The 57,671-nt window shown below is 36.2% G+C and carries 48 protein-coding genes and 1 riboswitch (2 of these 49 cut by a window edge); of the genes, 28 read left to right on the top strand and 20 right to left on the bottom strand.

Translation table 11 applies throughout. From position 1 onward, the window contains the following. From Q0940_RS10810 to Q0940_RS10800, 3 genes are all read left to right on the top strand, one after another. On the top strand, nt 1-722 hold the 3' end of the coding sequence (locus tag Q0940_RS10810; protein WP_299268279.1) for an NADPH-dependent 2,4-dienoyl-CoA reductase. Its footprint begins 1,294 nt before the window's first position; the window shows 722 of its 2,016 coding nt (coding positions 1,295-2,016); the start codon falls outside the window, past its left edge; it ends in the stop codon at nt 720-722. A gap of 161 nt (nt 723-883) precedes the next feature. Next, nucleotides 884-1,399 carry an RNA methyltransferase gene (locus Q0940_RS10805; protein WP_299268276.1) on the top strand — a complete coding sequence of 172 codons (516 nt, stop codon included), beginning with the start codon at nt 884-886 and terminating at the stop codon, nt 1,397-1,399. 248 nt (nt 1,400-1,647) lie between these two features. After that, nucleotides 1,648-2,997 (top strand): hypothetical protein, encoded by a 1,350-nt coding sequence (locus tag Q0940_RS10800; protein WP_299268273.1) that lies wholly within the window; start codon nt 1,648-1,650, stop codon nt 2,995-2,997. Between the two features lie 81 nt (nt 2,998-3,078). Here the strand turns inward: Q0940_RS10800 and Q0940_RS10795 are convergent, their stop codons facing one another. Together Q0940_RS10795 and asnS are read right to left on the bottom strand one after the other, a co-directional pair. Next, nucleotides 3,079-3,507, bottom strand: a complete 429-nt coding sequence (locus Q0940_RS10795; RefSeq protein ID WP_299268270.1) for a DUF3010 family protein — start codon at nt 3,505-3,507, stop codon at nt 3,079-3,081. A gap of 105 nt (nt 3,508-3,612) precedes the next feature. Continuing rightward, nucleotides 3,613-5,010, bottom strand: a complete 1,398-nt coding sequence (gene asnS, locus Q0940_RS10790) for an asparagine--tRNA ligase (protein WP_299268267.1) — start codon at nt 5,008-5,010, stop codon at nt 3,613-3,615. A gap of 179 nt (nt 5,011-5,189) precedes the next feature. On the opposite strand from asnS, the gene Q0940_RS10785 reads away from it, so the two are divergent. Beyond that, the gene (locus Q0940_RS10785; RefSeq protein WP_299268264.1) at nt 5,190-5,552 is read left to right on the top strand and encodes a hypothetical protein; all 363 of its coding nucleotides are present in this window, start codon (nt 5,190-5,192) and stop codon (nt 5,550-5,552) included. 90 nt (nt 5,553-5,642) lie between these two features. Here the strand turns inward: Q0940_RS10785 and bioA are convergent, their stop codons facing one another. Beyond that, nucleotides 5,643-6,923, bottom strand: coding sequence for an adenosylmethionine--8-amino-7-oxononanoate transaminase (gene bioA / locus Q0940_RS10780; protein WP_299268261.1), 1,281 nt, complete (start codon nt 6,921-6,923; stop codon nt 5,643-5,645). Between the two features lie 210 nt (nt 6,924-7,133). On the opposite strand from bioA, the gene bioB reads away from it, so the two are divergent. The 5 genes from bioB to Q0940_RS10755 all read left to right on the top strand — a co-directional run bounded on the left by bioB (nt 7,134) and on the right by Q0940_RS10755 (nt 11,870). Further along, nucleotides 7,134-8,186 (top strand): biotin synthase BioB, encoded by a 1,053-nt coding sequence (gene bioB, locus Q0940_RS10775; RefSeq protein WP_299268258.1) that lies wholly within the window; start codon nt 7,134-7,136, stop codon nt 8,184-8,186. 18 nt (nt 8,187-8,204) lie between these two features. Continuing rightward, complete coding sequence (locus Q0940_RS10770) at nt 8,205-9,407, top strand: 8-amino-7-oxononanoate synthase (protein ID WP_299268255.1); 1,203 nt, start codon at nt 8,205-8,207, stop codon at nt 9,405-9,407. Then, nucleotides 9,404-10,216 carry a methyltransferase domain-containing protein gene (locus Q0940_RS10765; RefSeq protein WP_299268252.1) on the top strand — a complete coding sequence of 271 codons (813 nt, stop codon included), beginning with the start codon at nt 9,404-9,406 and terminating at the stop codon, nt 10,214-10,216. Before Q0940_RS10770 ends, Q0940_RS10765 begins: the two co-directional genes overlap by 4 nt. After that, on the top strand, nt 10,216-10,965 hold the full coding sequence (gene bioD, locus Q0940_RS10760) for a dethiobiotin synthase (protein ID WP_299268249.1): 750 nt from the start codon (nt 10,216-10,218) through the stop codon (nt 10,963-10,965). Before Q0940_RS10765 ends, bioD begins: the two co-directional genes overlap by 1 nt. 368 nt (nt 10,966-11,333) lie before the next feature. Further along, nucleotides 11,334-11,870, top strand: coding sequence for a YaeQ family protein (locus tag Q0940_RS10755; protein ID WP_299268246.1), 537 nt, complete (start codon nt 11,334-11,336; stop codon nt 11,868-11,870). A 113-nt stretch (nt 11,871-11,983) separates the two neighbouring features. Here Q0940_RS10755 and Q0940_RS10750 read toward each other — a convergent pair whose 3' ends face one another. The 9 genes from Q0940_RS10750 to Q0940_RS10710 all read right to left on the bottom strand — a co-directional run bounded on the left by Q0940_RS10750 (nt 11,984) and on the right by Q0940_RS10710 (nt 21,558). Continuing rightward, a complete protein-coding gene (locus Q0940_RS10750; RefSeq protein ID WP_299268243.1) occupies nt 11,984-14,308 on the bottom strand; it encodes a methyl-accepting chemotaxis protein in 2,325 nt (774 codons plus the stop codon). Nucleotides 14,309-14,478: 170 nt separating this feature from the next. Then, complete coding sequence (locus Q0940_RS10745) at nt 14,479-14,664, bottom strand: DUF2897 family protein (RefSeq protein WP_299268241.1); 186 nt, start codon at nt 14,662-14,664, stop codon at nt 14,479-14,481. A 3-nt stretch (nt 14,665-14,667) separates the two neighbouring features. Then, a complete protein-coding gene (locus Q0940_RS10740; protein WP_299268236.1) occupies nt 14,668-15,378 on the bottom strand; it encodes a M15 family metallopeptidase in 711 nt (236 codons plus the stop codon). 32 nt (nt 15,379-15,410) lie between these two features. Continuing rightward, nucleotides 15,411-16,547 carry a succinyl-diaminopimelate desuccinylase gene (dapE, locus tag Q0940_RS10735; RefSeq protein ID WP_299268233.1) on the bottom strand — a complete coding sequence of 379 codons (1,137 nt, stop codon included), beginning with the start codon at nt 16,545-16,547 and terminating at the stop codon, nt 15,411-15,413. Nucleotides 16,548-16,556: 9 nt separating this feature from the next. Further along, nucleotides 16,557-16,904: an ArsC family reductase gene (locus Q0940_RS10730; RefSeq protein ID WP_299268230.1), complete on the bottom strand. Its 348-nt coding sequence runs from the start codon at nt 16,902-16,904 to the stop codon at nt 16,557-16,559. A gap of 5 nt (nt 16,905-16,909) precedes the next feature. After that, a complete protein-coding gene (locus Q0940_RS10725) occupies nt 16,910-17,443 on the bottom strand; it encodes a PTS glucose transporter subunit IIA (RefSeq protein ID WP_299268225.1) in 534 nt (177 codons plus the stop codon). A gap of 9 nt (nt 17,444-17,452) precedes the next feature. Further along, entirely contained in the window at nt 17,453-17,845 is a 393-nt protein-coding gene (locus tag Q0940_RS10720; protein ID WP_299268223.1) for an ACT domain-containing protein, read from the bottom strand. 361 nt (nt 17,846-18,206) lie between these two features. Then, nucleotides 18,207-20,342: a phosphate acetyltransferase gene (gene pta, locus Q0940_RS10715; protein WP_299268220.1), complete on the bottom strand. Its 2,136-nt coding sequence runs from the start codon at nt 20,340-20,342 to the stop codon at nt 18,207-18,209. Nucleotide 20,343: 1 nt separating this feature from the next. Further along, entirely contained in the window at nt 20,344-21,558 is a 1,215-nt protein-coding gene (locus tag Q0940_RS10710; RefSeq protein WP_299268216.1) for an acetate kinase, read from the bottom strand. A gap of 358 nt (nt 21,559-21,916) precedes the next feature. Here Q0940_RS10710 and Q0940_RS10705 point away from each other — a divergent pair, with 358 nt between their 5' ends. The 6 genes from Q0940_RS10705 (at nt 21,917) to Q0940_RS10680 (ending at nt 25,411) form a co-directional block, all read left to right on the top strand. Continuing rightward, nucleotides 21,917-22,354 carry a DUF412 family protein gene (locus tag Q0940_RS10705; protein WP_299268213.1) on the top strand — a complete coding sequence of 146 codons (438 nt, stop codon included), beginning with the start codon at nt 21,917-21,919 and terminating at the stop codon, nt 22,352-22,354. A 636-nt stretch (nt 22,355-22,990) separates the two neighbouring features. Continuing rightward, nucleotides 22,991-23,401: a hypothetical protein gene (locus Q0940_RS10700; protein ID WP_299268210.1), complete on the top strand. Its 411-nt coding sequence runs from the start codon at nt 22,991-22,993 to the stop codon at nt 23,399-23,401. A 231-nt stretch (nt 23,402-23,632) separates the two neighbouring features. Next, on the top strand, nt 23,633-24,073 hold the full coding sequence (locus Q0940_RS10695) for a hypothetical protein (RefSeq protein ID WP_299268207.1): 441 nt from the start codon (nt 23,633-23,635) through the stop codon (nt 24,071-24,073). Nucleotides 24,074-24,193: 120 nt separating this feature from the next. Further along, entirely contained in the window at nt 24,194-24,508 is a 315-nt protein-coding gene (locus tag Q0940_RS10690; RefSeq protein ID WP_299268204.1) for a YceK/YidQ family lipoprotein, read from the top strand. Nucleotides 24,509-24,630: 122 nt separating this feature from the next. Continuing rightward, nucleotides 24,631-24,945 (top strand): DUF4144 domain-containing protein, encoded by a 315-nt coding sequence (locus Q0940_RS10685; RefSeq protein ID WP_299268201.1) that lies wholly within the window; start codon nt 24,631-24,633, stop codon nt 24,943-24,945. 157 nt (nt 24,946-25,102) lie between these two features. Beyond that, nucleotides 25,103-25,411: a DUF1272 domain-containing protein gene (locus Q0940_RS10680; RefSeq protein WP_299268200.1), complete on the top strand. Its 309-nt coding sequence runs from the start codon at nt 25,103-25,105 to the stop codon at nt 25,409-25,411. Between the two features lie 70 nt (nt 25,412-25,481). Here the strand turns inward: Q0940_RS10680 and Q0940_RS10675 are convergent, their stop codons facing one another. From Q0940_RS10675 to Q0940_RS10665, 3 genes are all read right to left on the bottom strand, one after another. Next, nucleotides 25,482-27,308 (bottom strand): bifunctional diguanylate cyclase/phosphodiesterase, encoded by a 1,827-nt coding sequence (locus tag Q0940_RS10675; protein ID WP_299268198.1) that lies wholly within the window; start codon nt 27,306-27,308, stop codon nt 25,482-25,484. Nucleotides 27,309-27,350: 42 nt separating this feature from the next. Next, nucleotides 27,351-28,490, bottom strand: a complete 1,140-nt coding sequence (locus tag Q0940_RS10670) for an FIST C-terminal domain-containing protein (protein ID WP_299268196.1) — start codon at nt 28,488-28,490, stop codon at nt 27,351-27,353. Nucleotides 28,491-28,685: 195 nt separating this feature from the next. Then, nucleotides 28,686-30,176 (bottom strand): hypothetical protein, encoded by a 1,491-nt coding sequence (locus Q0940_RS10665; RefSeq protein ID WP_299268193.1) that lies wholly within the window; start codon nt 30,174-30,176, stop codon nt 28,686-28,688. Nucleotides 30,177-30,304: 128 nt separating this feature from the next. On the opposite strand from Q0940_RS10665, the gene Q0940_RS10660 reads away from it, so the two are divergent. After that, the gene (locus Q0940_RS10660) at nt 30,305-30,766 is read left to right on the top strand and encodes a hypothetical protein (protein WP_299268191.1); all 462 of its coding nucleotides are present in this window, start codon (nt 30,305-30,307) and stop codon (nt 30,764-30,766) included. Between the two features lie 246 nt (nt 30,767-31,012). After that, the gene (locus Q0940_RS10655; protein WP_299268189.1) at nt 31,013-33,031 is read left to right on the top strand and encodes a S9 family peptidase; all 2,019 of its coding nucleotides are present in this window, start codon (nt 31,013-31,015) and stop codon (nt 33,029-33,031) included. Nucleotides 33,032-33,215: 184 nt separating this feature from the next. Here Q0940_RS10655 and Q0940_RS10650 read toward each other — a convergent pair whose 3' ends face one another. From Q0940_RS10650 to xthA, 3 genes are all read right to left on the bottom strand, one after another. Then, entirely contained in the window at nt 33,216-33,893 is a 678-nt protein-coding gene (locus tag Q0940_RS10650) for a hypothetical protein (protein ID WP_299268186.1), read from the bottom strand. A gap of 70 nt (nt 33,894-33,963) precedes the next feature. Continuing rightward, nucleotides 33,964-34,569, bottom strand: coding sequence for a YceI family protein (locus Q0940_RS10645; RefSeq protein WP_299268183.1), 606 nt, complete (start codon nt 34,567-34,569; stop codon nt 33,964-33,966). Between the two features lie 80 nt (nt 34,570-34,649). Beyond that, on the bottom strand, nt 34,650-35,471 hold the full coding sequence (gene xthA / locus Q0940_RS10640; RefSeq protein WP_299268180.1) for an exodeoxyribonuclease III: 822 nt from the start codon (nt 35,469-35,471) through the stop codon (nt 34,650-34,652). Nucleotides 35,472-35,704: 233 nt separating this feature from the next. Here xthA and murI point away from each other — a divergent pair, with 233 nt between their 5' ends. After that, nucleotides 35,705-36,613, top strand: a complete 909-nt coding sequence (murI, locus tag Q0940_RS10635) for a glutamate racemase (protein ID WP_299268177.1) — start codon at nt 35,705-35,707, stop codon at nt 36,611-36,613. A 73-nt stretch (nt 36,614-36,686) separates the two neighbouring features. Here murI and Q0940_RS10630 read toward each other — a convergent pair whose 3' ends face one another. Beyond that, complete coding sequence (locus Q0940_RS10630) at nt 36,687-38,291, bottom strand: ABC-F family ATPase (protein WP_299268174.1); 1,605 nt, start codon at nt 38,289-38,291, stop codon at nt 36,687-36,689. A gap of 407 nt (nt 38,292-38,698) precedes the next feature. Between Q0940_RS10630 and Q0940_RS10625 the strand changes: the two genes are divergently transcribed. After that, nucleotides 38,699-39,031: a hypothetical protein gene (locus Q0940_RS10625; protein ID WP_299268171.1), complete on the top strand. Its 333-nt coding sequence runs from the start codon at nt 38,699-38,701 to the stop codon at nt 39,029-39,031. 93 nt (nt 39,032-39,124) lie between these two features. Here the strand turns inward: Q0940_RS10625 and dbpA are convergent, their stop codons facing one another. Further along, entirely contained in the window at nt 39,125-40,510 is a 1,386-nt protein-coding gene (gene dbpA, locus Q0940_RS10620; RefSeq protein WP_299268169.1) for an ATP-dependent RNA helicase DbpA, read from the bottom strand. Nucleotides 40,511-40,662: 152 nt separating this feature from the next. Between dbpA and Q0940_RS10615 the strand changes: the two genes are divergently transcribed. The 9 genes from Q0940_RS10615 to Q0940_RS10575 form a co-directional block, all read left to right on the top strand. After that, nucleotides 40,663-41,013, top strand: coding sequence for a DUF6122 family protein (locus Q0940_RS10615; RefSeq protein WP_363323579.1), 351 nt, complete (start codon nt 40,663-40,665; stop codon nt 41,011-41,013). A gap of 90 nt (nt 41,014-41,103) precedes the next feature. Then, nucleotides 41,104-41,430: a hypothetical protein gene (locus Q0940_RS10610; protein WP_299268160.1), complete on the top strand. Its 327-nt coding sequence runs from the start codon at nt 41,104-41,106 to the stop codon at nt 41,428-41,430. Nucleotides 41,431-41,651: 221 nt separating this feature from the next. After that, nucleotides 41,652-42,317 (top strand): 2OG-Fe(II) oxygenase, encoded by a 666-nt coding sequence (locus tag Q0940_RS10605; protein ID WP_299268306.1) that lies wholly within the window; start codon nt 41,652-41,654, stop codon nt 42,315-42,317. A gap of 49 nt (nt 42,318-42,366) precedes the next feature. After that, nucleotides 42,367-42,750 (top strand): VOC family protein, encoded by a 384-nt coding sequence (locus Q0940_RS10600; protein ID WP_299268157.1) that lies wholly within the window; start codon nt 42,367-42,369, stop codon nt 42,748-42,750. A 217-nt stretch (nt 42,751-42,967) separates the two neighbouring features. Next, nucleotides 42,968-44,182: a multidrug effflux MFS transporter gene (locus Q0940_RS10595; RefSeq protein ID WP_299268154.1), complete on the top strand. Its 1,215-nt coding sequence runs from the start codon at nt 42,968-42,970 to the stop codon at nt 44,180-44,182. A 256-nt stretch (nt 44,183-44,438) separates the two neighbouring features. Next, complete coding sequence (locus tag Q0940_RS10590) at nt 44,439-45,383, top strand: chemotaxis protein CheV (RefSeq protein WP_299268151.1); 945 nt, start codon at nt 44,439-44,441, stop codon at nt 45,381-45,383. Nucleotides 45,384-45,531: 148 nt separating this feature from the next. Continuing rightward, entirely contained in the window at nt 45,532-46,719 is a 1,188-nt protein-coding gene (locus Q0940_RS10585) for an alpha/beta hydrolase-fold protein (protein WP_299268148.1), read from the top strand. Nucleotides 46,720-46,826: 107 nt separating this feature from the next. Beyond that, a riboswitch (cyclic di-GMP riboswitch) is annotated at nt 46,827-46,916 on the top strand. Between the two features lie 247 nt (nt 46,917-47,163). Then, entirely contained in the window at nt 47,164-48,552 is a 1,389-nt protein-coding gene (locus Q0940_RS10580) for a hypothetical protein (protein ID WP_299268146.1), read from the top strand. 1 nt (nt 48,553) lies between these two features. Next, nucleotides 48,554-57,671, top strand: partial view of a SpvB/TcaC N-terminal domain-containing protein gene (locus tag Q0940_RS10575; protein WP_299268143.1) — the 5' portion only. 2,093 nt of this gene lie beyond the right edge of the window; only the first 9,118 of its 11,211 coding nucleotides appear in the window; the start codon lies at nt 48,554-48,556; its stop codon lies beyond the right edge, outside the window.

Below are 57,671 nucleotides of genomic sequence, written 5' to 3'. Positions count from 1 at the left end.
TTGAAAACAAACTAAAAGACGAAAATGTAACTCTTCATTTAGGTCAGTTCCAGTCAGTTGAAAGTTTAAAAGCCATGGGCTTTGATGAAGTTATAGTAGCAACTGGAATTACACCAAGAACACTTGACTTACCTGGGTTCGACTCTGACAAAGTATTGGGTTATATAGACATATTAAAACTTAACAAACCAGTTGGAGATAAAGTTGCTATTATTGGCGCTGGCGGCATTGGTTTTGATGTTGCTTGTAGTTTAATTCAACCTGAATCCCATACATTGGACTTGGAACATTGGTTAGATTATTGGGGGGTTGATAAAACGTATCAAAACCGTGGCGCAATAAAACCTATTGTGGAAGATAAAGTAAATAAAACCATTTACCTTATGCAACGTAAAGACACTAAAGTGGGCGCTGGTTTGGGTAAAACATCCGGTTGGGTTCACAGAGCTGAACTTAAACGTGCTGGCGTGCAGATGATCAATAAAGTCGAATATAAGAGTTTGTCAGATAAAGGCTTAGAAGTGGTTATTGATGGCAAACAACAATACTTAGATGTAGACAATGTCATTGTGTGTGCAGGGCAAACGTCCAACAGTAAATTATATGATGAATTAAAAGAAAGTGGCGTGACCGTACATTTAATTGGTGGTGCGAGTATAGCTGCAGAGCTTGATGCTAAACGTGCAATTCGCCAAGGGGCAGATTTAGCCGCGATTATTTAATTAAAAGTGATATTAGCTAACCTAGTAATAGATCAAAACTTAAGTAATAAAATGTAATTACAGCTATCAATACTCAGACGATAATGTAAAAATTACGTATATTTGAAAGCCAAGCATCAGCTTGGCTTTTTACTGCTTTAACGTAAAACAAAGAACAAACTATGACATCTGCAAATACTAATAAAGTGACAATTTGTTTAACCAATCCTAAAAGCCCAACCAATGTTGGTGCGGTATTAAGAGCCGCAGGTTGTTTTGGTGCTAATGAGATCCTTTATACCGGTAACCGTTATGACCGCGCTAAAAAATTCACCACAGATACTCAAAATGTAAATGATGAAATTGGTTTATCTCACGTTGAAGACTTCCTAGCGGAAAAACCAAGTAATGTCCCTCTAATATGCGTAGACTTGGTGGAAGGGGCAACGTCGCTACCTGAGTTTCAACATCCAGAAAGTGCTTTTTATGTGTTTGGCCCAGAAGATGGTTCAATCAACCAAAAGATAATAGACAAAGCTGATCATGTGGTTTTTATGCCAACCAATGGCAGTTTGAATTTAGGCGCATCAGTTAATGTGGTGTTATACGATAGAGTTGCCAAATCCAATGTGAAAATTGAAAATGATAAACTTATTCGTGAAAGTCGCGATGGGAATAATCGACTTAAAGTGAAGTGATGAGACTATAACTCCAGGCAATAAAAACCAATTTGTTGAATTTTTTACTTGTTTGTTAATTACCTCAAAAATTGAGGAGTTTGTGATGTTTTTGGAGCAAATTAAATTAAGTTAAATTCAGGAATGTTTTATATGAGAATAAAATAAAAGTCATCCAGCTCCATGATATCCATTCTGGCTTATAGTTTGCTTATTATTTATGTAGAGATTTATAAGTCTAACTTTTAATGAAAAGAGATGTTAATCACATGGATGTAATAACTAACAAATGGCGTTCAAATACAGACATTACGCAAAAAATTCCGCTGCAATCAAAATCTACACCTAGCCACAATAAAATGCATGAAACAAACGTTTCTATGTCCTCTTTAGCATCAAAATTAACAAAGGCGCAAAGTTCTATTGAATACGCCCAATTAAATCAGCAAACTTTATCTTGGGAACGGAGTGATCTGGACTTAAATATTAAAGGTAACTCAAATAGCGTTGCTTCTGCAAAAATAGAATTTGAACAACTATCTAAAACTCAACTTGAGACGATAGCATTAGACCCTAGTAATACCTTCACCGCCTCTGAAAAACTAGCAGCTTATGAACAGTGGCATACATTAGATCAAGTTGAGCTCTCATCATTAAAACGAGAAGCACTTGCTGATCACAGTACGACAGACGCAATGGTCTCTTTTGAAAATTCGTTATTATCCCACACAGACTCTTTTTCAGATCTTAGCAAAGCAATGATCTCTAGTGATTATAACTCACAAGCAAGTGCACAATTTAAATCAACGTTAAATGAGCTAGGCCTCACAACAACTGACGATAATAGCCAATTTGAACATTATTATGAAGTCATGGTAGAACGTATTTTTGGTGGAAATGAACCCCCAGTTCAAAGCGGTGTTACTACGGAAAATTTGTTAAAAATCCCAGCTGAATTTTTAACACAGGAAGACCGAGATACAATCGCAGGTATGTTTCAATATGCCGATGAAAACGATATCGATACTCACTATATAATGTTGCTGGCCTTCGATTTAGGTGGTTATAGACAATTTGATAATGGAGAAATGTTAGGTAGTTATAATGGCAATCATTTTGACTCAGAGGGACATTTACTCTCGATCAGTTTTACGGATGAAGACCAGACAACTATCGATAACCTTTTTGCTAGTGATGCTTTATCTTCCACAAGCTTAGATAAAGGATTTATTTCATTCATCACAGACTCTGCATCTGGAACTGGTGCGTTGTCTCACGCGGGAAGTTATGAATTTTTGCAACACATGGTAGAGGTAACAGCCGGAGTAGAAACCAGCGCGACACCTAATGAATTTACAGAGTTTACTAGAGCTGAAGAGCGATATGTCATAACCGCTTCAGAAGAAGTAGTACTTCATAGAGTAGAGCCTGATATTGTTTGTAAAAATGGCCACTGTGAAGTCACTGAAAAAGGCCGTGAAAACGGGGTTACTTTAAAGGGCGAGAATAATAACTTTACACCTGAATTTGACCTTCAAGCTGATTTTTTAGAGTCATTTTTACAGCGAAAAATTAATACTGAAACAAAAGAAGAAACGTGGTTTAAATGGTTTATGTAGTAAGTAAATTAATTTCAATTGAAATAAAAAAACCACTTAAATCAGTGGTTTTTTATTGAATACGATTTTATTTAAAGCGTATTATAAATCACGCAGGGCAAACGAGTACGCTGTATAAAAAGCGTCTTCTTGGAATTTACGTAATTCCAAATCTTTCATATTGTAATCCAGTGGATTCTTTTTCAGCGTCTCTTTGATTTCAGTCGCAGGTATCACTTCAACAGAAACTGAGTCGATTAACTGAATCGCTGCTTCCATTTTAAAGCTGTTCGTACTACCTGCAAACTTACCTTTCGCATGACGTTGCTTGATCACAACTTTGTCGATGGCGTAATCGTCAATCAACTTAATCATTTGAAATTGAAAGCCACGAACGCCTTCCGCTGTTTCTGCATCACGTAATTCGATGCCGCGAGTACGACATTCCATAACGTTAAATAATCCTGACTCTGATGCCATTAAACACAATACAGCTTCTTTTGCGTTTAATTCTATACCTAATATTTTCATGATAAACCTCATGTTCTTTTTCATTAAAAAGGGGCTTTAATTAGCCCCTATACCAATTTAATTAAAAACTGGTTGAATTATTAATCTCTAACACAAACTACTATTTTAGTAGTTTGCTGTACCTGGTGCACGTGGGAAGGCGATAACGTCACGAACATTTTGCATACCAGTTACATAAGCAACCAAACGTTCAAAACCTAAGCCAAAACCAGCGTGAGGAACAGAGCCGTAGCGACGTAAGTCACGGTACCAACTGTAATCTTCCTTATCTAATCCCATTTCTTCTAAACGGGCATCAAATACGTCTAATCTTTCTTCACGTTGAGAACCACCAATGATTTCACCAATACCTGGTGCAAGTACGTCCATTGCTGCAACGGTTTTACCATCGTCGTTTTGACGCATGTAGAATGCTTTAATATCACGAGGATAATTTTGCATAATAATTGGCGCACCAACATGTTCTTCTGCAAGGTAACGTTCGTGTTCAGAAGATAAGTCAATTCCCCATGCAACCGGGAATTCAAATTCTTTACCTGATTTTAACAAGATATCAATTGCATCAGTGTAGTCCATACGAACAAACGGTGAATTAATTACTTGCTCTAAACGAGAGATCGCTGTTTTTTCAACACGTTGTGCGAAAAAGTTCATGTCATCTGGTAATTCAGTTAGTACGGCTTTAAATACGTATTTTAATAAATCTTCAGATAACTGAGCAATGTCGGCTAAGTCAGCAAAAGCGACTTCTGGCTCAATCATCCAAAATTCAGCTAAGTGACGGCTTGTATTTGAATTTTCGGCACGGAAAGTAGGGCCAAAAGTATAAATTTTGCTTAGTGCACAAGCGTAAGTTTCACCATTTAATTGACCAGAAACGGTTAAGTAAGCTTCTTTACCAAAAAAGTCTTGGCTGTAATCAACTTCGCCTTTGTCAGTCATTGGTGTATTAACCATATCTAAGGTAGATACACGGAACATTTCGCCAGCACCTTCACAGTCAGATGCTGTGATGATAGGAGTACTCACCCAGTAATAACCTTGTTCATGGAAAAAACGATGAACAGCTTGAGCTAAACAGTTACGAACTCGAGCAACCGCACCAATTATATTAGTACGAGGACGCAAGTGTGCGTGTTCTCTTAAGTATTCTATTGAATGACGTTTAGCTGACATTGGATAAGTATCTGGATTTTCAACCCAACCAACGATTTTAACGTCAGTTGCTTGAATTTCTAGTGCTTGTCCTTGGCCTTCTGATTGCACAAGTTCACCCGTTACTTCAACAGAACAGCTTGTTGTAAGCTTAGTAATGTCTTCGTAATTAGGAAGTGAATTAGGTGCAACTGCTTGGATAGGGTCAAAACATGAACCGTCATGAACGGCCAAAAATGAGATCCCAGCTTTTGAATCACGTTTAGTGCGGATCCAACCTTTAACTGTAACTGTGTCGCCGGCAGAGAAGTCGCCAGATAATAATGATTTTACTGAATTATGAGCCATATTTTTATCGGTCTAAATATTGTTTTAAAAAAAGTATATATATGTCGACAATATTACTGGCTTGAGGGCTAGATACAAGCACTAATAGAGTGTAGGCTAAACTTATTAAACAAAATTAGGCCAATTGAACGAATTATGTTCAATATGAAGAGGTTGAAACGAAATATAGAGGTTATTTCATGTGGTACGGTAAAGAACAGCGAAGCGGTAATTCAGATTGGGTTAGTGTCACTATTAATATGTTTAATATATTTTCTTGGATAGTTTTTTTAATTGCGCTGGTTATTTACCATTATGCGAAACCAGAAGTGGAATATGTGATCTACCAAATAATTGATGAAAAAGTCAGTGTCAGAACAAATTGGTTGTTAGAGTTAAAGGGCTGGTTGGAGATAACTCTGTACTTTTGTCTATCATTGTCACTAGTCACAATAGTATTAAATCAGTTTAGGTTAAAAAGACGAACCGACAGACAAAGATATAATATGTATATGCTGTTTTTAATTAGTCTTGTGTTTTTTACTTTTGTGACCGCGTCTTAAACCTAAAATTTGAGTTTGCGCTTTTTATCTAGGTATAGTTAATGTTGAAATTAGAAGTGAAAGTCGGTAGTTAAAATACGTTAAAAGCATTTACAATGCTTTTAACGTATTTACTATGCCAGAAGTTAAATTAGTTAAGTCTTGTTCTGAGATCACATATTGCGGCATTACATAAACTAACTTACCAAAAGGTCTTATCCATAAACCATATTCTATAAACTGCTTTTGAATTTTCGCTACATCCACAACCTGTTTCATTTCTACTACACCAATTGCCCCCAATACTCGTACATCAGAGACAGTTTCAAGTTCTAAACAAGGTTGTAAGCCTCTACGTAATCCTAGTTCAATCTGTTGGACTTGTGCAAACCAATCACCTGTCATTAACAAATTCAAACTGGCGTTAGCTGCGGCACAAGCTAATGGATTTGCCATAAATGTTGGTCCGTGCATTAAAACACCGGCCTCACATTGGCTAATATCCAACGCGACTTTATCAGTACAAAGCGTGGCCGCCAAAGTCATATAACCGCCTGTAATTGCTTTTCCTAGACAAAGTATATCTGGTGTTATTTGTGCGTGTTCACAGGCGAACATTTTACCTGTACGGCCAAAGCCGGTAGCAATTTCATCGGCAATTAATAATATGCCATATTGCTCGCAAATTAGTTTCGCTTCACGAATAAAGTCAGGATGATAAAATCGCATACCGCCAGCGCCTTGCACCACAGGTTCTAGAATTAACGCGGCAATATGCTCATTGCTGTTTTGTAATAAGGTTTTTAATTCATCTAATTCTGCTAAATCAAAAGTGTCACTAGGTTTGCTTTTTGGTGCGTCTATAAAATAGTTTTTAGGTAAAATATCTGAATATAAAGAATGCATAGAATTAACAGGGTCACAAACTGCCATCGCACCAAATGTGTCACCATGGTAGCCATGTTTAATAGTGACAAATTTATTTCTATTTTTATAACCTCGGCCTAATTGACATTGAATTGCCATTTTTAGTGCCACTTCAACGCTAACTGAACCACTGTCAGCTAAAAATACTTTCTCAAGTCCTTGAGGTGTTAATTCAACTAACTTTTTACATAAATCAATTGCAGGGCTGTGGGTTAAACCACCAAACATCACATGACTCATTTTACCTAGCTGATCCGTTATTGCTTGGTTTATAACAGGGTGGTTATAACCATGTATAACTGACCACCAAGACGACATTCCGTCAATTAATTCAGTACCATCTTCAAGTTTGATACGCACACCGTCAGCACTTTTTACTGGGTAAGAAGGCAAGGGGGATTGCATCGACGTGTAAGGGTGCCAAATATGTTGCTCATCAAATTTAACGTCAATTGGTTTGGTCATAAAGTAGCCTGATGTAAATGTTTGTGTCATTTGTAAATTGACAATGTTTTGTCGGCAGCTAGACTAGCCAAAAAATGTAATAGGTTCAATGATAGTTTTAGAAATATAGCTTTTAAAACCATTTAGCCTAGCAATACAATTTTATTACACATTATTAGTTAAGCCTTTCAAAGAAAATTGGCTGCTAGGTAATACGCTTGAGGAATAAATATGACTACAGAAATCAGAAATAATTGGACGTTGGAACAAGTTAACGAGCTATTTTCTATGCCATTTAACGACTTAATGTTTAAAGCTCAAGTAATACACAGAGAGCATTTTGATCCCAACCAAGTACAAGTCAGTACCTTGTTATCAATTAAAACAGGGGCCTGTCCTGAAGATTGTAAATATTGTCCACAAAGTGCTCGTTACTCTACGGGCCTTGAAAAAGAACGACTGATGGAAGTTGAAAAAGTACTGACAAGAGCCAAAGAAGCCAAAGAGATGGGCTCTACACGATTTTGTATGGGCGCGGCATGGCGTAATCCAAAAGACAGAGATATGCCTTATGTCATTGAAATGATCAAAGGGGTTAGAAAGCTAGGGTTAGAAACCTGCATGACGCTTGGCATGTTAAGCAAAGAACAAGCGCTGGCGTTAAATGAAGCGGGCTTAGATTATTACAATCACAACTTAGATACATCTCCAGAATATTATGGTGACATAATTACAACCCGCACCTATGAAGACCGTCTTGTGACGTTACAAAACGTGCGTGACGCAGGAATGAACGTATGTTCTGGTGGCATTGTTGGTTTGGGGGAAAGTGCCAAAGACCGTTCTGGGCTGTTAATCGCCTTAGCCAATTTACCGCGTCATCCTGAAAGTGTACCAATTAACATGTTAGTTAAAGTAGAAGGTACGCCACTGGATAATGTGGAAGATTTAGAGTCGTTTGAGTTTATACGCACCATCGCAATTGCCCGTATTATGATGCCTAAATCACACGTGCGTTTATCAGCAGGGCGTGAAGGTATGAATGAACAAATGCAGGCTATGTGTTTCTTAGCTGGCGCTAATTCAATATTTTATGGTTGTAAGCTTTTAACCACTGGTAATCCAGATGAACACTTTGACCAGAAGTTATTTAAGAAACTAGGTATTAACTCTGAAAAGAGCCGTGATTATTCTGATGAAACCAAAGAAGCTGCGCTTCTTGAAAAAATAAGCGAGCAAGTAAACGAGAAGAGTAAGCCAAAAGATCTGTTTTACCCAGCATAACTAACGAAAATTCTTATTATGTTTGAAGCAACTCTCAATCAAAGACTACAACAACAGGCCTGCTCAGGTCTGTTGCGTACTCGCCTAATAGCCGATGAAATATCGGCGGCATATTTAACGGTGGATAATAAACAATACCTTAATTTTGCTAGTAACGATTATCTTGGTATTGCGTCTGACAACACAGTTGAAAAATTACTGAGTTCTGACAAACATAAGCATTTATCTTCTGGTGCTATGGCAAGCCCATTGGTAGTTGGTCGTCATAAAATTCATCAAGAATTAGAGCAGTTATTACTGGACTGGGTCGATGCGCCAAAGTCGCATGATTGTTTATTGTTTGGCTCAGGTTACAGTGCCAATACTGGTGTAATAAGCGCTTTGTTTAATCAAAAAAACAAAGACGCATTACTGGTGCAAGATAAGTTTAATCACGCGTCACTAATGGATGTTGGCAGAAACAGCCAAGCATTAGGACACTGTCGTCAACTGCGTTTTATGCATAACGACTTAGCTAGTTTAGCTTCTATTTTAACTAAAGCTGCTCACGATAAAAGCGCCAGTGAGATGCAGAATAAATTAGTGGTGACAGAAGGTGTGTTTAGTATGGATGGCGACCAGCCAGACTTGCCGCCGTTAACTCAAATAACCAAAGCCAATAACGCTTGGTTTATGTTGGATGACGCACATGGTATTGGTGTTCACGGTAACAGAGGTTGTGGCAGCTTATCCGCGCAAGGTATAGCGTTAAGTGACTGTGATATATTGGTTATTACCTTTGGTAAAGCTATTGGCGCTCAAGGTGCAGCAGTTATTGCCACAAAACAAACCATAGAATACCTAACTAATTTTAGTCGTGACTATATTTATTCTACCCATTTATCTCCAACGCAAAGTGCTGCAGCCATCGCCAATATTAAAACCATTCAAGCTGATAATTGGCGCAGAGAAAAGCTGGCTGAAAATATCGAATATTTTAAAAATCACATGAACCACTCCAAATTCACTCTAACCAATAGTAACTCGCCAATTCAGCCAATCATCATTGGTGATGAAACAAAAGCCGTGCAATTGTCTGAGCAATTAAAAGTAAATGGTGTCTGGGCGTCGGCTATGCGTTATCCAACGGTAGCAAAACAACAAGCTAGGTTACGTATTACTATTTCAGCGGCTCATTCAAAACAACAATTAGATCAGCTCATTAAACAGGTGTCAGCATGAGTGTAGTAGCCAACTTAACAAAACCTTGTTTAGAACCAATTGAGTTTAAACAAATTCAAAAGTATTTTTCTGACTCAGCTAAAACCTATGAAACGGGCGCTCAGTTACAGCATAAGGTTGGTGAGAGTTTATTAAATAACTTGTTACTGAATACATTTGAAAATAACAATCGATTAACCTGTGTCGACTTAGGCTGCGGTCCAGGGTTATTTACTCAGCGACTAAACAAACAGTTTAATAAATTTATAGGGTTAGATTTAGCTTGTGACATGTTACGCGCTAACACAACGACAAACCTTAAAGTACAAGCTAACTCTCATTCATTACCATTTTTGCCTGCTAGTATTGATGTCTTTTATTCCAGTTTAATGGTGCAGTGGTGTGACTTAAACCAAGTATTAACTGAAGTTCATCAATGCCTAAAGCCAAATGGGAAAGCGTTTGTAGCTACGTTAGTTGATGGGACGTTATTTGAACTAGAACATGCATGGTCAAGAGTAGACTCAGATAAACATATCCATAATTATTTAACAGCAGAGCAATTATCTTATGTGGTGGATACTTTGCCATGGAGCAATGTCAGTTTAAACAAGCAAACGGAACAATTTTGGTTTAGCGATGCAAAAATGTTGGCCAAAGAACTTAAATGCTTGGGCGCTAACTTTGTACAGAATAGAAAAAATAAAGGATTGATCACTCGTAGTGTTTGGCAACAAATGGAACAAGCATATCAGGCCGAATTTTATAACGATCAAAAGCAAGCTATTCCAGCCACATATAAAATTATGTATTTAGAGTTAACTAAATAATGAATATCTTTGAACTGTTTACCAAACATAAAAAGATCTTTATTACTGGAACTGATACAGAGGTAGGGAAAACCTACTGTGCAAGTTTAATAGTAAAAGATCTATTTAAAAATGGATTGGATGTATTCCCATTTAAACCCATTTCTGCTGGAACAATTTCTTATATAGAACCATCTGATACGATGTCAAAAACCTCATTGAAATCAAGTGTGACCAAAAGTCATAACTTTAATCGAACAAGTGGTCATAATGTTAGCAAGGCCAATGAAGACGCTATTTCTTTATTTGATGCCGTGCAAAATCGTTACAGTTTAGATCAAATTAACCCAATAGTATTTCAGCAACCAATTGCACCACATATTGCCGCAAAATTAGAGAATAAAACACTAGACTTTAAATTACTCAATAACGTGTTTAATAATGTCGATACGCTAGGTGATGTGCAAATTATTGAAGGTGCGGGAGGATGGCATTTACCACTTAATAACACTGAATTATTAAGTGATTGGGTGGCATTAAAAAAACTACCTGTAATTTTAGTGGTTGGTATTAAGTTAGGTTGTTTAAATCATGCTTTGTTAACAGCGCAAGCGATTGAACAAAGTGGCTGTGAGCTTATTGGTTGGATAGCCAACTTTATAGGTGGTGAAAATGACATCGCTCGTGAGAACTTAGCCTTTTTACAACAGAAACTAACCGCACCATTAATTACTCAAATCAAGCAAGGACAAACAGAGGTTTTACTTTAGTTTATTAAATAATTGTATTGGTATTATTATGTTATCACTGTGAGTGTTATCATGTGCGCCATACGCAGTAATACCAATTTTATTAAGTATTTAGTCATTCAGCGCCATGTCAGAGCTTTTAGTTCGAGGCGTTTGAATGCAGTAATACTGGACGTCTTTCAAATTCGAACAACAAAGAAATAGAAGCTCTGAATGGCGTCTCCGATCCGATGGGTCTAAAAAAGCATTAATACGGCTTCAAAAATTTTTGACGTAGAACAACTATGCCTTCAATCTTGTTCCTTGTCTTAATGCTTTTTAGTTCCTCTGAGTGACTAAATACTTAATAAAATTGGTATAATAATTATTTATAAAAAAGAAGAGAGCCAATGGCGCAAAAAGCGACAATATTTAAAGCCGAAATTTCCATATCTGATATGGATCGAAATTATTACCAAGATCATAATTTAACCGTCGCTAGACATCCATCAGAAACAGACGAGAGGATGATGTTGCGTCTTGTGGCATTTATTCAAAATGCTCACGAGTTTTTAAGTTTTAGTAAAGGAATTAGTGACGACGAAGAGCCTGATTTATGGCAAAAAGATTATTCAGATGTTATTGAGTTGTGGATTGAGCTAGGGCAACCGTCAGAGCAACGCATTAAAAAGGGCTGTAACCAGTCACAAAAAATGATGATTTACTCATATGCCGACAACAGTTTTAATCAATGGTGGAGTAAAGAGGGTAACAAGTTATCTCAACGTTCAAATTTATCCGTAGTGACATTACCTGCAGAGCTTGCGGGTGAGTTATCTGGTTTAACTGAACGTAACATGCAAATCCAAGTGACAATTCAAGACGGTCAAATGTGGTTGAATATTAATAACCATAATATTGAAGTTAGCTCAACCTTAGTCTCATAGTAGGTTGAGCACTAATATAATTGGTATTACTCATTGATAAGCCAATTGTAAGCAGATTGAGCATTACATATAAGCTCAATCTGCCTTTTCTCTGATTTTTTAATTTAACAGGTTTAGTCGTTCAACTTAAATTGAGAAACTTGACTGTTAATGCTTTTAGATACATCGGTTAATTTGTTCGCTGCTTGCTCATTCTCTACCGCTTTTTGCGCAACATCTTTTGATTGATGATCTATTAACGACATATTTTTATTTATCTCACCTATAGTTTGGGTTTGTTCATCGGTGGCGGTGGCAACAGATACAATCAATTGCTCCATTTGATGAATTCTATCGGTTAAACCATCAATAGTATCTTTAAGTTCTAACACTCGCGTACTGCCTTTACTGGCAATGTTAGTGGCATTATCCATACTGGCTAATGCGCCATTTGTGGTTTTGTCGAGTATCTCTAACTTCTTCTGAATTTCAACGGTAGATTCTTGAGTTCTCGACGCTAGGTTTCTAACTTCGTCAGCTACTACGCTAAACCCTCTGCCATGCTCACCAGCTCTTGCTGCTTCTATCGCTGCATTTAATGCAAGTAGATTAGTTTGGTCGGCAATAGATGTGATCAAGTCGAGTACAGACGTTATTTCTTTTACTTCATTATTTAATTCATTAACAACTTGAGAGGTTTCCTGCAATGTTGTCATTAACAGCTGTATATCATCAGAGGCTAGGGCTGCATTAGTACTGCTGGTTTCACATTCTTTAACAACCTCTAAACTTATAGCCTGACTTTCATCACTTATTTGTGACACAGTGGCAATTGACGCTTCAAATTGCTCTAAGGCCGCGACTGTATTTCTAGTTGCATCCGTTTGCGATAAGATAATATTTTGGCTTTGTTTCGCAACATTTAACACTATGTCGGATTCAATTAAAATTTGCTTTGATGTGTTTCTAATATCATAGATAATACTATGAAATTTACTGATGATTTCATTAAACGCACGAGAAATATCGCCAAATTCATTAGTACCGTCATAATCTATTTTTGCCGTTAAATCACCATCACCTTTGGCAATGTCATTCATTACATCAGATAAATTATTAAGATGCAGACTGATACTTCTTGCTACTAAATAGCCTAACGTACTGCCTACAATTAAAAATAAAATAACGGTAATAACTGACATATAAGACAGTTCAGATTTTAAATCATCGAAGTTAGAAAATGCTTCTTCAGTTTCAATCTCAGCAATTAAAGCCCAAATTTCACCACCAGAATCAATATAAGTATAAGCAGATAAAACGGGTTTGTTTTTATAGCCTACATATTGAGTAACCCCAGTTTGTTTTTCTAACGCTAACTCGACACCTGTAGATTCAATAGTTAACACGCCAAGGGCGCTGCCAATTCGCTCTATTAAACTAACTTGTTCTGTTGAACTGGTTTCTTTTAATATTTCAAAATACTGTGTTGGCTGCTCTAGTAATAATCGATTTTCACTACGTAACGTTTTGTCTTCGCCAACAAGGTACACTTCACCTGTATTACCCAATCCAACAGAATTCCATTGTTTATCATTGGTCATAATATTAGATATACGGTCAACAGGGAGTTGGAATATTAAGACTCCAATACTCTGACCTTGATCATAAATAGGACTTGCCATAAAAGCGGCTTGTCCATCATAAGAGGGTTGGTAAGTGTTAAATCTTGTGGTGAAAACTTCACCTTTGGCTAAATCTTTTGCACCATTAAATGCCTCAGCTAAACCGCTATTGGCAAATGCTCCGTTATTTAAATTAGTGGCGAAATCTATTTCTTTATACACAGAATAAACAACATCGGCACTGTCTTTACTTACAAGGAAAATATCGTAAAAGCCAAACTCTTCTAAGTAATTACGAATACTGGAGTGGTAAACTTGATGAACTTTGCTGTATGTCGTGCTGTCGGTTGCTAAATCTAACAAATGTTTGTTGCCCACAGGATTAGAGTTAGTTGCTATATAAGCACTTTGTAAGCTGTAAGCCGCACTGTTTTTATCTGGAATTAAATTAGATACATCAATGTCTTTTTTATTAATACTGGCGTATTTATTTTTGAATTCAGTATTGTAAAACGTGATCAGATCATCGTTTGATGCTTGGTATTCACTCAGGTAATCTTCAAATGAATAGTTAAATTCATCTAATCCTGCGATGATCATTTCATTGCCAGCATAGGTTGTGAGCTGGCCCTGTATATTTTCAAGATAATTGGTTAATTGCTGTTTTTTATTTTCTCTAATAGATACTAATAAATTTTGATTTGAAGTGTTTAGAGATTGCTGAATTAAATTAAGAGATGTTTGCCCTGTAAACCAAACTCCTAAAGAGAGTGGGATCAGAGACAAACCAATAGATAATGCTAATAGTCGTTGCTTTACTGTTAATTGAAATGCCACTTATAATTCCCCATTGTCAAAGTCTTTAAATGTTTTTAACTGTGTTAAAAACATGCAGTTCAGGTTGTTATTGTTATTTATGCCCGATACTGTCTTAACTTTTAATATATAGGTTATTAGCGGCTAAAACCATCTTAACTTGAGTGATAAGTCTCCATTGAGATTAAAAATCAGTCATCTTTTAAGCTGTGTTCCAATGTGTCATTGGTTTTGACATTCTCTTTATTTATTAAATCTTTATTTGTGGTATTTGTTTTTTGCATGGGAAACTTTGCAGTTTGTTTCAATAATAGAATATTGGCAATTATAAAACCTAAAACCAATACAATAATGACAATAACAACAAATATGTTCATTGCTTAAATCATCCTATCTGCTGGCGTTATATTAAAAACATAGTGAGACAGTATCTGCTCTATGTTGTCTATTATGGCTTGTTTACCACCAATGTCTGACGTGCTTAAATAATCAATTAACCACTGAGGATTTTGTTGCAGTGCATCTTGGTATTGTGATGAAAGTGGTTGGTAAGACAAATGCCATGGCTCTGGTGCAACGCCAGCATTGTCACTTTGGTAAGGTAAGTAAAATCCAAACTTAGCGCTGTTGGCCATTATCCACTTTGATAGCTTAATGAAAGGCCCTTGAGTATATTCACTTGGTACTAGTTGCAATTGGTAATCCGCATGTACTGCATTTTTATCGTAAATGTCGATATCTGTGCCCCAATGGTGGCGACTTGTACCTGGTAATGCTGAGTAAGTTAAAATAGCTTGCGCTTTTTCCCAGTCAGTTAAGTTTGTCATATCAATAACTTGCTGTTGTCTGTCTAATGCCGGTCTAAGGTTATTAAACTTAGCATTCCATATTGCCAACTGACGCTCAAAGTTTCTAAAGCCAGAGGCAATACAAATATCAAAACCAGCTTGTTTAGCTTCTTGTTGTAATAACAAAAACGCATCTGCCATTTCCCGATGAACAAAAGTACCTCTGCTAAGAACTTGACTAAGCTCGACAACGTGCTGGTCAGTTGTACCTAAAGTTTGTTCTTTGGTTAATTTAAATGGCATTACAGTTCCGCCGTTATTTTAATGTTAGACAGTTATAATAAAGTACGTTCTAGTATTTTTTCATACATCAAAGTTAAATCATCAAGTTCTTGCACACCCACAGATTCATTGATTTTATGAATTGTGGCGTTACATGGGCCTAACTCAATTACTTGTGCCCCAGTTGGTGCTATAAAACGTCCGTCAGATGTGCCACCAGAGGTTGAAAGTATAGGTTCTTTGCCTGTCACGTCTTTTATTGCGCCACTTACTGCTTCTATAAACGTACCTGTATCTGTTAAGAAAGGTAAACCGTTATAGGTCCAATCCAGTTGGTAATTCAATTCGTGTTTGTTAAACAGGGCTTCTACGGTTTTAACAAGTTCATCTGCGGTCACTTCTGTTGAATAACGGAAATTAAACATAATATCTAATTCACCAGGTATTACGTTACCAGCACCAGTTCCACCATTTATATTAGATACTTGAAAGCTAGTTGGTGGGAAATAATCATTACCTTCATCCCACTTAACTTCAGTTAATTCAAATAAAGCATGAGCAACATTATGCACAGGATTGTCCGCTAAATGAGGGTAGGCCACATGACCTTGCACACCATTTACTTTTAAATCGCCGGTTAATGAGCCACGACGACCATTTTTTACTATGTCACCGCAGTAATTGGTACTTGAAGGCTCACCAACTAAACACCAAGTTATTTTTTCATTGCGCTTTTCTAAGGTATCTATAACTTTCATAGTGCCATTAATAAAAGGGCCTTCTTCATCGCTGGTGATCAAAAATGCAATAGAACCTTTGTGATCAGGGTGCTTAGTAACAAAGTTTTCAGTTGCGACCACCATGGCGGCTAAACTGCCTTTCATATCCGCTGCACCACGGGCATATAACATACCGTCAACTATGGTTGGCTCAAAAGGAGGATATGTCCACTTGCTCACATCGCCCGTTGGCACAACGTCTGTGTGACCAGCAAAACAAAAAACAGGCTCTTGTTTCCCTTTACGTGCCCACATATTTAATGTGTCTACATAAAATAAAGACTCGATATCAAAGCCTAGTTTTTCTAATCGTGAAGCCATAAGTTGCTGGCAACCAGCATCTTCTGGAGTAACTGACGGTTTACTAAGTAAGTCTATGGCTAATTCGAGAGTATTAGATAATTTAGTCATTAGGGTTTCCTACTTATTAAAAATTTCAGCGTACTGAGCGTCTTTAAAACCAATATATAATTGATTGCCAACACTTAAAATAGGGCGTTTTATCATAGCTGGAGCAAGTAACATTTGTTCTATTGCTGCTGACTCATTTAAATTGTCTTTGATAGCACTGTCTAATTGACGAAAGGTGGTGCCTCGTTTATTTAAAACCAATTCCCAATCTAAATTTTGGCAAGTATCTATTAGCCATTGTTTATCAAGGCCATCTACACGGTAGTCATGAAATGTATATTCAATCTCTTGGTTATCTAACCATTTTCTGGCTTTTTTTATTGTGTCGCAGTTTTTTATGCCGTACATAGTGATCATAATAATTACTTCTTTTTAATAGGTTTGGGTGCTACTGGTTTTGGAACTAATGAAAAAATAGGATCTGTGCCTATTTGCACATGTTTATGAAAAACTTCAATCGACTTAAATGCTTTAACGTCGAGTAAAATAAAATATAAAAATATAGGTTTCATTTGCTGATTCATTTTGTATAAATCAACTTTTAATAAAGGGTCGTTAATATTGATAGTTTGGCCAATTGTAACCAATGACTTGATGCCAATGCCATTGAATTTAATATATTCAAAAGGAAACTGTAATAGAAAACGTAACTTGTTTTTAGCTTGTATTATGACTTTACCATGACTAGGTACAGTATCAATAACAGTACCGCTAATAGGTGAGTTTACTTGATGACCTTCCATTTTTATTGCAACACCTTCACCAGCACGTTTATAAAACGCTTGGTTACCAGCAAGTTTTGCAATGTTAAATACTTTACCTGATACAGGCGCACCTATTTTTATACCTTTGGCTAAATTAAGTGTCGTAAAATTAACAATAGAGTGAAGTAACATAGTTTATAATTAAGCCTCGTCAGTTCGCACTCTATATTCATTATTACGAAGTTCTTTAATTGCGGTGGGCACGGCGTCTTTTTTCACTAAAATATAGTCGGTATCAAAAGTAGAGATAACAAAAATGCTAATATCTGCTGCCGCAAGTACGCCAGATATATTAGATAATATTCCCGTTAATGAGAAACCTAACGGACCTAACACTTCAAGTGCAATCCAGTTATCTTCATGCTCCAAACTATCCAGCTCAATAGAAGAAGGGCAAACGACAGATAACTCGTCAGGCGTTTTACTAATAAAATAGATTGGAGAAGAAAATACAGCTGACGGGACGGATTGATCATGGTCAAAACTGTGAACTGAAAACGATTCGGCTAACACCTGTAAAGTCTGTTTAGGCATAAAATAACAATCCTTTTAGAAATATAAGACTCTGTATTACTTAAATATACTATGTTTAATGAAAATTAACAGTTATCTATTGTTTAATTTTATTTATACTAAAACACTATGATCTATAGTTAATGGTGGTTTCTTAGCTTAACTTGAATGTTTTCCACAATATCTGTGGATAACTTTGTGTGATACCAATTCACAACTTTTTAACTTGTTGTAATTATTGGTTATTTTTAAATGATCAAAAGGTGTTACATTTTAAACAGTCGTACAATTAAGTCGCAGTTGTAGCTAATTAAACTAGCAGTTAATAAACAAAAAGAGACGTTAGCGTCTCTTTTTGTCATCTTACTGGGTAAAAATAAATTTAATCTTTTGCTTGGATCGCAGTTAAAGCAATTGTGTATACAATATCATCTACTAATGCACCACGAGATAAGTCATTCACTGGTTTTCTCATCCCTTGTAACATTGGACCAATACTAACAACATGAGCACTACGTTGTACGGCTTTATAAGTCGTATTACCTGTGTTTAAGTCAGGGAATATAAACACAGTAGCTTGACCTGCAACTGGGCTATTTGGTGCTTTTTTCTTAGCAACATTTTCCATAACGGCAGCGTCGTATTGTAATGGACCATCAATAATAAGATCTGGACGTAGGTTTTTAGCAATCTCAGTGGCTTTCCTTACTTTTTCCACATCAGCACCAACACCCGATGTTCCGGTTGAGTAACTGATCATCGCTACTTTAGGTTCAATACCAAACGACTTAGCCGAGTCAGCAGATTGAATTGCAATATCGGCAAGTTGTTCTGCATTAGGATCTGGGTTAATCGCGCAATCACCGTAAACTAATACTTGATCTGGTAATAACATAAAGAATATTGATGATACTAAATTTGAACCTGGAGCTGTTTTTATTAATTGTAATGGCGGACGAATTGTATTGGCTGTGGTGCTTACTGCGCCAGACACTAAACCATCAACCTCATCTAACGCTAACATCATAGAAGCAAGTACAACGTTATCTTGTAATTGTTCTTCAGCAACAACGGCGGTTAATCCTTTGTTTTTTCTTATTTCAACCATAGGTGCAATATAGCGTTCTCTGATTTTATCAGGATTTTCAATGATCACATTTTGGTTAAGCTCAACACCTTGTTGAGAAGCAATCAGCTTAATTTCATCTGCATCACCAAGTAACACACATTTAGCTATGCCTCTTTGACCACAAATAGCCGCGGCTTTTATAGTTCTAGGCTCATTGCCTTCAGGTAGAACGATAGTGCGGTTAGCTTTCTTAGCTTTATCTACTAACAAGTATCTAAATGCAGCAGGGGATAACTTACGAGATTTAGGCACATTTTGGATCATATCAGTGATCCATTCTTTAGATATGTGACTTGCAGTATGTTCTTTTACTCGCTCAATGCGCTGTTCATCATCAATAGGCACTTCTACGTTAAATCGTTGTAATAATAACGACGTTTCCCAAGTGTCTGACTCGGTAGATAAAACGGGGACGCCTGTCTCAAATGCCTGTTTACAAAGACTTAAGATAGTTGGTTCTGGCATAAAGCCACCAGTTAATAAAATTGCACCTAGTTTGGTACCATTCATTGCAGCAAGAGCAGCCGCGACTAAAACGTCGGAACGATCTCCCGGTGTTACCAATAAAACACCCGGTTTAACTCGGCCTAAAATATTACCTACGGTACGCGCACAGAAGGTGATACTTCTTAAGCGTCTAAACTCCATATCACCTTGGTTTAATACTTTAGCGCCTAAGTACTCTTGTAAGTCTTTCACTCTTGGGGCAATTAATTCAGGATCCCAAGGTACACAACCAAGCATTTTAAATTGGTGTCTAAAAATAGACATTTGTTGGTATTTAAACGCAACATCCTCAATTTCAACTTTGGTTAATTGCTCAGTAAAGTCATTGGCTAAATTACCGCGAATATCTTGTGGAGCATTTACCTTGTTAAAAATACAACCAATTACGCGTTCTTTATTAAAACCACCATAATTATCGGCAGCAATTTCCAATTGATCTTCCAAAGAGGTAATAGATTCACTGCCCGGCGCAATAACAAATACCACGTCAGCACCAAGAGCTGATGCAATTTGGCGATTGATTTTATTAGCATAAGCTTGTTGTTTAGTTGGCACTAAACCTTCAATTACCACCGCTTCATTTGGGTCAATTTTTGACTCAAATCGACCAACAATTTCTTCCAACAATACATCAACATTACCATCACCAATTAAGGTTTCAGCATATGTTAATTCAAATGGTTCCGGTGGATTAAGGTGAGATAGGGTTCTAAAAATTTCAGTACTTTTATCTGGCCCATTATCACCTAATTTAGGTTGTGAAATAGGTTTGAAAAAATTGACGTTTACCGCCTGACGCTCCATAGAACGTACTAAGCCCATGGTAATTGAGGTTAAACCAACACCAAATCCAACGGGTACTAACATAATTCTGTGTGACATATTATTTACTCTCAGATAAACGTGCAGCGTCTTGGGCGATAACCCATTCTTCATTGGTTGGGATAACTAAGACTTTAAACTGCGAATCAGGCGCTTGAATTTCACCAAAAGCACCAAAACGCGCTTTTTGATTTTTTTCTTCGGATAATTTGATTTTTAATATAGATAATTGGTTGATAACTTGTGAGCGAATATAATCTGAGTTTTCACCAATACCACCAGTAAATACAATTGCATCTAAATGGGAAAGGGCAACTGTGTATGAAGCAATATATTTGGCAACGCGATAGCAGAAAACATCTAACGCTAATTTAGCTTGTTCTTTCAGCTTTTTATCATCACCAAAAACAGCCTCTTCAAGTGTGCGACAGTCGTTACTCATTTTAGATAAACCCAGTAAACCACTTTGTTTATTTAATAAGTCGTCAATTTGTTTGCCGCTGTAATTGAATTGATTCATTAAATAAACAATAAGACCTGGATCAATATCGCCACTGCGAGTTCCCATCACTAAACCTTCAGCAGGAGTTAGTCCCATTGAAGTATCAACACTTTGACCATTTTCAATGGCACAAATAGAACAACCATTACCTAAATGAACGGTAATTACTGACGTCTCACTTGGTGGTTGTTGTAAATGCTTAGCTGCTTCTTGGCTAACAAAATAATGACTAGTGCCATGAAAGCCATAACGGCGTAAGCCTTTGCCTGTGTATAAATCACGATCTATCGCATACATATAAGCGTGTTGCGGCATAGTTTGATGAAATGCAGTATCAAATACAACTACTTGTGGCAAGGTTGGAAAACTTTTTTGAGCGGCTTGAATGCCAACTAAATTGGCTGGATTGTGTAACGGTGCGAGGCCACTGGTTCTTATAATTTCATTAATTACATGTTCGGTAACAATTACAGAAGATGTGAAAACTTCTCCACCATGAACCACTCTATGTCCAACAGCAGTTAATGAATCACTTAAACCTTTAGTATGTAAGTCACTAACTAAATATTCTATTGCACCTAAATGCTGGTTATTATCTGTTAATTCAACAACTTGTTTTTCACCATTGTACTTAATAGCTATTGTTGCTTTATTAGAGCCTAAACGCTCAGCTAACCCAGAGATAACGGTTTCAGCTGTCGTACTATTAATAACGGCAAACTTCAAAGAAGAGCTACCACAGTTTAAAACTAGAATATTTTTTTCAGTTGGCATAGATACCTTAAGTTTTTGAACTTCATAATTAAAGTAAGTATTCTAGTACAAATATTTAGTTTAAGAAATTGTTATAAGCTCCCTTAGTCGCATACTACTAAGTTACTGTTATACTAGGGGCTGTTTATCTTTCATTTTACTCAACGCTGGAGACTATTTGTTGCATCTAGCGAGGCAGAAGACTCGCGAATAGTGGTTCTATTTAAGTGTCTGGCGAAAATTAACAAGAACGAAGTTGGGGTGACAAATAGACCCAGCCCTTCGGGTTGAGGTTAAATTGTCCACTCAACGTTGCGCAAAATGAAAGATAAACAGCCCCCTATGGCATATTCGTTGTGTTAATTACAAGTTAATAAAGGTGATTGTTATTTTAGTTACTACCTTAAATACAGGTTATAAATTTAGCCAAACATGGCCGAAAAAAGAACCTTATTTACGCTCATTTCCTCAAACTGGTTACATTAAACTTGCCGACTTATCGTTAACGGTTGCTCCTATTATCGCGTTTATAACAGCTTGGTTGCAGTTGTCTTATATTGGTATGGAAAGCTTAAATACTGCTCTGGCTATGTCGCTATTAATTTTGTCATTACCCGTTCATGGTTACTATTTATTGGGTAAACAAGCTGAAGCAAGTTTATCTAGTGGATTAAAAAGCTGGTACAAAGAAATTGAAGAGCAATTACAGCAAAGTAATAAATTAATAAAAGAGGGCGAAATTAAAAAGGCTAGTTCACAACAGTTAACTTATATGGATTTGGCTAAGTTGTTGAAAGTTAGGTTTGAGCGGGGGTAGGTTTTTTTAAGGCTTGAAGGCTTGAAGGCCGTTAGGAAAAGCAAAAAAGCAGTCGTAAGCTGTAAGCGGTAAGTAAAAACAGATGGAAGGGGTTAGGGCTGTAAGCTCTAGTCCAAGTTTAAAGTTTACAACCAAAGCGCACACATCTCTGATGATCATCAATGATACACTCCATCATTCATCCCCGCTCGATTTGAGAAAAGTATTATCTTGTGGATAGACGTAATACAGATATTTAAATCGGGAGTAAAAGCAGAGCGAAAAGCAAAAGCGCGAACCTGCGGTTCGCAAGCAATAAATAGGTTTATATGTTTGTGCAATTAAGGGAATGTTCACGTTATTCAATGTAATTTATAAAAACGGCTCGATTAAGTAGAGGTTTTTAGTAAACTTCTGATTTTATAATAAATTATGTAAATAAATTTTTTACATAACGTGCCACTGATGGAGTGTTATGTAAATGGCTCGTTTTCCCCAAACAAAAAACGTTTGTTTATAAATAAATCAGCTGCTAAGTTATTACTATTCTTATAATTTATAGAAATAAAAAAGTTTATTACCCGAAAAAGCACCTGTGGATAACTTCCTTTAACAGGAATTCGCGCTAATAAGCGGTTATATGCACAAGGAGGTTTGGTGAAGTATCTAATTTTATTATTATCAATGTATTCAGGCTTTTCTTTTTCAGTGTGTACCGCTGAGCAAAGCGCAGCACCGATAAATATTATTACAAGTGTTGATATTTCAGGCGTGAAAGCAGGTGGAAATCACGATGATATGGATGTTATAACTATTGAAATACCTAAAGCTATTTTAGGTGTCCCATTTGAAAGTATCGAAATGACTGAAGGGGAAGTCGCAGAGTATTGGATCCCATTACAAACAATTGCTCAAGGTGATAAGTTCGTTGCACGTTTTAGCGGTCATAAAAGTGGAATTTTAAATTTAGAGTTTGCAGTCAATTTTCAATATAAAAACTGCTTACTTAGTACTTATACATCGGTAGCAAGTGCATATAACAAGCGCCTAAACTCCGACAATGATTAGTTGTCATAGTTTTGGCAAACAACGCAAAACGCCAAGTCAACACATTGCGTGTTAGGCGGGCGTTGAGGCCGTAGAATAACTCTTTTTTAAGAAAAATGGCCGATTTTATGGGGTTAAAATGCATTGCCTAGTGCGAAAAAAGCGTTTAGCATTTATTACAGGAGCTCGCTTTTTTTATCAATTTGGGCTGTTGGAGTAATTCTACAGCCTCGTTAGGCATACAAGGATATTATGAGTAAATTTCTACCTTTGGCGTTATTAACAACTGCTTTATCAGGTTGTGCTATTTTTCCACAGACTGAAACCGCATTAATAACTAACGGTAACAAAAGTGAGACAATGTGTTTTTCTGAAAACAAAAATGTTGTTGAAACTCGCATCAAGGGTTACTTAGCTAAATGTTATAAACCTAATTTTGTCTTTATTTCAGGAACCACTGGCTACAACTTAAACTATAGAGTTATGGAAACTAAAAGTAGTGACTCAACTACCTACAATGTATATTCGCCCTCAGGGAGTTCTCAAGGTTACTTTCTAAACGTAAAAATTGATCAAAATAATAAAAGCTGCGCTACGTCAGTAAACGTTGTGGCTTTTAATATGTTTTGGGAAGATAACTTCAAAAAAATTAATGACTCTGTAAATGGTCTAGAAGTAAGTTGTCCTATGTAATGTATGCCTAACAAAGGTTTTCAAGTCGGACAAATTACAGTTAGCTTTTTGTTCGTGCCTCACTTATTTTTAGCCAACAGCAATTTGCCGCATAATGCGGCGTTGGTACAAGGATGATTAATGCGTAAATTTATATTGATCAATATTATTATTTTATTATCTATATCTGGCTGTGTATCGATTGGTACGTTAGGTGAGAAAGAGCATAATAATAAAGTATTCTCTGGCACTATTCGGCATATAGAATTGGCATGCGGACATGGTATATGTTTAGATTTCCCATTTTCTTTTGTAACTGATGCAGTTTTATTACCTGTAACGATTCCTTGGTCTATCTATAATGTGTCAACAGGTAGAGCAGAAAAATATAAAGAATATCAAAAGTCTATTAATGACGATGTTCCAGAACTTTTAAAGAAAAATAATGTGGAGTAACTTGTACCATACAAGCTGTTAAACAAGGACAAAAAACAGTTGGTTTTCATTCCTTCGTCGTTTATTTTAGCCAACTATTATTTTCATGTTAGTAAAGCGTTATATTTATTGAGGTGGCGGTTATGATTGCCTGGCCATGCATGTTGAAACTCGATGGTGATGATGAGCTTATTTATTTAGATTCTCTACAAAGCTTCAATTTTGAATGTCGTGATCTTATTTTTAGTGATGATGATTATGTTATTGATTCATCAGGTTATTGTTATTTAATAGAGATTATTTCAGGGGAACTTGGCTTAACTAAAGAAGGCAAGGCGTTGTCAACGGATGAAGTTACTAATTTAATACGTGCACATGAATTTAATAAAGCTTCAGTTTGTCTTACTAAAATTCATTTTTTAACTGTTTCTGAAGGTATTGAGTCATTATCAAATTAAAAAAATAACCGAGATGCCTAAAAATACAAAAATAACAGAGGTAGTCTGCTGAACTTATTAAGTACTTGGATAGGATATTTATTTAATTCTTAGAGTTAGAGGGCTTTTAAAGTGGAATTGTTAAGGCGTTACGTGAATCAAAACGGAGTTTTAATCTATGCTAGAAATTAGACCTAATTGTGAATGCTGTGATAAAGACTTAGCACCTGATTCTACTGAAGCCATGATCTGCTCATACGAATGCACTTTTTGCTCGTCATGCGTGAATGATATCTTAGGAAATGTATGTCCCAATTGTGGTGGTGGTTTTGTTCCTCGCCCAATCCGCCCCAAAGTAGCTAGGCGAAAAGGCTTGAGCATTAATCACCAAATGGTTTCAACTGAAAGAGTACATACTGAATACAGTATTGAAGAACTTAAAAGTTTCTCTTTAAACGTTAAACACATAAAAGCGGAAGACAGATGATTAATAATTTATATAAAAACGAACACTCGGTTCGTTTTTTTGCTCTTACTTACCGCTTATAACTTACGACTTACCGCTGTTTTTTATCATCTAACAAACTCATTAATTCTGGCAGTGGCATTGGTTTGCTGAAATAGAACCCTTGGTAGTGATAACAGCCTAAACTTTTTAAAGATTCTAATTCTGCTGATGTTTCTACACCTTCAGCTAGTACTTTCATATTGAGCATTTTACCTAAACTTATTATCATACTAGCAATGGCGATACTCTCTTTACTTTTATCTATGTTGGTAACGAATGAACGGTCTATCTTTAGAGTATTTGCAGGAATTCGTTGTAGATAAGTTAATGACGAATAACCTGTACCAAAATCATCAATTGCACAGCCAATATTTTTCGCTTTTAAATTATGTAGTAGTTTAATCGAGCGATCTATATTTTCGACCAAAAAACTTTCAGTTAGCTCCAAGGTTAAGTACTTTGGATCAATATCATTTTTCTCAATTGTATTGATTATTAACTCTTGAAAGTCATGTTGAATAAGTTGTTTCGCACTAATATTAACGGCTATGTTTCCAACATTATCTAACAGTTCCTCTTGTTTTAATTGATGAATATCTCGACAAGCTTGCTCAAGTACCCATTGGCCTATATTTAAAATTAAATCACTTTCTTCGGCTATTGGAATGTAAATTGAGGGAGATACCATCCCGTAAATTGGATGCTGCCAGCGAAGTAGGGCTTCTGCTCCAACAATGTCAGCGTTGTGATTATATTGTGCTTGATAATATAATTTAAATTCATCATTAACTAAGCTTTGCTTCATTGCGTTACTATAAGCTAAACGTCTATTAATTTTATCGGACATGCTTGTATGGTATTGAATACCTTGTAATGTCTTGGCGTTTTTAGCTTCATACATTGCTATATCAGCAAACTTAATAATATTACTTACTTCACTACTTTGCTGCGGGAATATGGCATAACCAATACTGCAGGTTAACTTGTATGAGTTGCTTTCGAACATAATTGGAGTAGATAAAAGGTTATTGATTTTTTGTATAGTCTGTTCAATTTTTTGCTGGTGATTGGCTGATAACTTTTTAATGACTAAGATAAACTCATCGCCACCAAAACGGGCAACGTCAATATTGTCATTCGCTAAACTTTGTAACTTTTGAGCAAACGATAATAATATTTTATCTCCAATAGTATGGCCCATCACGTCATTAATTGGTTTGAATTGATTCAAATCTATAAAAATAATACTGCCACTGTGTGAATTGTTGATTGAGTCTGTAATGGCTTTTTCTAATAAATCATTCAAATGCTGGCGGTTTATTAAGCCGGTTAATCCGTCATGCTGAGCCTGATAAATAACCTTTTTTTCTGCAATTTTTCTTGACCGTATTTCTTGAACCAAAGAGTCATGTACTATTGATGCATAACAGCTGGTTGCTAGTTTTTGTAAAATTGGCGTGAGGGCTTTTTGTATTGTTTCTTCTATAAAATAATGAGTTTCAAAAATTAGCAAACCTTGCTGTGGAATGATAAAACCAAATAAGTAGTGCGAGTTTTTACATTGGCGTGAATGAGAATGCTGTAATGTATCCAATTCTTTTACAAAAGAAGACAGAGCTAAATCAACAAAGGACGCTTGTCGATCTTTCATTTGGGGAATACTTAACAAATGTTGATGTGGTGCATTTTGTTGTTTAGCTAATTTTATTGGCAAGCCATTACGATCACAATACATATAGATATGAGCGCTGGTTAAATTGAGACGACTAAAACACACTTTCAAAAAAACTTTTAACATGTCTTTAAGATCTAATTTGTTACCAATCGCCATGGCGATTTCATGTTGTAATGAGATAATAAATAATGCGTTGTTCATTGTCTTCGCTTGATCCCTAAACTAAATAAGTAGCACCTAAATTCACCAAGAACCAATAACAGTTGATTTGTTAAGTAGTTTGATTGCACCGCTTTCACTATTTGTAATTTCACCAAAGCAGACTACGCCAAATAATGTTTGCTCGGATGAGTGCTTACAAATTGAGTCAAGCTCTAAGCTAAATATGTCATCTAAGTATAATGCACGACTAATACAATCAAATACTATAGTGGCAGAAAAATCGTTATTATCAATTGTTGTCATGGCAACTATCGCAGCATCTTCCGCTGCGCGAATTAATGAATCTGTACTTCCTTTGAGTAAATACACCATAGAATTAACTGGAATACTGCCAACACATTGTAAATAACCGTCTTGAGTTAAAATAGGGTCTCGTACTATAAGTTGGTTGTTGACGCCTTGTATGCCTAAAGGATAATTCTTTGCGATGTCAAAGAAGTTACACTCGTTAAATTTAAGGTTACTAATACTTTCAATTTCATCTTTATAAATATTGAATGCAGGTTGATAATCTAAACTTATAACGGTTTGTTTTTCTACTTCAGAGACAAGGAAAGGGCCTTTTAATATTTCCCAACCATGAGTTGCTGCAGTGGTTATTTTACTATTTAAAGTCACTATTTGAATTGCGTCGTCAATTAAGCCGTCATTAGTAAATAAACAAGGTCTTTGTTTGAATTCTAAATTGCCGGCTCCGCCACCTATTATGTGTGTTTGATAATCTAAACATTCAAAAAGGCAGTCGATAAAGTTTTCGGTGTTGTTAATAAGAGAGTCATAAAACATAAGTAAGCTACGATTACTTGGTACTTGACCATTCATAAGGGAAGTTTGTTCTATTGCTTGGATCAGTTGTTCATCGATGACTAATGTCGATACGTCACGAATAAGACTTACTTTAACTTGCTGCTCAAAACCTATGATAATGCAGCCTTTTTGCATTAATTCATTTTTATAAATTAACTTAGGATAAATACCGCCACAAATAGGCAGGGGACAAGCAGATATAAGAGGATTGATTTGTTGTGCGGTAAACTGGTTATCTTGGCATGCAAGAATTAATAAACTAGCTGAATTACTTGCCTGTGCAAGCGTTAAGCCTAGCTCAAGCTCAGAGATTGAATGACTATTGCAGCGCCAGGTAAATAATACATTGCTCATTAAATACTAATTGAAACTCCAGTTGAATAAGTCGGTAATATAACAAATTTATTACAGTAAAGACAGAGTGGCTCTGTGTTTGAACATAGTTCTAGTAAATTATTTGTCATTAAATTATGTCAAATTAATAAACAGCGATATTTTCAAAGGTCCTGCGACTTAAATTTTAATCCTAACTTAACAAGGTTAATTACCTCAACTTAAAAGTACTCGATATGCTCTTTCAAAGTCACTGTTGGGCAAATAAGTGTCTGGGTCGTGTTCTCTAATGCGCCAAGCATTAACGGTCATTTGTAATTTTCCGTTCACCTTTTTAAAGCCAACCGTCATAAAATGTTCACGTGTACGTTCTTTTGGATAAGCTGAAAACAAAAAGCCTTTTTTAGTACTTACCGAAAAATCTTTGTAATAGTTGACTGTGTGTTGCTGCCATCCGTCAGGCAAATAATCATAATGAGGAAATTGCTCTGGAGTAAACTCAGGTTTAGCCGTCGCTATGCCATTTAGGTAGGTTAAATTGGACATTGGAGAGGATATTACTTCTGTTAATGTCGCTCCGTTATCGCCAATTGGACAAGACGCTATACGCCCATAATGAACATCACCTGATAAAACTACAATATTTTGGCCTGTACTTCCCAACGCCTCTAATAACTGCTTATATTGTGTGGTAAAGCTAAGCAGGTTTCTTTCTGAATTGTTAACGTTAACAATAAGTGGCTGAGGAATAACTAACACGCCAGGGCTAGTTAGTGATTTAGCCCAGTCTATTAATTGTTTAAACGCACTTGGCGGTAAAAAGTTTCTTTTAGAACGATAAGATCGTAAATCTGCAAGGCAAAAGGATAGGTCGTTACCAATGTTAAAGGTTTCAACTTTGGGAGAACGTTGAATGTTTTTAACCGCATCTTTAGATGCCTTGGTCCAGACGTTACGTACACTTTGTAATTTAAGGGCTAATAATTGTGGAATTAGCGAATCATGAAATGGATAGTCATTCCAATATTCATGATCATCAGGCAACATCCAAGTGCCGCCTCGGTTTAATATACCGCCTAATAACTGCCAGTTATCAGCGTAATCATTACCAATACGCTCTCTTATTTCATCTGGATCTCTAGATAAAGAATCAAAGCCAATATCTAAGTACACCTGATCACCAGTTAAAAAAGTAATGTCAGGTTTTATGTCTTTATGGCCTCTTTCATAAATAGCTTGGTAAGCTTCAGCTGTCCGACCTCCATCTCTATGGGGATAAAAACAACTCGCTAAACCAACAGTGAAAGAAGATTGTTCAGGTATTTCTTCAGGGAGAGTGGTTAAATACCCATTTCTTAAAGGGACCCAACCAATTGGCAGTGTTTTTTCTTCAGGATAAATATAACGTTCAAAGCAAAGAGTATAAGATGTGTTAGGTTGTAAGTCGTCAAAAGTTTGCAATGAAAAAAAACGTTTTTTAGTAAAGCTGAAAGGGCGTTTCCAATTTGATTTTCTAATATACTTGGTTTGTACAATTTCACCATTTGCAATCAGATGAACACGAGCACTTTTAGGCTTTATAAGCGTGGAGAAAAGAGTGCCAACCCAAACTTCTGCACTTGTAGTGGTTACTCTATGTACCGCAATAGCCCACTTACTAGTATCAGTATTGTATTCAGGCTTGTGTTTTTGCAAATGTTCTATCATTGGAGATCCTTATCGCTTAACTTGAATTAAATAACATTAATGCTCTGGTGTATATTTGTAAAGAATATAACTTTTTAGTAATACGAATGTAGAGTATAGAACGGTTGATAATAAATCTAAGGTAAAATATGACATTTAAAATGGCGACGGACAGTGACGATACAAACAACAGGACTGAACATCTAAATACTATTACATTACCTGTTTTGCATTCTCCAATAAATGAAAAAGATAACAAAACAGACCGCTCCCTTTTTACTGATCAATTATTATCTCTTGATGATTATAACGGACTGTTTATTACACCCAGAATAGACGCGCTTAACTTTCGTCATAGAATGAGTGAACCCAATTACGTTAGTGATTGGCATGTTGCAGGTGATGCTACGTTGATTATTATTCGTAGTGGAGTATTAAGAATAGGGCTACGTAATGGTGATCATCGAGACTTTAACGCTGGTGATATGTTTGTTGCCAAAGACCATCTACAAGATGACGAAGAGTTTGATAGCGAAAAACACGGTCACACTGCTGCTGTAATTGGAAATGAAGTGTTAACAGCTGTGCATATTAAATTATTTGAGAGTTAAATAAACACAAAATATTGTTGATCCATCAAACCTCTATTTTTCATAATTGTATTTATAAATAGCTGAAATGATTAGCTTTAAGATTAATTTCAATATAAAAGATACTTGTAATAATTGTTTTTTTAATTATATTATCTCTACTAAAATATCATGCTAATTAATAATTAGCAGCTAGCTAGATTTACATATTGAATCAACTACTCGTCATTGACGTTAAAGCAACTCAATTCAAACAATGGAAGTACCATGAAAGGATTTAACATCTTGTTTAATAAAATCACAATTATAAATTACAAAATACTGTTTATCTTTATTTTGTCGCTTATTTCATCTTTAGCTACTAGTGCAGAAATTCCATTAGAACATTTTACCAAACATGGAGACTACTTAGACATAACAATTTCACCTGATGGTAAACATTTTGCAGCCCGCATTCGACATGATGGTAAGGTTCCTCTTGTTTTTATTGAACGCACAAGTGGTAAAATTGTGGGAGTGATCAATCCAGGGATTAATAATGAAGTCCATACCGTAAATTGGGTTGATAATGACCATGTTATTTATGAATTGGCAGAGAAAAAGTATTTTTTAGATAAACCGATCTCAACTGGAGAGTTATTTAGCGCTAATTACAGAGGTAAAGAATTAAAAATACTTTTTGGTTATAGAGCTGGCGATGAAAAAATAGGTTCTCGTATAAGTAAGAAAAAAGATATTAAATCGTCTCAAGAGCTAGTTAATATATTGCCAGATGACCCTGATAACATATTAATAATTGAGCACCCTTGGTCTGAAAAAGGTAATTATTATTATGATAATAGAAATCGATCACCAATTCTTAGTTTATTAAATTTAAAAAATGGTAAACGAAATAAAATAGAATCCATTCCTTTTAAAGGTGCTGATGTAATCTCAACAAAAGCAGGTGATGTATTATTCGCCTCTTGGACTGATGAGAATTATATTTTTCGAGCAGCTTATAGAAAAACAATTGAATCACCTTGGGTAGAGTTAGATGAAAATATTTTTAATGGTTCAGGTGTGGAACCTGTTACTTTAAGTGATGATGCATCAAAAGTGTATTTTATGGTTAGTGAAGGTGAACTCGGCATAAAGAATATGCTAGAGCTTGATTTAGTTACAGGAAATAAAAAAGTCCTTTTTGATTCAGTGGGATCTGGTATTTACGGATGGGAAGTGGAGTTAGGTAGCGGTATTCCAGTTGTTGGTATTAGTTATAAAAATAAACAAGAATTCCATTATTCATCAAGAGCATCTGAAACATCCAATTTACATAAAATGTTAGCGAAAGCTTTTGATGGGCAGAGTATTAGAATGGTCGATTCGACAAGTGATGGCCATTTAGTATTGCTACGGGTTAGTAGTGATATAAACCCAGGTGAATATTATTTATTTGATGTAGAAACTAAAGCAGCTGAATTTATCTGGGCTAATCGATCTTGGATAGATCCAAGACACTTAAGGCCAACTAAACCTATTTCTATTGAGGCACGAGATGGATTAAAAATTTCTGGATACCTAACATTACCGGAGCGAGTAGCAGAAAAAAAATCACCAATGGTAGTAATGATCCATGGTGGACCTCACGGTGTCAGAGATTACTGGTCTTATGATAGTGAAGTTCAGCTGTTAGCAAACCGAGGTTATGCTGTATTACAAGTTAACTTCCGTGGTAGTGGTGGTTATGGATCGCACTTTCAGAAGCTAGGTTACAAAGAGTGGGGAGGAAAAATGATTGATGACATTATTGATGCTACCAATTGGGCATCAAATGAAGAATCAATCGACAAAAATAATATATGTGCTTATGGAGCTAGTTATGGTGGTTACGCTGCTATGATGGTAGCAGCTAAAGCCCCAGAACTTTATAAGTGTACTATTGGTTATGTAGGTGTATATGACTTAAGTCTTATCTTTAGTGAAGGTGATATTATAAAGTCTTGGGGCGGACTTGCTTATTTAAATCGAGCTGTAGGTAATGAAAAAGACTTATTGAGTGAAGACTCTCCAGTTAATAGAGTTGATGATATTAAAGCTAATGTTATGTTAATTCATGGTGATAACGATAGACGTGTACCCGTTGTTCACTATGATAAAATGCTTGAAGCACTTAAAAAAGCTAATAAGCCAGCGAAAGAGATGCTTTTCGACTTGAGTGGGCATGGCGTTTGGGACGAAAAAAGTCGAAATAAACTTTATTCTGGAATGTTGGAATTTCTTGAAGAGAATATAGGTCAAAAATAATTGATTAGGTTTTAATTACTTTGGGTATTTAGCTTTATGTTTGGGGCAATTTATCGCCCCAGCTTCGTTTTTATTATTCTAGTTATCCCAAATAATAAAGTGTAGTAATACAATATTATCAAACATAAAAAGCTCATTTTTGCTCTATTGAATAATAGAACTAAAATGAGCTTATTAAATAATTTTACTCTGTAATGAATTTTTTCAAATTATCATAGTCTAACTTTTTAACCGTGCCGTTATATAGAACTAATGCAACTGGTTCTTGATTTCGATTAAACTCTATATAATAACGGTTATTCCTATCAGTTTTTATCTTTTTGTATTTATCATTGCTCTTTATAACTAAAAAACTGTTTTCATTTACTATGTCGTCAGTTGAGTTAGCTGAAATGTAAATTGATATATCTTTTATTGACGTTAATTTGAATTCTATTGGTTGTGCATCTAAATCACTCGCTTTCCCTTCATTTAATACATTACTTTTAAGGTATTCATGAATGTTGTCTAACGTAGTTTCTGATATTTCTAAATTTAAGCCACAAACAGACTGACCTATTGGTAGATGGGTGAAATAAGAATATTTACTAGAATAAATGCAATCAAATAGACTGTTATCATCGCTAAACGTAATAGATATTTCTTCTTTTGAAATACTCTCTGTTGTTCTTTCTAATGCTTGTTTATCATTAAATTCAGATAAAAATACATTGTTATTTTGAGACTGACTCAAAATGTTTTTATAAACCTTGGTGTTATCTATTACGATGTCATTACCATTTTTTGTGATCTTATCTATCTGTGCATAAACATTTTTTGTAGTAAATAAGCTAAAAACGATAAGAAGTAAAAGTACTTTCATTTTATATCCTTTATTAAATTAATTACCTTCTATATTTCAGTATAAAAGGTAATTTTATTTAGAATGGTAGCTATTTAACGCCATCAAATACTAAGTTAAAGGTAACTGGTACTTGTGTGGTAATTGACGGTAAGCCAGCAATATCTCTTAACGCATTTATCCCTTCTACTAATTTAAAATCAGCGGCGTTTAATACAATTGGTTTTATTGAGCTTACGTTTATTGCATCATTGACTAGTTTCGTTATTTGAAGTTCTGTGGCCAATTCTTTTTTATTACCGTGTAAGTCCAACACAACTGTTTGTTTTTGAGTAAAAGACTCACCAATGGCTAATTTACTTAATTGTGCAAAATCAATATTGGCCATAACAACGGCTTTTGAATAAACCTCAGTTTGAAATAGCATAGACTGTAGACGGTCATTACGAATAGGGATCATAGTTTCAGGGCTCGCTAAGTCAACTTCTACACTTGCCTTTCCTTTCTTATCCACTGAGCCAGATAACTGTTTAAAATAGTGTACTTCAGCAATAGCTGAGCTTTTAACTGAAACAAAACTTAATGTAGATTTATCATTATTAAGTGTCCAATCAGCAAAGGCCTTACTAGAAACAAACGCAGTCGAAAGTAATAATGGCAGTAATAAACTTGATGTGATCTTTTTTGCTAGTTTCATTGTTATTCCTTATCTTAAATTTAAGAGTAAAAGTTAAACTAATATCGTCTTACATTTTTTATTTAATATCAGCGTTAATATTAAATATCAAACACTGACCAAATTGGCGCATGATCTGACGGTTTTTCTATACTACGTAATTCGTAATCTATACCTGTTTCAGTACACTTTTCGTTAAGACTATTGGTTGCCAAAACAACATCAATACGTAACCCTCGGTTATCGTCAAAGCCTTTTGAGCGATAATCAAACCACGAATATCTATTATCAGTCGTTGGATTTTGCTCTCTAAACGTATCTTTAAAACCCCAATCCATTAACGTTTTTAGCCATTCACGTTCTTCAGGCTGAAATGAACATTTACCGGTTTTCAACCAACGTTTACGGTTTGGTTCGCCAATACCTATGTCTAAGTCAGTAGGGGAAATATTAATGTCTCCCATTACAACAACATTCTTTCCTGCATCTTCGTGTTCTTGTAGGTAGTTCATTAGATCAGAATAGAACTGTCTTTTGTATGGAAACTTAATCGGATGATCAATTGCTTCGCCTTGTGGAAAGTATCCATTTAATACTGTAACACTTTGGCCTGACTCAGAGTCAACTTTAATAATGACCATGCGTTTTTGATTTTCTTCGGAGTCAGTAGGGAAACCTTTTTGAGTATGTGTAATACGAGCTGCAACGTCGTACCGAACTAACATAGCCACACCGTAATGGGCTTTTTGGCCATGAACAATAGGTGTATAACCTAAGGCTTCAACATCAGAAAAAGGGAACACTTCATCATGCGCTTTGGTTTCTTGTAAGCCAATAATATCTGGATTGTGTTTTTCAATTAAAGCTGCAAGTTGATGAATACGAGCGCGAATGCCATTTATATTAAAAGAGATTATTTTCATTATTAATTTATCAGGTAATGAACAAAGATAACCTGATCATGCCTTTAACAAATTGTTATAGCAAAGGAAAAGTAATAAAAAGTATAAAATTAAATAGATAAATAATTTCAATCTTCCTACTCAACAAGTAACATACAACAACTATATTTATGTGTGCTCGCATTCGTTACTAAAGAATATAACTCAAACGGCATTGTTAGAGTATTAAATAAGAGATTAGATAAGGTAGATAAATGAAACAACAATCTCCTATTGGAGTTTTTGACTCAGGAGTAGGTGGGCTTTCTATCGCGAAAACCATTCATAATTTAATGCCTAACGAAAACGTTATTTACATAGCTGATCACCTTTATTCGCCATACGGTAATAAATCAACAGAAACCCTACAACAACGTACATCACTTATTATCGATTACTTTGTAAGCCGAGATTGTAAGGCTATTGTTGTTGCGTGTAATACCGCAACCGTTCATACAATTGCATATTTAAGACAACTGACTGACATTCCTATTATTGGGGTAGAGCCAGCGTTAAAGCCTGCATCAGAATTAAGTAAAACAGGTGTTGTTGGTTTACTTGCTACACAGCAAACCATTAATAGCGATTCGTTATTAAATTTAAAGTCTCGGTTTGAAGACAGGGTCAATGTGCAATTAGTGGCTTGTCCTTTGTTTGTTGAATTAGTTGAACAAGGAAAGTTAGACAGCGCAGAAACTAAACAGGCGATTACTCATTATATAAAAGGGTTGATTGACCAAGATATAGATCATCTCGTATTAGGTTGTACTCATTATGCGTTTCTAATCCCGACTATTAATCAATGTATAAAGCAATTAACGAATAAGCCGGTTACTATCATTGAACCGTCATATCCTGTTTGTTTGGAGTTGCAACGCCAGTTAGAAAATAGAAATCTACTAAGCTCACATGACATTTTAGATAGTGCTCCAGAAAGTAGATCAAGTAAGAGAATAGGAGTATTCGAGTTTTTCAGTACTCAAAAAGACAAAGGCTCGATAGTATTAGATTTAAACAGCTTGTTTAGTTTGTTATGGCAGCAACAAGTAAATGTACAAACAATAGAATTAGGAACTAACACAACTAACGAGTTTTTCAGGACAACAGCTGAAAATAGAAAATAGAAACAAAAAAGCCATCGTTAGATAAAGTAACGATGGCTTTTTTATTAGCTTATTTGAATAGCAACAGGTGAGTTTACGCTATCTTATTTTTTAGCTTTTGGCTTGCACGGTATTCATTATAAGAGCCGTGGAAGATATCCATGCTGCTGTCTTTAATTTCAATAACATGGCTGGCTAATGACGACACAAATTGTGTGTCGTGGCTTACAAAGATAAGCGTACCGTCAAACTGTTTTAATGCATGATTAAGTGCTTCAATAGATTCCATATCCAAGTGATTGGTTGGTTCGTCCATGATAAGTACGTTTAAGTCCATCATCATTAATTTGCCAAACAGGAGTCTGTTTTTCTCACCACCAGAACATACTTTAACTTTCTTTTCAAAGTCGTCAGCGGTAAATAATAAACGACCTAACATAGCTTTTACTGCAATGTCGTCATGCTTTTTTGTTCGCCATTGGCTTAACCAATCAAACAAACTTAAGTCGCAATCAAAGTCTGTAGTGCTGTCTTGAGGGCAATAACCGATAGTGGCATTTTCAGACCATTTAACATCACCTGAATTGGCTTTTACTTCGTCAATTAAACAACGTAAGAAAGTAGTTTTACCTGCGCCATTTTCACCGATAACCGCAAGTTTTGCTCCAGCTTCTAAGATCAAATTACCTTTTTGGAATAATGGACCTTCATCATAACCGTGTCCTAACTCTTCTAAAATAAGAACTTGGCGATGTAATTTTTTATCTTGTTTGATTGAGATAGAAGGAGTGCGTCGACTTGACGATTTAACTTCTGATAATTCAATTTTATCTAGCTTTTTAGCACGTGAACTGGCTTGTTTCGCTTTAGATGCGTTGGCACCAAAACGCGCCACAAAAGCTGTTAACTCTGCAATTTCTGCACTTTTCTTGTCGTTCTCTGTTAATAGCTGTTCACGGATAAGTGAAGATGCTTCAACAAAGTATTCGTAGTTACCTGGGTAAATGCGTAATTCACCGTAATCAATGTCAGCCATGTGAGTACAAACAGAGTTAAGAAAATGACGGTCATGAGAGATGATGATCATGGTACATTTACGTTGGTTTAATACTTCAGCTAACCAGTTGATAGAGTGAATATCCAAGTTATTGGTTGGTTCGTCTAACAACAAAATATCAGGATTTGAGAATAGGGCTTGTGCTAATAACACACGCACTTTATAACCTGGAGCAACTTGACTCATTAAGCCAAAATGGAATTCTTCGTCGATACCTGCTTCTAACAAAATATCGCCAGCGCGAGATTCGGCAGTGTAACCGTCCATTTCTGCAAATTCAGTTTCAAGGTTGGCTACTTTCATGCCATCTTCTTCTGACATTTCAGCTAAAGAATAAATACGATCGCGTTCTTTTTTTATTTCCCATAATTTGGTGTCACCCATAATTACGGTATCGACTACTGAATATTCTTCAAACGCAAATTGGTCTTGGCTTAACACACCAAGTTTATTACCTGGAGTTATAGAAACATTACCCGAGCTAGGTGATAAAGCACCACTTAAGATCTTCATGAATGTTGATTTACCACAACCGTTGGCGCCAATTAAACCGTAACGATTGCCATGCCCAAACTGAGCAGAGATGTTTTCAAATAATGGCACAGCGCCAAATTGCATGGTGATATTTGCGGTAGTGATCAAAGGGTATTTCCTGATATGTGGGGCTTGCAGAACGATAACTGATCTGAATGCCAGTTATTGCCAACTAGAGCGCGCGTATTATACAGAGCATTAACTCTAAAGTCGATGTTATCTGATGATTATATAAACAAGAATATTCGGAAGTATTTCTTTGTAACTAAGGCCGTTTATAGTAGTTAAAGTATTAGATGCATAGCGTTATATTATTTCATTTGTTTAAAATTGAATCTTTTGCTATGTTGTTCTGGCTTTAGAGAACATGATGTTTTGAGCCGTAATATATGTGTTTACATTGAAAGTTAAAATCAAAATGTAAGTAACTCATATAATTAAACAATTTTAATGACTCGTACTTAACCACCTAAAGGGTTAAGACGTCAAAGAAGTTAAGAATAAAAGGAATTTATATGAAAATATTCAAAAAATTACTGCTGTGCATATTTGTTATTTCCCACTTTTCTCACGCCCAAGAACTCAAGATCACAGCTCAAAAAGAAGTAGTAACAAACAACAACAAAGTACACACCTATATTGGCAATGTACAAATCACACACTCAGAAAACGAACAACCTCAAATAACATCAAACTCAGTAAGTATGGCTAACGGGAAAACGGTGATGGAAGGGAATGTAAAAATGACCTTTGAACATGCAACTGCTGTGACTAACAAAGTCGTTTATGTGCAAACTAAAAGTGGGTTTGTGGCAAAAATGGATAAAGTGATTGTTACTTATCATTAGCACCTAGAATCAGTGCTTATGACAAAATCACCACTAATAATTAACCTACTTGAGTAGTATTTATTATTAGTGGTAAGTTGCTATTATTTAAGTTTAACGGATACGCCAAGCTCTAAAACTACGGCCTTTTAATTTGCCTTTTTCTAACTTGTGTAAGGCTTCTTTGGCAACAGATTGGGCTACCGCGACATAAGCACAGAACTCTAATACGTTAATTTTCCCAACGTCTTTACCATCAATACCGTCTTTACCAGTAAGTGCACCAAGAATATCACCCGGACGTACTTTATGTTTCTTGCCACCGTCAATACGAATAGTGCCCATTTTAGGCGCAAAAATCTCTCTTTCAAGTACCGACGCATCTGGTAATTCAGATTCACTAATACGAATGCCTAAGTAATCTTCAATCTCGACAACTTTGTAAGAATCTTTATTGGTAAATAAACTACAAGCAACACCTTTGCTACCAGCACGACCTGTTCGGCCAATACGGTGAACGTGTGTGTCGGCATCATGAGCTAATTGGTAGTTAATCACCGCGTCTAAGTTGTCTATATCTAAGCCGCGAGAAGCAACATCGGTTGCCACTAAAATTGATATGCTTTTGTTAGCAAAACGAACCAATGTTTGATCTCGGTCTCTTTGTTCCAAGTCACCATTTAGTTCGATAGCACTAAAGCCTGCGTCTAATAAGAAGTCTGTAACTTCTACCGTTTCTACTTTTGTATTACAAAAGATAACGCAAGACTCTGGTTGGTATTCCATTAATAATAACTGTATCGCTTGTTTACGAGCGTTGTTGTTATCAACATTAAAGAACTTTTGATCTATGCTGCTTTCAGTATGAGTTGACTCAACTTTAACCATAATCGGGTCTTTAAGTAGTTTACTGCTAATACCTTTAATTTGATCTGGGAAAGTGGCACTGAATAATAATGACTGTCTATCTTTAGGCGCTAAATCGATAATAGCGTCAACAGCATCTTGAAAGCCCATTTCTAACATTTTGTCAGCTTCGTCTAATACTAAAGTATTTAAGTTATCTAGGTTTAAACGACCACGGTCTAAATGATCTAAAATACGACCCGGCGTTCCAACAATAATATGTGCGCCATGTTCCAATGAACCAATTTGTGGTCCCATAGGAACGCCACCACACAGTGTTAATACTTTAATGTTGTGAATGCCACGAGCTAGTTTTCTAATTTCTTTAGCAACTTGGTCGGCTAATTCACGGGTAGGGCATAACACTAATGACTGAACACGAAAACGTTTCACATCTAAGTTATGTAATAAACCCAAACCAAAAGCAGCTGTTTTACCTGAGCCAGTTTTACCTTGAGCAATTACGTCTTTACCTTCAATAATTAAAGGAAGACTTTGCGCTTGAATTGGCGTCATTTCGTTATAATCTAGCGTCGCTAAATTACTAACAAGATCTGGATTAAGGGCCAATGATGAAAATGATGTTTGTGTCAAAGTTATACCTTGAAAAGTAGTAAATGATTAAATTGGCGGCATTATAACAGCTAACAACCTAAGTAAGTATGCGAGTTTTCCTTATATGGCTAATTTTTTTATAGGCGTAATTAAACCAATAGTACTAGCGTGATTAAATAGCGCAGTTTACTATGCGCATGTTTAATAAATTATTTAGATCTCATTTTATGTTCCATCTGCTTTTACATTTTATTGTTCCTTTATTAGTTGCCCTAATATTTTTTCGTGAACATTGGGAAAAAGCCCTAATCATTATGATGTTAACGATGGCTGTCGATATTGATCACCTATTAGCAACACCAATTTATGATCCACTAAGATGCAGCATGGGATTTCATCCCTTACACCAATTAATTCTAGTTCCACTATATTTGGGTTTATGCTTTATAAAGCCTGTGAGGTTGGTTGGTATAGGCTTAATGATCCATATGTTGTTGGATAGCATAGATTGTAAAGTGAACCTAGGTGTTTGGTTTATGTAGTAATTTTTTCGATAATAAGCAAAGCAAGTTCGCTGAATTGCGAATACTGTGCTTAGATAGTAGTAGAATATTTACGAGGTTACGCTCAATATGAGTCAAGAATTAGATTTAAAGTTAATCGTTAGGGTGGAGCCAGGTTCATTAGGGCCTGACGGGTTAGATCATATAGAAGCTTTTTGTGAGTTAGCTAATAAGGTTTTTTCAAAAGTAGATTATATTCAGTTGTCTTTTAGCATAGTTCCTCGTTATGACAAAGCTTTGCCGGAGCTTCAATTATTAATGAATGATGTAATTTTACCTGATCAAAGAGCTGAATTATTGTTAGATAAAATGAATGTTACGTTTGAGCAAGTAGAAGAAGAGGTTATGGAACGTATTTCAAACCTAATTGACAGGTTCATAGGCCATAAGTACTAGTTATAGTCATAGGTATTTAAGGCTGATGTGACTTCGTTAGAAACATCAAGGTAATAACACGAATTATTCAATTTTAAGACATCCATTTTATTTACTCATTCAGTAATATAAAAAGGGTGTCTTTTTTTATTTTAAGTATGATGCGCATAACAGTACTACATTTCCCATAATTGCTATTTTTATAAAGAGTGAATAACTTGGTCGCCGTTAAAAAAATCTCCCTGTTTCATGGTAATGGAACTGATAATAATGGAACAATAGATGAAACCTTATTTGGTTTAATTGCACAAGATATTGAACAACAAGGTTACAGTATTAGACTCGGAGCACTTCCTATAGAGCTCACGGAATCATTATTCATCCATCAACAAGCTATGGAAGTTGAAAAGTTTGCCAATGCAGGTATTGGCCGGGGTAATGAATATCTCAAAAATGAATTTGTCCGTACGGACGAAATTTGCTGGATTAATGGTGACACTGACGCCAGTAAACAATGGTTAGATTGGACTGCAGGTTTACAAAGCTTTTTAAATCGTCGATTATTTTTAGGTCTGTTTTCATTTGAAAGTCATTTTGCTCATTATGGTCCAGGTGATTATTATAAACGTCATTACGATGCGTTTAGAGGTGAAGCCAACCGAGTTTTGTCTATCGTGGCCTATTTCAATTCAGGTTGGACGAATACCGACGGTGGCGAGTTAGTAATATATAAAGACGACAGTGACAAAGACGGAACCAAAGTTATTCCGCTAATGGGGACGCTAGTGGCGTTTTTAAGTGAAGAGTTCCCCCATGAAGTGCTCAAAGCAAATCGAGACCGTTATTCTATCGCAGGTTGGTTTCGAGTTAATACTTCTATAGCAGATAAAATAGATCCACCTTTATAAATCTCATTTATAAAGCTTATAACCTAGGTATAAATTTTTAGGAATATTGATGCTTAAATCAATTCATCATGTTGCAATTATTTGTTCTGATTATGAAAAATCAAAACACTTTTATACTTCCATTTTAAAATTGGAAATAGTTGCTGAGAATTACCGTGCAGAGCGAGATTCATTCAAGTTAGACCTTAAATTACCAGATGGAGGACAAGTAGAATTATTCTCTTTCCCTAATTCTCCAGCAAGACCAAGTTTTCCAGAAGCTCAAGGGTTACGTCATTTAGCATTTTGTGTCGATTCAGTTGAAGAGGTAAGCCAATATCTGACAAATAAAGGTATAGATGTAGAGCCAATTCGGGTTGATGAATTTACCAATAAAAAATTTACTTTTTTTAGTGATCCAGACGGTTTACCTTTGGAGTTATACCAAGGTTGAATTTACTGTGTAAACATTAAATTCATTTAACCTATGGATAATTTGTTTCATCGTATTTGTCTGTCATATGCGTGTTTATTGATCATTAGTTGTGCTAAAATTTCATCACGTAGGCTTCTTGTTAGTTTCCTAATTTCCTTGAGTTTTATTACAATAAACCTCAGTTAGTAAAGACATAAGCATCCTCCTTTTTATCCATTTATTATTAAGAAACCAAATGAATTCTCAGCCAAAACCCGTCAGTAATTTTGAATTTATAAGTTTGATGGCATTATTAATGTCGTTACTTGCTCTAGCTATTGATTCTGTATTACCAGCTTTGTCACAACTTGGTTCCGACTTACAAGTTGCAGAAGGTAATGATATCCAACTGGTACTGTCATCTATCTTTTTTGGTATGGCGTTTGGTCTTATTTTTTATGGGCCTATATCAGATTCATTTGGCCGTAAGAAAACAATTTATCTTGGTGTTGGCGTCTTTATTCTAGGGGATTTAATCTCACTGTTTGCTGTAGATTTTAATATGATGATCATCGGCCGTGTTATTCAAGGCTTTGGCGCAGCGGCTTGTCGAGTAGTGAGTTTAGCTATGATCAGAGACAAGTTTGAAGGACCTGAAATGGGTCGCGTTATGTCATTAATTGTAATGTTCTTTATCATAGTTCCAGCCATTGCTCCGTCAATTGGGCAGGGTATATTATGGATTGGCGATTGGCGCGCTATTTTTGCCTTTGTATTTGTTGTTAGTTTATTGTCTATCGTGTGGTTGCACTTTAGACAAGAAGAAACCTTAATAGTTGAAAAACGATTACCTTTTACTATCACTGTGATTTTACACGGTATTAAAGAGACCTTAAGCAATAAAACAAGCCGAAATTACATGTTGGCTTCAGGCTTTATATTTGGTTCTTTTATTGGTTATTTAAGCTCGTCACAGCAGTTATTACAGGTGCATTACCAATTAGGTGAGCAATTTGCGCTGTACTTTGGTGTATTAGCCTTGGCTGTTGGTTTATCGTCTTTTGCTAATTCTAAATTAGTCATGCGCTATAAAATGGTTAACTTATGTTTAGTGTCGTTAACTGGTTTATTAACCTTTAGCGGCATGTTCTTTGCGTATTGCTTATTAATCACAGGTGAACCTGCATTACTTGTTTTAATGATGTATTTGTCAGCTACATTTTTCTGTTTTGGTATATTGTTTGGTAATTTGAATGCACTGGCCGTTCAACCTTTAGGTCATATTGCAGGTGTTGCAACATCAGTGATCAGTTCTATACAAACCTTAATATCTGTTTTCATCGGTGGTTATATAGGTTATTTGTATAACGGAAGCGTTATGCCTCTGACGATTGGATTTTTAATTTGTGCCTTGTTGTCAATAATATTAGTGTTAAGGGCAAAGCAGAAAGGTAAGCTAAACGCGGCTTAAATGCAGAATACAAAATAAAACCGTCAACCCCGTTATAACCTTTGATTGATTAATCAATATGTTTAATACAGTATAGGTTATCCGTCAGGGGCGCATACCATAACATCATGTTTTTATGACAATCTTTGTCTAAATGTTAGATGTACAATATTATCAAGCCGTTCACATCAATGTTTTATAAATTTAATAAAAGCGTTATTATTTTCTGTGAACTAAACTAAACTTGATATTCGTGAGTAATTTAGGAAATGTTTTTATGTCTAATGTGATGAATTCAGTTGATCAACGTACAAACTTGGTCGGTGAAAACCGGTTGGAGTTATTGTTATTTCATCTATCTGGACGACAACTTTTTGCACTTAATGTGTTTAAAATCAAAGAAGTGGTTAAGTTACCCAAGTTAAGTATGTTACCAAGCTCTCATTCTAGTATTGAGGGTGTTGCCAATATACGCGGTGATTCAATTCCGGTGATCAATTTAAGATCGGCCATTGGTATGCGTCCTATGGATGCAGACGAAGAATCTAACCTTATCATTACTGAATATAACCGTAGTGTTCAAGGATTTTTGGTCGGTAAAGTTGAGCATATTGTAAATATGACTTGGCAAGAAATAATGGAGCCTCCAAGCACAGTTGGCCGCCAGCACTATTTAACGGCTATTACCAAAATAGTTGAAGACGATAAAGAAGTCTTAATTGAAATTATCGATGTTGAAAAAGTACTGGCTGAAATTATTCATTATAAAGTTGAAATAACTCAAGGCATTGTTGATGAAGCTATTCTTTCAGAGTTTGAGGGAAGAAAAATACTACACGCTGATGACTCTCCAACGGCTAGAAACCAAGTGGCAAGCACACTAGCTCAACTTGGAATTGAAATTATACCGGTGAAAAATGGCCTAGAAGCATTAACACTTTTACAAAGCTGGGCAGACGAGGGGAAAAACGTTAAAGATGAAATTTTAATGTTAATAACTGATGCTGAAATGCCTGTAATGGATGGTTATAAATTAACGAATGAAATTAGAAACGACCCACGTATTTCAGACCTATTTATAGTGTTAAACACATCATTAAGTGGTGATTTTAATAAAGCTATGGTGCAGAAAGTAGGTTGTGATGACTTTTTATCTAAGTTCCAACCGGACCTTTTGGTGGAAGTGGTACAAAACCGCCTTAAAGCTAAACTCAGCGAATAATTCACTCTAAACTGATTTTGACGAAAACCCTAAATAATAATATTATTTAGGGTCGTTGAATACCTCTGTATACTTTTAAATATACTTGTTAAATTATTGTCATTATAATCACAAGAAAATATTTGATATATGGCAAAGGACAGTGAGCATGATAAAACGATTTATATTTGCAATATTGGTTTTGGGTTTACTTGTAGTCAATAATGCAATTGCTGATGTACGCTTACCTATACCAGATAAATTTCAATCTCAAATTCTTAATGAAAAGCGCGCTTTACTTATCCAATTACCGAGTGGTTATAACAAAAAACCAAAACGTAAATATCCTGTAATGTACTTACTTGATGGTCCATCTAATCTTAGCCACACATCAGGTACATTAGACTTTTTAAGCTTGTCAGGTGAAGTGCCGGAAATGATCATCGTTGGTATTGCTAATACCAATAGAACTCGAGATTTAACACCACCATTAAAAAACAATAAAGAACGAGAAGGCGGCGGTGCTGACAAATTTTTAGACTTTTTGGAAAAAGAACTCATTCCTTATATCGATGGTTTGTACAGAACTGAAGATTATAAAATTATTACAGGTCATGCCTCGGGTGGACTGTTAGCAATACATTCTTTGCATACCCGACCTCATTTATTTCAAGCGCACTTTGCTTTTAGTCCAACGCTTAGTTGGGACGACAAATCTCCAGTAATAGATGCCATAGATTTTTTTGCTAAAACGCCAAGCTTAAAAAACTTTCTGTATATGAACATTGGCAATGAGAAAGGGGATCCAAGAACTGCATTTGATGAATTATCTGAAGCCTTAAATAGCAAAAAAACAAATGGATTTATTTTTAGGCGCGATTATTTTGAAAATGAAACAAACATGACAACGCCAGTTATTGGTCAGTTTTATGCGTATAGAGAGCTTTTTGCTAACTGGACTTTTCCAACTGATAAAATGATTTTAGGAATAAAGGCGGCTGAAGAACACTATATTAAGTTATCAGAATACTTTGGATTCCATATTCCTATCAGTGAAAATACGCTGAATGCTATGGGTTACTATCACTTAGTAGAAAAGAAAGATGCTAAAGCAGCGATCAAAATTTTCACACGTAATGTGAAGGAATTTCCAAAGTCTGCCAACACATACGATAGTTTAGCTGATGCTTATGAAGCCGACGGTCAGATTGAAGAAGCTTTAAAACAAATGGACTTAGCGGTGGCTATTGTCAAAAAAGACATAAGTTTATTTCGTGTAATTAGTGAGCATAGAGAGCGACTTATTAAAAAGATAGGATCAGAGTCTGATTTATCTCCTCAAAGAGCCAATAAATAGAAAAAAGGGGAGTGATTTAATTTTACTCTGACCCTTTTATTCTTGTCATTTGAAGATTAATTATGTAAGTTACTAACATATATACACAAATAACTCATATACGAGAAAGAATTAAAAGGCAAACTGTACCGAAAGGACAGGACGCAAAACTGTTGGTCTAACACTCTTTAGAGTCAATGATTGCAGCGGTTACATTAGCTTAGTCGTAATTTTAAATATCCCTTTCTATTTTTAGTAGATTGCGTTTTTACATCACTTCTTTTGCTTTTAGTTCCCTACTACAGAATTTGCTAAGTTTTTATAATATTTCTTGTTTCTGCCAGAAATAAAAAAATAAAAGGAAATAAAAGGGGTCAGAGTAAAATTAAAATAATAAAAGTGATTTTAATTTTACTCTGACCCCTTTTATACTGACCCCTTTTATAAAAAATTAGGGATTGATTTATGAAAGTTTTATCCGCCATTACCTATAACATAAAAACGACATTGGCTGTTTTTTTATTGTATTGCAGTTTTAGCGCTATGGCTGATACTACTATTTTCACCCCAATTGATGGGGCCTCTTCGACTCCTGCGTCTTTCTCGATAAAAGTTGATGGTGAAAATTATTTGTTAACATGGGATAGCTCAGACGCAATCTACTATAAACTTGAACATTTAGTTGATGATAATTGGGTATCCATTAATGACTATATATCAACAGAGATTTATACAATACCCTTTAGTAACGAAAGTGGAATACGAGTCAGTAGTTGTAATACCTTAAGTTGTTCTGACTGGAGTCAGATCAATAATGTAATAACCAGTGACTTGATGATAAACCGCTTCAGTAAATCAGGTGACGCGGTTGTTGAAGGGCAAGATGTCTTATTGTCTTGGGATGTAGAGTCATCTACGAATGTAAATATAGAAATATCAAGTAACAAAGAACATCTATTCTCAACGGATATAAGCCAGGGGACGCAAGCTTTTACCGTAAATGAATTAACCATATTCACGTTAACTGCAACGGACTTTGAACAAACCTATAGTCAAAAAATAATAGTGTCTCCTACCTCAGTTGTGCCAGATTTTAGTTCAGATGTTAATGTAGACAGTTACCAACAACCTCTGCAAAATCAAATGTTAGCGGTAGAACGTGCTTTAGTTTCTGTTACCTTATCAAATGGCTCTAAGTTAAATATTATCCCTCAGCAAGACAACAAACTTTCTCGTGTATCGGATGATGGGGTTGAGTTATGGACAATAAACGTAGATGGCATTATTGCTAATCGGCCAGTACTTAACCTGAGTGATAAATCAGGTATGTATTACCTCTTTTTTAATGTGTCAACGGTAGAAGGTAACGGACAGTTATGTAGACTTACTATTGATGAAACTGACAGCACCTCTGATGATCTTGATGTTCAATGCTTCACTAAAAAGCCAAACACTGAAGAAATGTTATCGAGTTTAATATCATCCCCTATATTGATTGAAGAGCGCGTATTTGCGTTTAGTGTAGATGGCGGTATGTATGAAGTTTCAACCGAATTTACCAGTGCAAGTTATATCCAACACGGTCAAATTTTATTAGATACCAATGATGCGATATTAACGACCCCACTAATTGATACAAGAACCAGTAGTATTATAATTAGAACCAAGCAAAATGATGTGATGTCCATCCTCACTCCCGCAGAGCAAGGGACTGTGAATACACTTGTCAAACAAGCAAAATCTTTTTTTGGTTTTGTTTCTAAATCGTCTACTTCATCCACATCGTCAGACTCATCCAGTGAAACAATTGTCATAAAATGGAAAAAGTCATTATCCCAGGGAGAGGAAAAGTAAGATGAATATTCTTAAAATAAAGCACTTAGCTCACTCTATTCTCGTACTTACATGCGTAATGTTTAGTAATGTTAGTTATGCAGCTGATTACTGTAATGCAACTATTTCTGGAACAACTGATACAAACACCAGAGCTGAGAGTGACTTTATTCTCGGCTCATCAAATAAGAGTGTTGTTTTCCATGATATTGTAATTGACTTAAGTGATTATGATGACCCGACGAGAGATAATCATCGAGTTTACTTTGCAGGCTGGGAAGTATCGTATTTATCTTTATGTAGTTTAGATAACGTATTGATAAAAGAAATAGAAATTTCTGCAACAACAGCGAGTTTAAATACACTTAACCTATCGGCTTCTTACTTGGGTATTACAAATCCGGGAAGCTATAAACTACACTATACAAGGCGATATAGTATTGAGGAAACTTGGGTTGAAGAGGAGTATGGGCAAAACCAAAGGTACTTTGAGGATGGGTGGACACAGTCGAGTATATCTACAGGCATAATTCATGTCTTTGAAAACTCAACTCCAGAATTTGTAACCATACCTAGTTTTAATACGAACATCAATAGTGGAGAATTTACTACTGTTACTTTTACCGTTTATGATAGCGGCGATAATCTTGATATTAATCAAGATTTTATATTAGCTAAATACGAAAACTCAAGTGACTTGAACGACTGGAACGATACAGGTGACTGGAGTGATTGGGGAGCCAAGGAAGTTATATCATGTTCGTATAAGACCGAGTACCTTCGTAAATGTGAATACAGGTTAACTTCCGGAAGTAGCTTAGGGGTACATAAATTTAGACTAGTGGCTAAAAATAGGATTAATAAATATAAAGCCAATGAGTTCACCATTACCGTTATTGAAAATGATATAGCGCCAACGATTTCTACCGTAGAAAACGAAGATACAATCATTGCAGTAGGTAGCCAAGTAATACTAAAGGCAACCGCAGAAGATAAGAATGTGGGTACCAATAAAGGTATTCAATCTATCAAGTGGTGTCAGTTTCAAGGTATAGACAGTACAGTATGTAAGAGCATATTAGAGCATGACACGTCTTCTATTGATAAATGCGTTATTAATAACTCTCAAGAGGCAAACTGCGAATATACTCATAAATTTACTACTTCAGGGGTTTATAACATATATGCTGAAGTTCAAGATAACTCTACTACCGTCCGTTCAACACCATTTACAGTTACTGTAGATGGTAAACCTAGTGATGTAACCGTTGATATAACAGGTGATCTTAAGTTAGGCAACACAATTACGATTACTGGCTCTGCTATAGATGAAAAACTTAATACACTCACACTGTGTTATGGCCCCCCGGAAATAGACACAACAGATCTAGACATAACAGATGATGAAGTTTGTGCTGGTGGTGTTCTTATAAAAGAATGCACCAATAACCTATCCTGTGAAGCGCAATTAACCCTCGACCCTGAAATATTCAACATAACTCGATATGGCTTTTATGTTATAGCGAACGATGGTTATCATGTTGTTGCTTCATCTTCTTTTCAAGGGGCGGTTTATGGTTCATATACACTGACGGTACCAGAGGTAATTGCGGAGAATAACCTTCCTGGTACAGCAGTAACTATTTCTGGCGAATACAATAAAGTTGATGACGACAGTGATATTGAAGTATCTAAAGTTGAATTGTGGATCAATGAATCTTTGCAAGACACCATCGACAGTGCAACGTCACCATTTTCTTTTAATTTCACATTAGGTGATGTAGATAAATATGATTTCCAATTTAAAATAACGGACGATAACGGTGCAACCGCCAGCTCAGCAAGCTTAACCTATAGCGTGGAAGAAAATCCTCCTACAGAAGCGCCTATTCTTACTTTTGTCGATGACAATAATACGGACACTACAAGTGATATCAGCACGACGGGTGCTTTTAACTTATCTTTGACTGCGGTAGCAAGAGCTAGTGATTATAAGTGGTATGAATATTCATCTTGTCCTACGACAGCAACTGAAGCTAATGACAGTTCCAACAGAACAAATATCTCTAATACACTGGCCAGTAATACAAATATAACTATAAACAAACCTTTTTCCGACAACGGTAATTATTGTTATTGTGCTCAAGCAACGAATCTAAATGGCGATGGACCAATTGGTCTTGGTATAGATACCTGTGCACAAGTGACAGTGGCTATTTCTGCTGACAATCCTGGCTATACACGCTTTTCCGCTAACCTGTCATTAACACAATCTCAAAACTATGACTTAATGTGGGAAAGTGATAGCGCCAGTGCATTAACATTTACACTTGAAAGTAAACAAGGTCAACCTGGCAGTAGTTATGAATGGGAAACCATCGAGTTATCAACAGATGAACAAACTCAAGAATCAGCAACGATCAACATCGCAGAAATGCCACTAGGTGATGTAAGTTATAAAATAACAACCTGTAACTCAGAGGATAAATGTCTAGAAGGGCAGATAATTACTATTAATCATCAAGTGCCTTATTTGCATAAAGCTGAATTTACAGAAGTGACTCCAAGCGTAGAGTCTTTTATTACCTTTGAAGGGTTAGGGTTAGATGGCTTTGGTGCAGAGGGATCGAATAAGGTTTATGTACAAATTCGTAACACAGCACAGACATTCGAGTACAAAAGTAGTGATATTACAGAAATTGACAGTACGAGTTTTACATTAACCGCAAACGCAGACATCATTGACGGTATAAAAAATGGCGGTTTACGTTTAAGTGTGACTACCTTATTGGGAAAAGCCACAATTGAATTTAATAGTACCGATACCAGTACTCGTGCAGATATCAACTTAATAGACGCAAGCCCAACCATCAGTAGCCAAGGCATTATATATGTCAGCTCTGGGCAATCTGTGTATGCCTTTGATACAGGAGGATTTAATCAACCAGGTTGGCCATTTACCTTAGACAATACAATATCTTATGGTGCTGAATTTATCGCAGCTCCAACATTAGATGCGGACGATAATAATCAGGATCTTATTTATATTGGAGCCACAAACCGTTATGTTTATAAATTAGATCACCAAGCTAATATTCAGTGGCAAACACGCTTACGTGGTGAAATCCACGCAAAAGCTCAGCTGTTGTCTCAAGAAGACACTTATAGTAACGAGGAAAACCCTGAACTCTTAAAACTCCTTTATGTAGGAGCCTTTGCTAATAATGAAACCAGCAGCAATGATGTAGGTGGCTTGTACGCTCTTAATGTAGATACTGGTGCAGAACGCTTTATGTACCCGTTATTAGCTGGCGTAACACAAGAACCGACTATTTTTGCTAATGGCGATTTACATGTCACTACTACAGATGAACAACTGCACATTATTAACCGCCAAAATTTAGGGCCTAATGCACTGCGCTGGGAAGACATTGATGGCTCTTTAATAAGCGAAAGTTTAGACCAAATTATTGATTGGAATATTCCAGAAAATACAGATGTGCCTTTACGTACATTAACCGGATTATTTTATGGCTTGTTAGGCCGCTCACCAACACAAAGTGAATTAACCTTCTTTGCTTATTTTTACTGGCTCGGTGAAGTGACTAACGATGAATGTACTAAGGAGGAATGCACTAAGGATGAACTGGTTGCTAATGAAATCACAGCGGCATTTTTGGGCTCAAATAAAGGAGTAGAACGTTTTGGTTTACATCCTGATAACGAAACGATAGAGACAGCAACTGTATTTGTTGATAGTTTATTCAGTTATCTATTTCCATCAGAGCCAGACAAGGACAGTGCAGGCGGGTTAACTAAAACAGATTGGGTCGCTTATTTATTGACTGGAAAACGCAGTGAAACGGCATACAAATTAATTCAAACGGATGACTATAACGCCTATAGCAGTAGTGCAGTGGATGTGGTGGTTAATATATTTTATGACCATTGCACAGCTTCAACTGAAGACTCGAGTTGTGAAGATAACATAGACAGTGACAATGACGGTTATACCGACGCAGCAGAAGTTGACTTAGGAACCAATCCATTAGATCCAACCGACTTAATATTTGACCAACCTACATTAACCGCATCTGTGCCAGAGTTAGGTGAATTTAGTTTATCTTGGGACACTATAACGTCACCTAATGAGCTGCAACTTATGTATTACAAAGTAGCAGAGAGTGTTAATGGACAACCGGATGTCATATTGTCTAATAATACCTACGATACTGAGCATGACTTAGTTAAAGCCGCAGGACATTATGAATACAAAGTTCAAGCGTGCCTTAATGAGCAAATTTGTAGTAGCTGGTCAAATACCACTGTAGTTGAAATAGCCGACAGTATTGCCGCTACCACAGTACAACCTCGTAGAGCGCCTCAATATGCTGCCGAGGTTGTTTTACCTACTGCGGATATCATCAAAGCTTCAGCTGAATTTGGTGTAACGGCAGGCCAGTTTAGAGTCAGTGAATCCGGTGCCGCCACATACAGTATACCTTTCAATTTACCTGCTGGCATTGCAGGTGTAAAACCTGAGTTTGGGTTGGCTTACTCTAGCCAATCTGGTGAAGGGCTTGCAGGCATGGGGTGGAATTTACAAGGTCTTTCCGCTATCACTCGTTGTGCCAACAGTAAATTACTAGACGGTTATAACAAACCCGTTTCTTATGATATAACAGATCACTTCTGTATGGACGGTCAGCGTTTATTACTAAAATCAGGCACCCAAGGCGTTTCAGGCTCTACCTATGTAACAGAAATAGACAGCCAACAAATTATTAGCTACTCAGATAATAAATTCTCTGTAGTGGGTAAAGACAATAGCTTAAAAGTATATGGCGCAACAAAAAATGCTAAATTGCTTTTAGATATTGATGGAGAGTCAAAAATACATTCTTGGTTCATATCTTACTCACAAGATAACTTACGTCAATCTACTAACCAAATTGATTATGTGTACACAGAGCAAGATGACTTATTAGAAAAGGTTATCAGTGAAGTAACCTACAGCGGTAACCGAGTAGTCTTTAGTTATAATAAAGATAGCGATAGGATAAAAGGCAGTGGTTACATTCAAAGTAACAAGCTTGCACAAAGCGCGACATTAAATGGCGTAGATATTTATAACCATAATGGCAGCATTAACCAGATAAAGTCGTATAACTTTGAACTTGAAGAAAACGATATTGGCCAACAAACACTAACTAGTATTCAAGAGTGCGCCTATGCTTCTGAAGAGAACAACAGGCAAAAAGTTTGTAAAAAGCCAGTTGAATTTGATTACAATGACGTCTTCACTCAAGACCAAAATGACATTTCTTTCCGTAATTCATTAGAAACCAAAGCTGGTGAATATTTGCGAAGTGTTATGGTGCTGGACACCAATAATGATGGCGTTAATGAGTTGGTTACCCTAACACAAATGACAAACAAAATAGCTCAACTGTGTATTGACACTGTCGATGAATCTGGCCTAGTAGATAAATCTAAAAATAGTTGTCGAGATGTTAGTATAAATCAATACCTCCAACAGGGTATCCGTTTAATCCCTACAGATCCAGATGGTGACGGTTTAATCACATTTTTAGTGAATACTCATTATGATGAATATGACGGTAAATGGGTACAGTTTGAAGTATCAGGTGACGCTCAGTTATCAGGTGAAAGTGAGTTGCCTATTTTTGGGAATGCAGTAATGGGCGTTAATATTAAGCCTATCGATTTAAATGGGGATGGTTATAGCGATTTAGTTCATATCAGAGAAGAGCCTGGAGATCCTACTGCATTTTATGATCCCGATAGGTCATACATTTTTGTAAAATTTTGGGATAATGTAGAGCAACATTATTCACTTTCTGTAGAAGTGGCATTTACCTCAACTTTACAGGGTATTTTGAACCCTGAAATACCAGCTGATTGGCAAAGTATTGATATGAACCAAGATGGTTTAAGTGACATTATGATGTGGGGAAGTGGTGGGAAAGGTTTATACTTTTATACTTTAGAACCCGAAGTTACCATAATAGACACACCTGAATGTAAAAGCTCTTATGGCTACTTTCTTCCTGATTGTAGGTTCCTTTATATACATAATGAAAAAACTATTAATATTGAAGGAAAACATGCTGTACCAGTAGATTTTAATAATGATTCGTTGGTTGATATTGTACTTTACGATAAAGAAGCCGAAATTTGGCGTTATTATCTTAATAATGGAATTGACTTTTTAGAAGGGAATGACTTTAAAAATAATGACAATCTGTCGTCATCTGTAGCTCCTATGGTAGTGGATGTAGATGCAGATGGTAAACTCGAATTGGTGTTTCATGATAAAACAGACAGTAAATGGTACCGCTATGAATGGGCTCACTCTGAGGTTACGCAAAATAATTCAACAGTAAAAAATGGTTTTGTTAGAATAGAGCAAGCTATGAGTGACTGGACATTCTCACCACCAGCAGGTGATCAGGTTGACAGCGATAGTATAGAATATGGCATGTTTGCCGATCCGGATAATGACGGTTTATTAGACTTTTTATACAAAGAAAGCCGCATAAAGGGCAATGCAAGTACAAGTATCAATTTATACTACGGTGGTAACCGTGCAAAGCACCCTGGTTTGTTAAAGACCATCACAACCGGTACAGGTTTAAAAACCAACATTGATTATGGCTCCATGGCTAATACCGGCGAAGAAGATGATGTGTACACGCCAGGTACAGGGTTACCTTTAGGCATGGAAGATCAAAACCCAGTATTCAGAGTACTGAATATTGCAGGTGGTGGTTCTTTAGTTAAATCCGTCAGTAACGACGTACCGGTTGGCAATAGCCAAGACTCCGTCAGTATTGATTACCATTACCAAGGTGCAAGAGCGCAATTTGGTCGCGGTAGTCTAGGGTTTGAATCCATTAGCACCACCACGGAAAAAGAAGGTGTTAGCTTCATCACTACCACCACTTATTCACAAGTTTTCCCGTATTTAGGTATGCCACTTAAAACGGAAAGAATGGCAAATGACGGTAGCAATAGCGAATTAATTTCCATTGCTGAAAACCGTTATACCCACCAATCTACTACACTGGACAGCGATTACACTAGTTACCTGGTTTACCAACAAGAAAGCAGAGACTGCCAAGCAAACTTAAATCTTGACAGTAATTCCCCTACCTCGGTATATATAAGCAGTTACTCGTGCCAACAAATGCTGACCGAACAAGATGCATACGCCAATGTCACCAGTACCCAAACAGGCCATTATAATGTTGGTATGTATGGAGCTGAAACGTTTGTAAATATGACATATAGCGTGACAGGTGAGCTATTAAAATCATCCACTAGTACCAATACTTATGGCACTGACGCTGGTGAAGAAGAGACAGAAAAGCGCTTTGGTCGTTTAAGTAAAACCGTTGTTGAACATAATAAAGTGGGGTTACCAAGTCAAACGCGTACAAGTACCTTTGAATATTACCCTAAAGATCACCAAAACGCATGGATGTTGAAGAAAGAAACCCTTGAGCCTGAGGGCGACTGTACCGTCAAGCGTGTTACCGAGCACTCATACGACGCTTACGGTAATTCAACGGGGACAATCGTATCAAATGGCACAGACTGTACAGACGACGAGGCCGTATATAGCTCTAGCAGTAAGGTGTATGACGGCGACGGCCGTTATGTAAAGAAAACCATAAATAATGGCATCACCACCTCAGAAGACGCAGGCAGAAATACGTTAGGGCAAGTGATCAGTGCCAAAAACACAGACGGTGTGCAAACCTCATTTAGGTTTGATGCCTTTGGTACAAAATACTCAAGCTTTAATCCATCCGGAACACAGTCCACCAAACTGAATAAAGCGTGTGAAACCGACACAAATAATTGTTACACCGTGGTGGTTAAAACCGCTAACGGCATTGAGCTTGCAAAAGAATATGTAAATACCGCAGGACAAGTGTATAAAAAAAGCAGTTTGGATGCATTTGGTAACTGGCATGATACCTACCAAACGTATGACAAATACGGACGTGTCACCACATCAATCACACAAGGTACAGACGGCAGTGAAAAAGTAAGTCATAGCACTTACGATGTGTTTGACCGAGTCATTACCACCTTTGATGTAAGTACAGGTTTAACCGCAAAAAAAGACATTGTTGGCTTTGTACATACCTCAACATTAAACGGTGACATACCAGACGACACTCAAACCAATGTCACCACTTACAATGCATTAGGTGAGCAAAAAAGTGTTGAAGACACACTTGGCAACATACTCACGTACACATATGGCATAAATGGTGGGTTAACCTCAGTCCACAGCAGTGTTGATGATACTATTTTAAGTACCATTGAATACGATAAGTTAGGCCGTAAAACCAAGATGATAGACAAAGAACGTGGTGTTTGGTTATACGAATACAACGCACTTGGTCAACTTGTACAGCAAACGGACGCAAGAGGTGTAATAACAAACCTTGTGTATGATGATCTTGGTCGCAAAACTAAGAAAGTTATTACAGGAATAGATAGCGGAACAGATACAGGTGATGTCCCATCAGAAACAATGGAATGGGAATATGGCACTATTAGTAACAGCAATAGTGATGATGAAGATAAAAAAGTAGAAAAAGTAGACAAACACAGGTTGTTAAAGGAAAGCATAGGCACTTGGAGTCGTCATTTTTATTATGACAACTTGGGTAGAGCCGTGGCCACATTAACCAATCTAGATAACACAACAGATTGTGCTGCTCATGTGACCTTTAACACAATAGAAAACGACCTGCGCATTACTGACGACTCACTAAGTGATCCAATAGCCAGCCGTTGTGTTATTCAACAAACCTTCTTTGATGAATACGGGCGTACTTTCCAACAATTTGATGATTACCGTCGTAATAAAGACGGTACGTATGTGGATGTACGTGGTGTGCGTCAACATTACCAAAACAATCAAGTCGTTAAGCAACAAGAGGCCAGAGAAGGTAATGACGGCCGTGTTTACCACGAAATTGTCAGCCTTAATGAATTTGGTTTAGTCACCAGTTATAACAAGGGTGCGCAGCGCATGTCGTTGGATTATGACGAAGCCAATCGCCTAGTCAGTACGCAAAGCTCGTCCGAGCATATAC

The organism is uncultured Psychrosphaera sp. (assembly GCF_947500655.1).
Lineage (GTDB): Bacteria > Pseudomonadota > Gammaproteobacteria > Enterobacterales > Alteromonadaceae > Psychrosphaera.
The sequence above is the reverse complement of the archived record's forward strand: the minus strand, read 5'-3'. Positions and strand labels throughout refer to the sequence as shown.

What these genes read in the sequence shown, in the direction of transcription:
- Q0940_RS10680 (WP_299268200.1), top strand. Translation starts at nt 25,103, where the DNA reads ATGCTAGAAATTAGACCTAATTGTGAATGCTGTGATAAAGACTTAGCA.
- bioD (WP_299268249.1), top strand. Translation starts at nt 10,216, where the DNA reads ATGAATATCTTTGAACTGTTTACCAAACATAAAAAGATCTTTATTACT.
- Q0940_RS10725 (WP_299268225.1), bottom strand. Translation starts at nt 17,443, where the DNA reads ATGTTACTTCACTCTATTGTTAATTTTACGACACTTAATTTAGCCAAA.
- Q0940_RS10720 (WP_299268223.1), bottom strand. Translation starts at nt 17,845, where the DNA reads ATGCCTAAACAGACTTTACAGGTGTTAGCCGAATCGTTTTCAGTTCAC.
- Q0940_RS10690 (WP_299268204.1), top strand. Translation starts at nt 24,194, where the DNA reads ATGCGTAAATTTATATTGATCAATATTATTATTTTATTATCTATATCT.
- Q0940_RS10645 (WP_299268183.1), bottom strand. Translation starts at nt 34,569, where the DNA reads ATGAAACTAGCAAAAAAGATCACATCAAGTTTATTACTGCCATTATTA.
- pta (WP_299268220.1), bottom strand. Translation starts at nt 20,342, where the DNA reads ATGTCACACAGAATTATGTTAGTACCCGTTGGATTTGGTGTTGGTTTA.
- Q0940_RS10805 (WP_299268276.1), top strand. Translation starts at nt 884, where the DNA reads ATGACATCTGCAAATACTAATAAAGTGACAATTTGTTTAACCAATCCT.
- Q0940_RS10675 (WP_299268198.1), bottom strand. Translation starts at nt 27,308, where the DNA reads ATGAACAACGCATTATTTATTATCTCATTACAACATGAAATCGCCATG.
- Q0940_RS10595 (WP_299268154.1), top strand. Translation starts at nt 42,968, where the DNA reads ATGAATTCTCAGCCAAAACCCGTCAGTAATTTTGAATTTATAAGTTTG.
- Q0940_RS10625 (WP_299268171.1), top strand. Translation starts at nt 38,699, where the DNA reads ATGAAAATATTCAAAAAATTACTGCTGTGCATATTTGTTATTTCCCAC.
- asnS (WP_299268267.1), bottom strand. Translation starts at nt 5,010, where the DNA reads ATGGCTCATAATTCAGTAAAATCATTATTATCTGGCGACTTCTCTGCC.
- Q0940_RS10745 (WP_299268241.1), bottom strand. Translation starts at nt 14,664, where the DNA reads ATGAACATATTTGTTGTTATTGTCATTATTGTATTGGTTTTAGGTTTT.
- Q0940_RS10765 (WP_299268252.1), top strand. Translation starts at nt 9,404, where the DNA reads ATGAGTGTAGTAGCCAACTTAACAAAACCTTGTTTAGAACCAATTGAG.
- Q0940_RS10580 (WP_299268146.1), top strand. Translation starts at nt 47,164, where the DNA reads ATGAAAGTTTTATCCGCCATTACCTATAACATAAAAACGACATTGGCT.
- Q0940_RS10695 (WP_299268207.1), top strand. Translation starts at nt 23,633, where the DNA reads ATGAGTAAATTTCTACCTTTGGCGTTATTAACAACTGCTTTATCAGGT.
- Q0940_RS10685 (WP_299268201.1), top strand. Translation starts at nt 24,631, where the DNA reads ATGATTGCCTGGCCATGCATGTTGAAACTCGATGGTGATGATGAGCTT.
- bioA (WP_299268261.1), bottom strand. Translation starts at nt 6,923, where the DNA reads ATGACCAAACCAATTGACGTTAAATTTGATGAGCAACATATTTGGCAC.
- bioB (WP_299268258.1), top strand. Translation starts at nt 7,134, where the DNA reads ATGACTACAGAAATCAGAAATAATTGGACGTTGGAACAAGTTAACGAG.
- Q0940_RS10800 (WP_299268273.1), top strand. Translation starts at nt 1,648, where the DNA reads ATGGATGTAATAACTAACAAATGGCGTTCAAATACAGACATTACGCAA.
- Q0940_RS10740 (WP_299268236.1), bottom strand. Translation starts at nt 15,378, where the DNA reads ATGCCATTTAAATTAACCAAAGAACAAACTTTAGGTACAACTGACCAG.
- Q0940_RS10655 (WP_299268189.1), top strand. Translation starts at nt 31,013, where the DNA reads ATGAAAGGATTTAACATCTTGTTTAATAAAATCACAATTATAAATTAC.
- Q0940_RS10770 (WP_299268255.1), top strand. Translation starts at nt 8,205, where the DNA reads ATGTTTGAAGCAACTCTCAATCAAAGACTACAACAACAGGCCTGCTCA.
- Q0940_RS10670 (WP_299268196.1), bottom strand. Translation starts at nt 28,490, where the DNA reads ATGAGCAATGTATTATTTACCTGGCGCTGCAATAGTCATTCAATCTCT.
- Q0940_RS10650 (WP_299268186.1), bottom strand. Translation starts at nt 33,893, where the DNA reads ATGAAAGTACTTTTACTTCTTATCGTTTTTAGCTTATTTACTACAAAA.
- Q0940_RS10610 (WP_299268160.1), top strand. Translation starts at nt 41,104, where the DNA reads ATGAGTCAAGAATTAGATTTAAAGTTAATCGTTAGGGTGGAGCCAGGT.
- dapE (WP_299268233.1), bottom strand. Translation starts at nt 16,547, where the DNA reads ATGACTAAATTATCTAATACTCTCGAATTAGCCATAGACTTACTTAGT.
- Q0940_RS10785 (WP_299268264.1), top strand. Translation starts at nt 5,190, where the DNA reads ATGTGGTACGGTAAAGAACAGCGAAGCGGTAATTCAGATTGGGTTAGT.
- Q0940_RS10590 (WP_299268151.1), top strand. Translation starts at nt 44,439, where the DNA reads ATGTCTAATGTGATGAATTCAGTTGATCAACGTACAAACTTGGTCGGT.
- Q0940_RS10795 (WP_299268270.1), bottom strand. Translation starts at nt 3,507, where the DNA reads ATGAAAATATTAGGTATAGAATTAAACGCAAAAGAAGCTGTATTGTGT.
- Q0940_RS10755 (WP_299268246.1), top strand. Translation starts at nt 11,334, where the DNA reads ATGGCGCAAAAAGCGACAATATTTAAAGCCGAAATTTCCATATCTGAT.
- Q0940_RS10710 (WP_299268216.1), bottom strand. Translation starts at nt 21,558, where the DNA reads ATGCCAACTGAAAAAAATATTCTAGTTTTAAACTGTGGTAGCTCTTCT.
- Q0940_RS10585 (WP_299268148.1), top strand. Translation starts at nt 45,532, where the DNA reads ATGATAAAACGATTTATATTTGCAATATTGGTTTTGGGTTTACTTGTA.
- Q0940_RS10615 (WP_363323579.1), top strand. Translation starts at nt 40,663, where the DNA reads ATGCGCATGTTTAATAAATTATTTAGATCTCATTTTATGTTCCATCTG.
- Q0940_RS10665 (WP_299268193.1), bottom strand. Translation starts at nt 30,176, where the DNA reads ATGATAGAACATTTGCAAAAACACAAGCCTGAATACAATACTGATACT.
- Q0940_RS10730 (WP_299268230.1), bottom strand. Translation starts at nt 16,904, where the DNA reads ATGATCACTATGTACGGCATAAAAAACTGCGACACAATAAAAAAAGCC.
- Q0940_RS10660 (WP_299268191.1), top strand. Translation starts at nt 30,305, where the DNA reads ATGACATTTAAAATGGCGACGGACAGTGACGATACAAACAACAGGACT.
- xthA (WP_299268180.1), bottom strand. Translation starts at nt 35,471, where the DNA reads ATGAAAATAATCTCTTTTAATATAAATGGCATTCGCGCTCGTATTCAT.
- murI (WP_299268177.1), top strand. Translation starts at nt 35,705, where the DNA reads ATGAAACAACAATCTCCTATTGGAGTTTTTGACTCAGGAGTAGGTGGG.
- Q0940_RS10600 (WP_299268157.1), top strand. Translation starts at nt 42,367, where the DNA reads ATGCTTAAATCAATTCATCATGTTGCAATTATTTGTTCTGATTATGAA.